Source organism: Paenibacillus sepulcri (assembly GCF_042647105.1).
Lineage (GTDB): Bacteria > Bacillota > Bacilli > Paenibacillales > Paenibacillaceae > Paenibacillus_Z > Paenibacillus_Z sepulcri.
This window is the reverse complement of sequence record NZ_JBHRUP010000002.1, coordinates 230,687-288,357: the sequence shown is the minus strand read 5'-3', so window position 1 is coordinate 288,357 and position 57,671 is coordinate 230,687. Positions and strand designations below refer to the sequence as shown.

Below are 57,671 nucleotides of genomic sequence, written 5' to 3'. Positions count from 1 at the left end.
CTCATTCAGAAATATAACATTGTTAGATTTTTTATGTCAATGGGTTGTATTGGTTTTCTGTTTTCCCAGGCTTGGAATTGAAATTTTAATCAGGGATATCCGTCCTGCAGCCGCGGCCATGGCGATTGACAACAGACATACCGCAAGAAAATGAAACAGGCTGTTCGCAATGAACAAATCCTCAAGGTTATCGGCTTGTATCGCTGCATGTACAAACACGATCGCGTAAGGATGCAATATATAAACCCACACCCGCCACTCCCGGAAGGCTTTGCCTGATCTCCCCTTCCATTCCCGCGCCCATTGAAATAAAAAATAAGCGGCCGGCAGAGCAAAAATATACATACCGTCCTGCCTGGGAATTCCCGCTGAACTCAGGAGGATTCCCTCGGCGAGCATGAATCCGAGCGATGCCAGAAACAAGCCGGCATTCTTCATTGCGCTCCCCGCCGGCTGTGGCCTCCTGGCTGCCCAAGCACCCAATACAAGATAAACAGGTGCGTAAAACAGCCCGTTGCGCGTGTTGTCAAACAAAGTGAAGATTCCATCGTAGACCTGCGAAATTCCATTATTGTCCGCAATAAGTCCATAATAGCCCCCACCAAGCAGCCCGAGGACATACAACAAGCCAGCCGCTGCAAGCAGCGCATTCATCGACATTCTCTTATACATGAAAAAGGTCATGTATAACCCGACAAGCAAAGCCGGCAAATACCACAAATGATAAAAGATGCCGTCAAATATAATTATCCCTGATGAAGGAATACGCAGTGAAATGAACGGTGAAATAACCAGTATATATGTTTAACGGAATATACAACAATATGGCAATCGCATATAGTATTCCAATTTTTTTCGAATAGCGAAACAGCTTTTTTTATCCGCTGCGGGGTCGCCGGTCAGCTTGCGGAAGAAAAAGAATCCTGAGGTTATGAAAAACACGGGAACGGCTATACGTGTAAGGACACCGCTTAGCAGAAAATCGGCATAGGGACTGTAGGTTTGCAGCGGGCCGGTATGATTGGCAACAACCAATATAGCGGCCAGAAATTTCAACCAGTCCAGTCCGCTGAAATCCGGCTTGGAATTCATGGGTTCGTTCTCCTTATCCTTTATTCACCTATTGTTAGGATGTGGAATTGCATAGAGCGCTATTCCGTTTCCCTTGCCATGGACTGCAGCTTTTTCTTTGCACGATGCAGCTGCGACTTCACTGCGCTAACGGAAGTGTTCTGATACGAAGCAAGCTGTTCATAGGTCATTCCATATTCATAGATAAGCAGTAGCGCATTCTGATGCTTCGGCTGCAAGGAGCAAAGCAATTGGCGGTCAATCTTCATCTCGATGGAGCGCTCCATCTCGTCTTCGGCAGCCCCGGCTAATAATTCAATATGTTCGTTGAAAATTTCCTGCCTTCTAAGTCTCTTTCGGTATAAGTCGATCGCTGTATTTCTGGAAATAACCTTGAGCCAGGCATCCTTCTTTGCTTTATCTTTGAAGGTATTGAAACGGCGGAAAACCTTCACGAAGGTTTCCTGAACCACATCCTGTGCCAAAAAGTGGTCTCTTATTACCGAAAAGGCTGAATAATATACTTGTTTATAGTACGTTTCATATAAGGTATTGAAAGTCTCGTCCACTGTCCTGTCCTTCATTACGGCATCCTCCTATCCCTTCTTCCACTTTAGGATAAGGAAAACTGTTTAAATCGAAATGGGGTTTAAAATTAAATTTTCATAAAACTTTGCAATATGAAACGGCTTCTATGAATTGTCCGTCATCATGCTGACAAGAAAAAAGCAGCGCACGGGGTGGCTGCTTCTTGCTTCAATAATTGCTATTCGTTCAGATAGGTTGTTATCCGGTTCTGGATCAGCTTCGCCACTTCCTCCGCGGACTTCTGCCCGCCGAAGAAGGTCAGGCCCTCCTCGGAGACAATGGAAACCACTTTACCGTCAAGTACCGCGAAGTTATCCGCTGTATCTATGAGCTGCTTGAACCGGGTAAATTCTTCGTCCGATACCTGGACTGCTTTCCCGTCTGCCAGCTTGTATGTTCCGCTTTTGACTTGCTGCTGAATATCGTTTAATGTCTTCTCGTTAACCGATTTAAGAAGTGAAAATCCTTCCCGGTCCTGCAGGGATTGCCCTTCTGCGGATAGCAGGAAGGCGATGAGCTTCCAGGCCTCCTCCTGGACCTGAGATTTGGCTTGTATCGCGAACTGGGACATGGGGATAATTCTCATTCCGCCTGATTGACCTTGGGCATGCGGCTTTTGCAGCAGCTTCGGACTTGAGAATAAGGCATGCGGACCATTGATCAAATCTGCGGGCGACTGCACGACAGTCGAGAAGAATATTTGCTTGCCGACTTCCGCCGATCCCGCAGTCATGACTTTATCATCGTACATTTTTTTTATTTGCTGCATCGTGTCCAGGAACACAGGAGAATCGAACATGGCCTTCTTCGCCGCGCTGTCAACGAATTCCGGGTAATGATCCACAACCATTTCCTGAAGGAGGACATCCGGCGGATAATCAGCGATGGCATAGCGGTTCGCGTTGCCGTTCTCCTGCTCCTTTTGAATAATCTGCTTCGCAATCTCTGTAAATTCATCCCAGGTCCAGTTCTTGTCGTCGATATTCGCGTTCTCCAGAACGCTCCCGTCGCCTACGAACGCCCGGAGGGAAAAACCCGAAGGGATGGCATATGTACCGCCATTCATCTTGATTGCATTCAAGATATTCATCTCCAAATCGCTCTTGTCAAGCGTCTTGTCTTGTTCCATGAGATCATCCATGTTCAGAAAGAGCTGTTTGCTCACGTATTCCTCGAAAGGCAGCCTGCTTATTTCGTAAATATCCGCGCCTTTTCCCGAAAGCAGCTCTGTATTCATCGTTTTTTGGTATTTTTCATAATTGGCCGAGTCCACTTGCTCGCCTGCCTGCAGATAAGCCTTAATTTGCAAATCGATGTCCGGGTACTTCTCCTCAAACTTTTTCTCTAACGTCTCATAAAAGGGACTCGCTTGCTGGATAGACAACGTGACGACGGTTTTATCTTCTTTAGTCGCCGTCTTCTCATTGCCCGCTGTTTCCCCGCTGTCTCCGGAACTGCACGCGGACGTTGTTATCGTCATTAGAATAAGTATGATGCACATCCACTTTCTCATCGTATGAATACCTCCTGTAATATGCTGCTTCATGCTTGACTACTGCAGACGGACATGGTTTCCGTCCTGCAGGGGCTCGCTGCTTTCCAGAATAATGCGGTCATCCTCATAGAGATTATCCGACTGAATCATCGTTTCCTTGCCATTCGTTTCACTGGACTGAATCTGGACCTTGCGGGCAACGAATACATTGCCCAGTGCGCCCCGCTGCTCTTCAATCTTATAAACAAAACTGCCGTCGCCTTCCCGGTGAACAGCTTCATTGGAAACGATAAGTCCTTGTTGGCGGGAGGGCTTCCCGATTTTGATCTGCGCCTGTTCACCCCCTTTCAGCTTGGCGTCAACGATCCTCACATGAAGAAGCTTCCGGGGGATTGTTAAGCTCTTGTCCCCTTCGGCACCGGACGAGTCCGCGGCCAGCGGCTCTGCATTCTTTATTTCCTCAATAACGCCGCCGATCATGCGGCTCTGCTGCTCCTGTACGGAATGCACCTCGACCTCTATCTTCTCTCCGGCCGCAATTCCAAGACTGGTCAATAACGATGAATCCACAGAAACATCCAATTGGTAGCCCAGGCTGTTGTTCGAGACAAGAATATCCGGTCCTGCCGTTGATGTTAATCCTTCTATGGCATTCACTTGCGTTATAATTCCATCGAATGGAGCGGTGAGTTCCTGTTGGCTTTCCAGATTCTCTCTAAGTGCGTTAATTTTGCGCTCCTGTGCGGCCAAATCCAGCTTAAGCGTTTCGATCTCGCGTCCGGCACTTCGAATCTTCAGCGGTTCCCCTTCCTTGGCTGTTAAGATAAACTGATCCTGAACATTTTGCAGCCCGATTTTCTGCTTGTTTAAATTGGTTATTTCATCTTCCAATTCCCGTTCGGCAGATTTGCTGTCATAGGTAATCAGCTGCTGGCCTTTCTTCACATGATCGCCTGGTTTGACGAGAATCTCCTGGACCTTCCAGCCTGCGGGATTCATGAGCCCGGCTTCAGCGAGCGGCCGCAGAATACCGCTGCCGTCGAGCGTAAATAAAATACTTCCGCTGACCGGCTTCTCCGTTCTCACTTTCGGCAGAGTCAGCGATTGCAGCGTATTGCTGAAAAATGTAAAAAACATCAGCAGACCCAAAAGAGCAATGGATATGACTTGAATCATCCGTTTGCGTCTGCGATCAGCCGCTTCTTTCTCCAGCTCCATTTCCCGTCTCCTTCCTGAAAGTTTTGCGTGAGGCAAAACGCGCATCGTAAACATTCACATCCGTTTCGTGTGAGGCAAAACTATCCTTTGATGCCGGACAATTGAATGCCCTCAATGAAATAGGTTTCCGCATACAGAAACAACAGCACCATCGGAGCCATATAGAGCATGGATGCGGCAAAAGCAATTCCCGGCTCGCCACTGAGTCTGGATAAATAGACGGAAAGCGGCTGCTTGAACGGATCGTCCAGAAATATAAGCGGCTGCTCCACCATATTCCAATAATCGACGAACAAGAGGACTACAAGCGCGGCAAGACCCGGTTTGACCATGGGGACGATGACCGTCCGGAATATCCGCAAATGGCCGGCACCGTCCATCTTGGCCGCTTCGATGTAGGCATACGGAATATGCAGCATGAACTGGCGAAGCATAAACACGCCGAAGGCGGCGAAAATGCCGGGCAGGATTATGGCGTTTGAGCTGCCCAGCAATCCCAGCTTGTCAGCCATAATGTAATTCGGCACAAGTGTCACCTGGAACGGCATGAGCATCGTCAACAGATAGATCAGAAACAGCGTATCGCGGCCGCGAAATTTCAGCTTGGAGAGCGCATACGCGGCAAGGGCCGCTATAAGGGTCTGCCCTGCAATGATCGGCACCACCAGCCACACCGAATTCCAGAACATAGCCAGATATCTGGGGCTGCTTATGAGCACCTTGCCGTACTGCTCCAGAGACACTTGATCCGGCAGCAATTTCAAATTTACAAAGGGAATAGCTTTTCCGGCAGCCGTCTCATTCATCTGCCCGATTGATCCGTAATCGATGTCAATTTCCTGTCCCGTCATGAGCGAATTGGTGAACGTAATTACAATGGGAAACAATAACAGGAGCGCTATGGAACTCATGACGAGCGTTAACGCACCTTTCTGCAATACTTTTGCAGCTGGCAATCGGAATTTCCTCCCTTCTATTCCATGAACTGCCGGTACCGGCGCTCGATTGCAAACAGGACCATAACGATCAGCAGGATGCAGCCGACCATCAAAGTCGCCGCCGCAGTCAGCTTCTGAATGTCCAGTGACATGAACATGTTGTTCATATAGTGCTGAAGCATGTATATACTGTCCTGCGGGTAATCCCCGGCGATCAAATACGTTTCCCGGAATACTTTGAACGAGTTCATGATTGACATGATAACGACAAAGAACATCGTGGATGTCAGATAGACAAGCGTGATACTGCCAAACTGCCTTATACGGCCTGCCCCTTCAATTTGGGCGGTTTCGTAATAATCCTTCGGAATCTGCTGCAGTCCCGCCAGGAATAAAATCACGTTATAGCCGATGTTCTTCCATAAATAAACGGCTATGACGACATTTCGGGCCGCATCGGTCTTCATCCAATCCACACGCTCCATTCCAAAATAGCTCAGCCAGGCGTTCAGGGAGCCGTTCCAATCCAGCAGCATCTGCCAGACCAGAATGATCGAGGCGACCGGAACGACAAGCGGCAGCACATAGGCTGTCCGCAGCCATTTTCGCAGATAGATATTTTGGTTGAGCAGCATCGCGAGCCCCAGCGACAGCGCAAGAATAAGCGGAACACTGACCAGGCTGAAATAAAACGTATTGGATGCCGCCTTCCGGAAGGAATCGCTTGCCAGCAGCTCACGGTAATTGTCCAAACCCGCATAATGGCCGTCTACCGTACTGTCCATGAAAGAATAGAACACGCCCATGGCGAACGGAATCAGATAGAACAGCGCAAAGCCGACACCGCTCGGTGCGAGAAACAGCCATGCCGACATCGCATCCCTGCGAAGCCATCTTGCTATTTTGTTCATATTGAAATCATGCCAAAAACCCCACTTCTTCATTTTCTTGTCTCCTGCCCTTCATACGTTTAAGAATAGGGCAGACTGTTAAAGAAAGAAGTGGGGTAAAGTTTAAATTTTCATAAAATGGTTGGCATGGTAACTAATCGGTGATTTTAGTTGTTTTGTGCTGCGGCAAACGGACTTCAAAACAGGTGCGGATTAAGCTGCTTTGAGCCGAAATGATGCCTTGATGCTGCGTGACGATATTCTTTGCAATGAACAAGCCAAGGCCTGTGCTTCCTTCATGGTGAGTCCGCGCTTCATCGCCGGTAAAAAACATATCGAAGATATGAGGCAGCTCTTCCGGAGGAATGGAATCACCATAATTAGCCACTTGTACCACTACATCCTCTGCCTCAAGATTGCAATGAATATCGATAAATTGGCCATCCTTTCCATAACGAATGGCATTGGTCAGAAGATTTTCGAATACGCGCGCGAGCAGATCCCCATCCCCCGAAACAGTCAAATGCGGAGTCACATTCAGTCGGGTGGCGAGGTTGTTTTTCTCAAAAACAGGGTATAATTCCTCATTTAATTGAATGATAAGCTCGCTCAGATCGATTGGCTTTTTATCAATGACCAGCTTGCCGTAATTCATTCGGGTGATTTCAAATAATTCGTCGATCAGTTTCTCCAAACGCTGGGACTTGTTAAAAGCAATGCTTGTGTAGTGTTTCATTTGCTCGGAAGTCAATTGATCATCCTGAAGAATGAAATCCAGATAACCTAGAACGGATGTCAGCGGCGTACGCAAATCATGAGCCAAATTCAAGACCAGCTGCTCCTTGCTGTTTTCTGCAAAATCGCCTCTCTCCAGGGCTTGCTGCAATTTTTCGCTTGCCAGATTGATGTCCCGGGCTATATCCCCGAATTCATCTTTCGACGGAATATGGATGCGATTGTTGAAGTCTCCGCTTGCAAGCAGATTAATTCCGCTTGATATTTCGTGAAAATAGGCCGCATAGCGTTTGGTGAGTAGAAAGAAAAAATATATGGAGAGCGGAATAAATACAATCAGAAAAAAGTTTATATCTCCCATCTCTCTCATAAAGTACCGGACTTTAGTCAAGGGATTCTCGAGTTTGGTCGTATAATAATAGAGCTGGAGCGCTTTATAGAGCGCATAAGTAATCGCAGCGGCAAGGATCATGCTTAACCCGAACAACTGGATCATTTTAAACCGGAAGCTTCGGATCATGTTAGCCATTGAATGTATATCCCACCCCCCAAACGGTTTTGATCAGTTTGTTTTTATGCGTGTCCTCGCCAAGCTTTTTGCGCAGGGTACGAATATGTACCATGACTGTATTGCTGCCCTCATAGTAGGTTTCGCCCCACACCTGTTCAAAGATATTTTCCGAGCTGTACACCTTCTTGGGGTAGCTGGCCAGCAGATACAAAATATCAAACTCTTTGGGGGTCAGTTCGACAGGCTTGCCATAGAGGGATACAGTGCGTTCCTCGGGATGGATGGTCAGCCCGCCCAGCTCCAAAACAACTTTATTCGATTGTGCTGCGTGATTGAACTGCGTGAACCGCCGGATCTGGGCATTCACACGGGCAACCAGTTCCATCGGATTGAACGGCTTGGTCACATAATCATCTGCTCCTCTTACCAGCCCCGCAATCTTATCAAGATCGCTCGCTTTGGCGCTTAAAAAAATAATAGGCAGATTGTGCTGCTCGCGAATTTGTCTCGTTACTTCATAACCATCCAGCTTAGGCATCATGATATCTAAAATAGCCAAATCAATGGAATGCGATTGAATCGCGGTAATCGCTTCCTGTCCGTCAAATACTTTAATGCAGCGGTAACCCTCTTTTTCCAAATGCAGCTCAATCAGATCGGCGATCTCCGGCTCATCATCAGCTATCAGTATTGTGATCGACTTCATTTTTTCCACCTCTGTAAACATTAGTATGGCTATTATTGTATCAGATTTATTCCTGACCCGGCTTGCTTCCTCTATGAATAGAGCCCTTTTGTGAAAACGCCTCAAGGGACTTCTGCTTGAAAAAAGCAAAAGTCCCCTTAAAGGATACAATGTTAGAGCCTTGAACTCCTGCGCGAGCTAAATGGGTCTATCTCCAGGCCGGATGACACTGGACGCAGCTGTTACAAGCTTCACGCATAATTTGCAGGCCATGCAGCCAAGCAAGCCTCCGCTGGAATTGAGGATGAGATCATCGACGTCAAAGCTTCCAATAGCGAATAGGACCTGAGCGCTTTCCAGGCAAAGGCTTAAGCCTAGAGCAAGCAGGAACGCGCCCATATGCGATAGCTTTTTGTTTGATAGTATGCCAAGAAAAACACCGAACGGCATGAATATGACGATATTCCCGACCAGGTTGATCAGATCGTGATCGGATAACACATAAATCGTCCGGGATATTTCATGAAATGGAATCAGATTGCCTTCATGCAATCTCCCGCTGATCAGATCAGGATTTTTCAGACTCATCTTGAGCTGCTGCCAGAGAAATGTCATGTCAATCGCGCGAAACTTGAACAAGATGATTTTGAGTAATGCATACATATACATGGCAAGCAGTCCCAGTGTGAAAACATCGTTCAACGTTCTCTTTTGTTTCATTTCCCATCCTCCCCTTCTCCCGGAATTTTGACCCCGTCAGGAATACAAGGTCACAATGACACCATCTATATTGTCGCCTGAAATCTCATAGCGCTCATTCGCCGGAATAGGAATGGTTGTGCTGCCGGAGACAGGATAATAAGAAATTTGATAGCTTTGATGATCGATCGTCGTCGTGATAGTCTTCTGTTCTTTCAAGTAGTCCAAATATTCTTCCAGGACAAAATTCTTTTCCTTCATGATGGCGCTGTGCGGCAATCCAACATAGCGAAAATGCCAGGGCTCGTACAGAATGCCCGTGATTGCCGTTTTATCCTGCGGATAACGCAGGACAAAACCGTATTTCCATGCGTTTGCTTTCAACCACAATCCTTCAGGGGCCGAATTCATCTCCGCCTGCGTAGATCCGATATCAAGCGATAAACCCAGGTTATGCTCGCTGTAGCCTGCCGGAAGGGCATAGTCGGCACCCATTTGTTGATAGAGCTCTTCTTGTCTTTTTTCGTCCCGATAACCGCTGCTGATTAAAAAATGGTTAACCCCATCATTTTCGGCGAACTCCACCATGGTTGTAAATTTTTGCGCCAGGCTTGGCGACAGCTTAATGGTGTTATCCAGCAATCCGAATCCGTTCAACAGCTCCTCATGCTGTGACAGATTGACCGCTTCGGCTGCTTCATCCCCGGACGGGACAGGATGGTCCTTATTGACAAGCAGCAAATTGCCTTTGTGAATCTGATCCTTTGTAACTTGAATGGTAAGCACGTTCTTGACAGGAGTCACCTCCGGAGCTTGATGGTCCTCTTCCGTTGACTTCTTGTCAATAACCTTCAGTTTGTGCTGGGCAAATCCAAAGTCCAGCAGCAAAAGTATAATAAGCCCAAAAATCCATTTCTTCATCATCCGTTTCCTCCTAATCCATCATCCACTTCAGGATAAAGAAAACTATTAAAAAAGAAATGGGGTTAAACTTAAAATTTTCATTAAACTTCTCGGCCGGCGGGGGTTCGGTCCCTGCATCACTTTCAATTTTTGCTATCTTATTACGGCTGTATTATCATAGGCTTGATGATTGCTTATAACTCACAGGAGGATACTATAATCATGGGCAGAACAGCAACAGAAGTATACTGGGGAACTCTTGTGCATCCTATTTTTCTAGACCGTCCGCTCTATCTGGCGGCGACGAGCCAGGGCTTATGCCTGATCACCCTGCCGAACGAGTCATTCGATACACTAAGAGCATGGGTGGATAAAAAAATACCGGATGCTGTGCTGGTCGAAGACTCCGGGCAGGTATCCGGGTACGTCCGTCAGCTGCAGGAATATCTCGAAGGGAGCCGGCAACAATTTACGCTCCCCTTTGACCTGCGCGGTACTCCATTCCAGGTCTCCGTCTGGCAGGCGTTAACCCAAATCCCTTACGGCCAAATCCGGAGCTATTCAGATATTGCCGAGACTGTCAGCAGTCCTAAAGCAGTACGTGCGGTGGGAGCCGCGAACGGTGCCAATCCCATACCCATCGTCATTCCATGCCATCGTGTCATCGGCAAAAATGCCGCGCTCACGGGATTCAGGGGAGGCTTGCAGGTGAAAGAGGAATTGCTTCGGCTGGAGGGCTTTTATGACTATACCAAAAAAGGACATTCACGCTTTCTCTTTTGACGGACAGGTTCGGAATGGGATGGCCGATCCAGGTCATGGTATGGAGAAGTCTTTTGGCTGCTGAATGGCTTGAGAGATTGCGGCCGTGTTACAATAAGTGGACGGATATTCAGATTTATTTCGAAGGTGGCTGCCGCTTTGCTCTATATGATTAAATTTCTGTACAGTTTTGTCCTTCCGCCCGGTTTATTTATTGTGGTCCTGCTGCTTCTCTGCTTCCGGATTTGGAAGCGGGACCGAAAGTCCGCAATCGCGCTGCTTTCCACTACACTTATATTGTATCTGCTCTCGACCGGCCTTGTTGGTGACGCCTTAATCCGTTCGCTGGAGAGTCGTTATTCGCCTCCCGACCGGCTGCAAGGCGACGTTATTGTCGTACTCGGCGGAGGAGCGACAAGGGACACGCCGGATATCGACGGCCAGGGGAACTTGTCCGGTTCGGCTGCCAACCGATTGCTGGCCGCGGCAAGACTGCATAACGAAACCGGGCTTCCTATCATTTTCTCCGGTGGCCAGGTATTCAAGGACAGCGGCAATGAAGCGGATATCGCCAAACGCCAGCTCATCGGGCTAAACATACCCGCCAACCAAATCTTCATCGACAATCTTTCGTTAAATACCGAACAAAATGCCGCAAATGTCAAACTGATCCTGGATGAGCAGCATTTTGAGAATCCGATTCTCGTTACCTCCGCTTTTCATATGGAACGATCTGTCTTGAATTTCAAAAAATCCTCCATTGACGTCATCGCTTATCCTGTTGATTACTGGACCGGGAAGGAGGCGGCCATCTATGCGAATAAGCTGACGCCATCATCGGGAGGTCTCTCCAATACCGGCGTCGCATTAAAGGAATATCTGGGAATCGCTGCTTTAAAGTTCTGAGCGTTGAGGCAAAATGAAAGAGAAATCCCCTTAAAGCGATGCATGCCGCTGCTGTCAGCATGTCCTGCTCAAGGGGATTTTTTAGTTTCATCGGGGCATTTAGAAAGCCATAGCCACAGCTCTGACGGGAGCTCCGCCGAAGCCCTGCAGCTTCAGAGGAAACGCGCATAAATACCAGCGTTCCTCGGTAAGAAGCTCCTCAGTCAGGTACAGCTCCTCAAGCGGCCAAATTTCATTTGACAGCAATACCTCATGCGCAGGCCGCCCCTTACCTTCTCCCCAGCCTCCGATGCTGAGACCGTCAATACCGACTCCCTTGACGCCGCGAGATACGAGCCATTCGGCTCCCTCACCGCTAAGATAAGGCCACCGATGGTAATAATCTTCGTTATATCCGCGCTTTAACCCCCAACCCGTGCAAAGAAGAACAATATCGCCTTCGCGGATGCGGTCGCTATAGAGCTCAAGATGACTGCTGCCGATTGCCGAATCGGCTTCAATGCCGAACAGGTTAATCGGTACCGCTTCACCCTGGAACTGTTCGACCGGAAACTGTTCAATCGTCTTTCCTTGCGGGTAGAAATGAAACGGTACATCAAGATGCGTGGCGGTATGCACATTCATATCCAGCCTTTCGGCTGTAAAGCCATCATTGGGACAAAGCGCTTCGTAATGGACCTCCACCATTCGGTAAGTCGGCCAGCCTGGACAGTTGTGATAGACTGGTTGGGATAAATCAACAACTTTCCTCGGGGTCGGCATTGGCATCTTTCAACCTCCTATTTGTACTTGAATATGATCAATATAAGCGCTTACAATACACAATAACAAGCTCAAAAAAATTATATCATACTATGAGAAATCCAACCGGCAAAAGAGAGCAATTGATAAGAAATGATAGAAAGGTATATTTGCTATGATGTAAGCAAGCCGATATCAACAATTTAATCCGAATTTCTGTGAAGAGGGGCCAGGAAAATGAGGAAAATCATTTTGTACATGCAAATATCACTTGATGGCGTTGTTTCGGATGTCAATGAATGGATGACATTCAGTGATGAAATTGCCGCAGATGCGCTTGAGTCCTATAATAATGTGGATACCATTGTGATGGGAGGCAATACTTACTCCTCGATGGCCGAATATTGGCAGGATGCGGAAAAATCGTCCGATTCCACGCTTGAGCGATCAGTTGCCAAAAGAATAAACGAAATGAAGAAGATTGTTATTTCCCGTTCAAAAATGGATATTCTGGCTTGGAATAATTCACAGCCATTGATCCTTGATGAAAGCTTTGTTCATGAAATTGAAAAGCTCAAAAACAGTGACGGCAAGAACATCTCCGTTGAAAGCGGAGTGAAAACCTGGCAGTTATTTTTACATCACGATCTTTTTGATGAACTGTGGTTATTCGTACATCCCGTAGTCGCTGCTCAAGGCGAAAGGCTGTTCGCGGATGCTGGAACAAAGTTCTCCCTGCACCTGAGCAGCACTAAAATATATAAGAATGGCGTTGTTGGGTTGCAGTACCAGAAGATATAAGGCCTTAAGAGCGGGGTCTGGCTGCCGCTCTTGACCGGTGAGGCACTTATTAAACCGGCTATCCAATCGCATGCAGCGGAATGTTCACCATCGACATCGCCTGTTTCTTTTGTTCATCATTCACATGCGTGTAGATCATTGTCGTTTCAATGGATGAGTGTCCCAATAACTCTTTGACAACCCTGATATCGACCCCATTCCTCAGGAGCATCGTGGCAAAACTATGCCTTAATTTGTGGCATGAGAGTTTCATATCCGTCACTTTGGGGTTCTTCTCTTTAAAGGCCGAGAAGGTTTGCCCCACAATTTTCTGGATCTGCCGTATGGAAAGCCTCTTCCCCTTTTGCGAAACAAAAAAAGCATCCTCCTTCGCGCTGTAAGGCGTGATTCTTTGCGCTTCCACCTCGATCAGATACGACAGCAAAACAGAAGGCACAGGGATTTCGTTCCATTTACGCCCTTTTCCGAATACTTCGATGGACTCCTTCCCTTTCTTGAAATCCTTGAGATTCAGCCGATGTACCTCGCCAACTCGAAGCCCGCAATAGCCCATCAGCAAAAAAATCGCGATATTCCTGCTTCGGTAACGCCCCCCAATATATTGGAGAGTCTCGACAAGCTCTTCTTCTTCGAGATACACGGGTTTCTTGTTTTTCTCCGTTTTTGATTTTTTCACCTCAAGAGCCGGATTGCGGTTAGCCATTTCGAAATCGATCAATGCCACATAAAAGGAGCGGATAGCCGATAATGTCCTGTTCCGTGTCCGGTCCCCGGTCGAACGCTGTTTGGCCACCAAAAATCCCACAACGTTCATTTTCCCCGCATCCTCTGCCGGAAGTCCTTCTAATGATTGAAGATAAGAATAGGCTTCTCTCAAATACTCTTTTTGCGTGGTATCCGTATAACCCGCCTGCTTCATCCATATAGAAAAACAATGAATCTGTTTCCCGTACAATTCTTCAAGCTCATAATCCCGCGGCAAATTTAATCCCCCTCTTAATCCCTCATGTAACCGGTCCACAACATAAAGAATGTCCGCGGCGGCTTGTATATGTCTGTTTATTGACTTCGATACATTCAAACACAGTATACTGGGTGCCCTCTTACAATTATAAAATCGTTTTAAACCGAAAGTGCGCCAAACATGTATTTGGCGCACTTATTATAGCATATATTTGTTCCCAAATGCGGTACAAAAATCATGGATTTGCCCTGAATCGTATGACCTCCGGATTATCACCGGCGTATAACTTGACTAATAAATGTTTATATGTATAATAAAATGAACGGTCTGTCTTTCATGTGGAGACCAGCTTTAAACAGGAGGTGTTTACGATTAAAAAAGGTGAAAAATCAAAAAAACATATTATAGAACAATCCGCCATGTTGATGAACCAGCATGGATTTCTGGCTACTCCGCTTTCTGAAATTGTGGAAGCAACCGGAATGCAGAAAGGCGGAATCTATAACCACTTTAAAGACAAAGAGGAATTGGCTTTGCTTGCTTTTGATCAATGCTGCAGCGTGATTCAACAATATATTGAAGATGCGCTCCATTTGAAGACATCAGGGACGGACCGTATCATCGCCTTTATTGAAGTTTATTCTACATTTGGAGAGAACCCTACAATACCAGGGGGTTGTCCCATTATGAATGCAAGCATTGAAGCCGATGACGGACAATCCGCAAAACTTCTGGAAAGAGCGCAAAGCGCCATGCAACATTTAATCCATTTCCTCAAGGACGAAATCACGGGCGGAATTGCGAATAAGGAATTACGTCCTGATATAGACCCTCAAAAAACGGCAACTCTTATTATGAGTACTATTGAAGGCGGCATTCTTCTGAACAAATTATTTAACGACCGGTTTCATATTACAACGGTCCAAAATCATTTGAAGGATTATATAAAAAACGAGCTCAGCATAAATTGAAAATGGAGTTGCTGCAGATGATCTATTACGATTCTGCCCATGGACAGATTTCCTGGAATGAAGAGCTTCAAGCAGTCGTCATGGAATGGAAAGGCTTTGCTCACGGCGACGAGTTCCAAACGATTCTTATAAAGGGAATTGAATTATTGGAGCAAAAGAAAAGCGGCAAATTATTGATGGATTCCCGTAAAGGCTCTGCCATTAAAGCGGAGGATCAGGAGTGGGTCGCGCAGCAATTCGTGGCACGCGCTTATGGGGCTGGACTTCGATATCTCGCTATGCTTTTGCCTAAAAGCATGATTGCCAAGCTGAGTCTGGATCGAACAATAGATGGTCTGGGAGAGCTTCCGTATGAGCTTGTGAATTTCAGCGAGATGGAAGAAGCGGTTCAATGGCTGACCCATCCGCATGCCAAATTTGTTTTACATATCTACTCACCATTTCCCATTGCAGCATCGATATCCACCCGCCAGTTGTTACACTGCATGATGTTCCCTGGCGGGTATTCAAATTCGCACTGATGCATCAACGAAAAGCCGAGCTTCCGGCATACTGCGTTCGATGCCGGATTATTAACAGACGGGAACGCATGAATATACCTATGCTTATGTTCCCTGGCGGCACTTATAATAGCTTCTCTGACACCTGCCGTCGCTATGCCTCTGCCTTGATAGGGCGACAGTATGCTCCAGCCGATTTCGTAGATGCGATCTTCCTTCCACTTGCTGTCCCAGTACCCGACACTGCCGACAGCTTCAAGTTCTGGAAGCAAAACAATGCTGAACATCCGGCCTGTCCCTCGTCCGCCAATTTCAAGATACCGCTTGTGGCGAGAAAGGATCTGTTCGTCGGTTTCCGGACCTCCAAGATGCTCCATCATCTCCGGAGCATTAATAAGACGCAGCAAATCCAGATTGGAATCGGCCCAAGGCTCTATCCGGACGAGTGATGGATTCAATTTCTCAGACATTTCTCTCACTCCTATTATTTTTATTTCTGATCCCGTTACCTTCATGGAACTCATTTATGTATTCGAGTTTAGAAAATATTACGTTTGCCTAATAATAACAAGAACATATGTTCCATGTCAATCAAGCCCCCTGATTCGGAGACTAATTATTTTTTTGATTTCTTATTGCTTCAATTAAAAAAGGCACCGCATCGCTGCAAGCGCCATTCCCTATTGCGACTTGTTTGAGTTTGTCATTCTTTATTAACTGCCAACGGCGTAGCGCAGCTGGACAACGCCATTGCCAAGCGGCTTGAAGTCCAGCAGCTCCACATCCTTGTACTGATAATGGTGTTGGTCTATCAAGAGATTGAGCCCCTTTCCCTCAAGCACAGGCGCAAAATTGAATATGATCTCCCCAATAAGCCCTTGACCTAAAAATGCATTGTGCAGATCCGCGCCGCCCGCAAGGAGCGCTGTTTGGTAGCCCTTCTCCTGCAGGTAATCGAGTGCTTCCTGCGGGGACCCTACAACCTTGACACCGGGCAATTCATTCATGCTTGTTGAAACCACCACGATATCGATATCGGCAAAAGGACCGCCCCCTCCACCGCCGTTTCCACGCATGGCCTCGAACGTTCGGCGTCCAACGATGAAATTGCCGGCAGCTATGGCTTGGGCCGCAAAATCGTCGAACGCTTCCTTTTTTGGCGGATGCTCGGCACTGGACTGGGCGTAGTTTCCATTGGCAGTCAATGCTGCCCAAAGAATTGTTTTCATAGTTAATTCCTCCCATTTTCATTCATAACAATGATAGTTCACAAAATTACACATTTATCCATTCCGGGGACGTTCTCTCAAGGACACTTCGAATCGAAGCCGCAACCCGATCCGGCCGGTCCTCCTGCACATAGTGCGAGGCATCAGTCAGGGATTCGGACATGTTCAATTTAAGAAATTTTTGCCATTTTGCCATTTCTTCAAGCGGAAAGCCGGCGCTGTCCTTCGTACCCCAGAGAATTTGTGCCGGTAAATCAGACAGCACTGACAGTCCCGATTCGATTTCCGCAAGCCACGACCGCGCTTTTCGTATCTGCCTTGGGAAAACCCATGTCGGCTTCCTTGATTCCGGAGTCGGAAACGGATCGGTATAGGCCTTTCTCAAGCTTTCCGTGATTTTTTCCGAATGAAAAATCCCGTGTGGAACAATCCTTTTGGCGAAGAAGTTCCGCCTTGTCTGCAGCCAGTATCCAATGGGCCATCCTCCCATTGCCAACGAGAAAATCTTCATCGCAGGCAGCGCCGCAGGCCAGGCCCAGGTATTCATGACAACGATGCCCCGCAGATTGTCCCGGTTCCGAACGGCATAATTCAATCCGATCGGTCCTCCCCAGTCCTGGACCACCAGAATCATATTTTTGAGATCCAAGAACCGGATTAATTCCATGACCGCATCGGATTGCTCCTGCGGCGTGAAGCCGTACCGCGAAGGCGCTTTGGACATACCCATTCCGGGGTAATCCGGAGCGATCAGGCGGCATTCTCTGCTGAGCTCCTTAATGACATTCCGATAGAGATAAGACCATGTGGGATTTCCGTGCAGGAGAAGAACTACCGGCCCTTGTCCTTCGTCAATATAATGAATGTGCCCGTCACGGTAAGGCAGCCAATGGTCCTTGAAGGGGTATTCCGACGAATCCACTTCAAACGGTCTTTTCATATGTATCGCCTCCAATTCGCAGCTTGCTCCATTTTATTGAGGCTTCAATATAATGTATACCCCCTGCAACAAGAGTAGTGAATTATGGAACATTTGAAAAGTAGTTACATTAAGGTGCAATAGTTTCACAAAATGAACGATAGAGAAATACTGACCAAGATGAAACGGCTGTTGTGAAACTTATATATTCTATAAGGTTAAAAAAAACGCCAATTGTTGAATTGGCGGTTCATCTAAATCTTACTATAATAAAACTTGCGCAGAACTTCCTGTTCACTTCTTTGTTTTCTCTCCCCCATGATATCTGAAAAATATGTTGGAAGGTGTTTGAACGATAATTTTTTGCTCATCGGTCAGCAAATCCAGCAGCTCCTGCGGTCTCTCGAAAGCTCTCCACGAAATCATGGCAGGGGCATATTTATATAATACGGATCGGCGTTCATGCGAGCCCTGCCAAGGGAAGGTTCCATGAGTCAGCGCCTCCGTGAATATCAGTACATCCCCCGCCTTCTGCTCAATATGTACGGTGGCTCCGATTTCCGAATAGTCCCTGTACGAATCCGGCACGCGATAATTGGCTTTATGACTTCCGGGAATACAGCAGAATCCGCCGTCATCCGGTCCGATATCTGTCAAGGCGTAAGATACAACAGTCAGGCCGTTGAACATTTCTCCGTCTTTAAAAACATAAAACTGCCCCGGATCGTACGGGGCTCCTCCTCCGTGAAGTCCCAGAGGGGGATGGCCTTTCCGCTGAATAAGGGTATACTCGTGATCCAGCCGGTATTCCTGCTTCAGCAGCTCCGTTAGATATGGCACGATTTTGGGATCATCTATCAGATCGCGAAAATCGCTCTCTTCCCAGAGCATAAAGTTTTTCAGCCGCTCCTTACCCTGTTCCATATTCGCATCGATGGCGCTGTTTAGCGAAGCAAGCTGCTCCTTGGTCAAAACATTCTTGACCACGATGTATCCCTGTACGTCAAATAAATATTTTTCTTTTTCATTCATCCCGATTCCCTCCGAATTCTTCTAATTTGCGGACATGCCCCTGGCTGCGTCCAATCAAAGAAAGGTATGAGCAGACGCAGGAAGCGTCTGACCCATACCAGATTTTATGCGTTTTCAATCAAAATAGACGGGCTTCCCGGTTTCTGCGGAAATATATACGGCTTCCAGGATGGCCGATACCACCATCGCCTCTTCCGGCTTAACAAGAGGCGATGTATCATTCACGATACTGCTGATCCACTGCCTGGCTTCATACTCGAAATCAGTCAGTTTCTCTCCTCTGAAATGCTCCCTTACGTTCGGATCAACGTCTATGACGTTCAAATATAAGCTGCCGTCCCTCTCGCCGTTAATGCGCAGGCCGTCATTAAAATCAGCGCCGCCCTTGGTGCCGCATAAATACGAGCCGTCTGACTTGGCAATGTTCAGCGCCCAGCTGGTTTCAATCGCAACCACCGCGCCATTTTTGAATTTGACATAACCGAAGGCCGAATCCTCCACTTCAAACTGCTGCGGATCCCAGGAGCCCCATTCGTTGGCTGCGTTTTCTGTATCCTTTAATTTATGGAACACGCTTCCGACCACGCTCTGCGGTTCATAGTTGTTCATCAGCCAGAGGATAAGATCGAGCGAATGGGTTCCGATGTCGATCATTGGACCCCCGCCCTGTTTCTCCTTATCCAGAAAGACACCCCAGGTGGGAACGCCTCTGCGTCTGGTGGCAACCGCTTTGGCGTAATAGATTTCGCCCAGCTCATCGTTTTCAATCATTTTCTTGAGCAGCTGCGACCGCGCCTTGCTGCGGTTCTGATAGCCGACCGTCAGCTTTTTCCCGGTACGCAAATGAGCCTCGTACATCGCTTTCGCTTCGGCGCCGGTCTTCGCCATCGGTTTCTCGCACATGACATGCTTCCCCGCCTCCAGCGCATCGATTGAAATGACGGCATGCGAAATATTAGGCGTCAGCACATGGACCACTTCAATCTCTTCCATCGCGAGCAGCTCTTTGTAATCGGTAAACACCTTCGCTCCGGGAACGCCGTACTTCTCCGCGCCTGCGCGGGCTCTTTCCTCAATCAGATCACAGAATGCGACCATCTCCACATTGTCTACCTTGGCCAGGCTTGGCATATGCTTGCCATTGGCGATCATTCCGACTCCGATTATTCCTACTTTAACAGTCCGCATCCGATCAAATCCCTCCCGGCTGCTTGAATTCCACCGTTCTTTTCTCACGGTGCGCAATATAAGCCGTTTCCAGCAGCTCCGTAAGCTTCGTTCCATCCTCCAGCCCGAACGGCATCGGTTTATCTTGGAGAATCCCGTCTACCCACTGAATCAGCGGAAGCGGCTGCTCCGCTGGAAGCTTGCGGGGGGAAACCCAACCCTGCAGCGGAGAATCCGTATGCTTGGAGGCGAATCTGACATGATCGCCGGAGATGATCAAGGTCCCTTCGGTACCGTACAGCTCGAATGCCGCCGGCGTCTGGTAGGTGACAAGACTTGTCTCCAGCAGCGCAACCGCATTGTTCATAAACTCTATGGAGCATTGGGCATTATCTTCAACGGCGCGTCCTGTGAAATAATTAAACATGGAGGTGATACGTTTCGGTCTGCCCAGAAGCCAGCTTGCCAGATACATCGGGTGGCAGCCGAGATCCATCATCGCTCCCCCGCCTGCCTGTTTCTCGTCGTACCAGTATTCGGGCAGCCAATTATTTAACGCTCCGTCGTGACCGTTGCGGATGCGCAGTAGTGTGACAGCGCCAAGCAAGCCATCGTCCACGAGCTGCTTGGCGAACAAATGATGCGGCCTTGTACGGGCGGGGAACGAGATACAGAACTTGACGCCTGCCTGCTGTACCGCGGCAGATATTTTATCGCACTCCGCAACGGTCAATGCCATCGATTTCTCCGTGAAGATATGCTTTCCCGCATGGGCGGCGGCAATCATCACTTCGGCATGCATGCTGGTAGGGGCATCGATGACGACGGCATCCACATCATCCCTCCGCAGCAGCGTATCCAGATCCGGCTCGAAATCAGCCCCCAGCTCCCCTGCCCAGGCGCGTCCCCTGTCCTTGTTCTCATCCCATACCGACGTAATGGTGACGCTTCCATGAGACTGCAGATGTTTGGCGTAACCTTCGGCATGAACATGCCACTTGCTAATCATTGCGACATTAAGCATTTGTCATCCCTCCTTATCCGGGCTATGAAACGGCAGTGCGGCGTATCCTCCGCCGAATGGCGCGTCAGGCCTAGTGTAATCCCCCATTAAGGCGCGGCGCATTGGCGTTGTTCTTGCCATGAATTCGCTGTTGTTCTCCATGCGGTCGGACGGCTTCACCCATGGCGGCGAATAGATGTAGTGCATGGTATAGCGGTCATAGTCCTCATTGTGCTCGTAGGTCCGGTGCCAGACGGCGTTATGAAATACAAGCACGGAACCGGCCGTCGCACAAATGACATGGCCGATCGGCGTATCCCCCTTCTGCTCGCGGATCGATGCGGGAAGCGGCACGGCGCTCCGGTGGCTGCCCGGAACCAGCTCCATATTTCCCATTCCCGGTTTGGTCTGATCGGTCAACAGGTAAGAGGCTCTCAGCTGCAGCAGCGGAATCGGATGGCTTAACTGATTAAAGTTGTAGGCGCCCGAGCCGTCCTGATGCCAGCCGCCCATGACGCCTCTCGCCGGCTGCCTCGTGTTCCAGCCGGATTGGACGATAAACTTGTCGCCGTATATGCCTCTGATCTTAGGCAGCACTGCCGCATGATCCATCAGTCCTTCGAGCGCCGGTTCCGTTTCATACCCGCGGCCGACCTGACCGAAGGCAGGCGTCCCGGCTGCTTTATGAACTCTCTCCGACGCCTCCAGGCATTGCTGGACTTCGTCCTTCGACAGCACATCGGGAATAATAAAATAGCCCCATGATTCAAATATAAATTTGTCATGATCCGTATAAGCCCCTGCGGACACAACCGGATTCAACATACCTCAGCCTCCTTTTCTCATTAGACGAAACGCGTAAGTTCTCAAGCAGCAAGCCGTTGTTCTACCTTTATTTTCTTCCTTTCTCCGCATCCTGGAAAGTGTAAATCCTTTAAACGGAGTACCACTCTTTTGCTAAGTCTATGCGTTGAATGGAATGACATTACAGCTTCCATACCTTGGAGCGGTACTGGCTTGGCGTCATCCCATATTGATCTTTGAACACTCTCGTAAAATAACGGTAGTTATTGTATCCGATTTGTTCCCCGATCTGGATAATCGTAAGCTTGGTCCGCTCGAGAAGTCCCTGCGCTTTCTCCATACGGAGGCGGACCATGTAGTCGATAAAATTTTCCCCCACTTCCTGTTTGAACCTCGTACTGAAATAGGAAGAGCTGATTCCGGCATAATTCGCTACCTGCTGCAGGGATATATCCCGGTTCATATTGACTTGAATGTATTCAATTCCCTTGAAAACGGGACCGCGCTCCGTCTTGTCCATCTGGATCTCGTCCATTACATAGTGAATCATGTCAGACATCTTTGTTTTCAAATCCTCCAGCGTCTCCGTTTCTTCGAACTGCTGCGGCAGACCGCTGAGCCATTCACTGCTTGCGTTCATGGATTTCAGTTCCGTCAGCTGCTTCGTCACATTCACCAGCAGCTCGCCCGTCGCCCATATAACGCCTTCCGCCGCCCCTCTTTGCTTGTGCAAAGCAAACCAATCCTCAAGCACCGCAGCAGCGGCTCCGATTTCATTCTGCTTCAAGGCAAGAGCAAGACGCTTCTCGCATTCGAAGGGATAATTGCACTCTTCATTCCAACCGGCTAGTTCTCCTAAGCCGGTAATCGATGATTTCCCTTTGAAAAACTTATGATTCAGCGCTTTTTCCGCCTCGCGGAAAGAACGGGGCAGCGCATCCGGATTATCCGCTTGCGCACTGCCGCCTACCGAAATCGACAGCTCGAATACGTTCAGGTACTGCCGCAGCGCCTCCTGGAAGCGCTGCCCGATAAACAGAGTCCATTCATCTGCGGTTATGCCCATAGAGCTTAATGGGATGATAAAGATAAATCGGTTATCGAACAAGGCAGATGAGAACAGGCAGTGATATTCCCGGGCAATCTCATTCAGAATGTTCATCACCATAAATTTGCACAGCTTCTGGTCCCGTATGGGGTGGTCGAGCAGAAACCGGGCATATTCATCGATTTCGGCAAGGATCGTAATACATGGGAAGGAAGAAGAAGCGAGATCCAATAGACGAACGCATTCCCTGTCCGAATCCGGATAAAATTGCAGCAAGGTTTGCTGCAGGCAGTGCTGAATGACCGCGCGTTCATTCTCTTTCTTCATGCTGTCTGCCTGCATCAGCTGGCTGCGGCGCATATGCTTTTCATCCAGACTCACCTTCAAGCTTTCAAATTCAAGGCACAGCTGCTCTTTGGTAATCGGTTTCAATAAATAGACCGCAACGCCCAGCTTGATGGCTTGCTGCGCGTATTCGAATTCGCCATACCCGCTGGAGATGACAACCTCGGTATCGAATCCGGCGTCGCGGATCCGGCTGACAAGCTCCATGCCGTCCATCCGCGGCATCCGAATATCTGTCATGATGGCGTCAATACGGCCGTCGGATTGCAATTTTTCCCATGCAGCCAATCCGTCCTCCACAACATCGACACAATGGAATCCGAAGCTTTCCCAATCCACTACTTTCGATAACCACTTACGAGTCGACCATTCGTCTTCAACCAGAAGCAGCCTGTACATCTGAATCCTCCTTTAACAAGGGAAGATAGAGCCTTACTTCCGTACCTTTCCCCACTGTGGATGTAAGGCTAAGTCCATAGGCCTGACCGAAATACATTTGAATCCGATTGTTGATATTTTTCAAGCCGATGCCCGAATCGGCACCATGATAGGAAATCCCTGCGCGAATACGCAATAATTGCGCCTCCGGTATCCCCGACCCATTATCCGTTATGGTAATTTCAACATTTCTGTCAATGACGTTCCCTTTTACACGTATAACACCTCCTTTGCCTCTGCTGCCAAGTCCATGCCGGATAGCGTTTTCCAGAATCGGCTGCAAAATGATTTTCAAGGTATACATCCCATACAGGCGGGGATCAATCTCCCAGACAACCTCGAAGCATTCTCCAAAACGAATGCGATGAATTTCCAAATAACATTCGGCATGATGGATTTCATCCCGCCAGGCGATCACCCGGTTTCCTTTGGAAACCGAAATGCGAAATAAATCCGATAAAATGATGACCATGCGCACGGCTGTATCGCCTTCATCCAGCTCAATCTCATTTTTAATGGAGTCTAAAGTGTTATACAGAAAATGGGGATTAATTTGTGTCTGCAAAAAATTCAATTCCAGTTCTTTAATTTTCAGCTTCTTCACGAAGTTTTCCTGGATTTGCTGGTCCAGCTGGCTGAGCATCACGTCAAAGCTCGTACTGATTACCCCGATTTCATCATTGCGCCGTTCCACGCTTTGCCTGTAGGTCACTCCTTTTCCAACGAGCAGCACCCGTTGATGCAACAGCCGCAGCCTCAGGGTGAGTCTTTGCGTAAAGAGGAAAGATAGCACAGTGAAAACGACCATGCTTATCCCGCCAACCAGGAGCAGTATATTCCGGAGCTGAATGGCACTCCCGTTCAGCGAGCTTTGCGGCACGAGCAGAAAGCTGGTCAGCTGGTTTTCACCGACGCTCTTGTACCATAAGGAATAGTTCTTCTTGTCGAGCGTCACCGCCAGCTCATTCCCCGCATCCCCTCCGCTTCGGGTCAGACGGACGATCTCCTGCGGAGCCGGTTGGCCCATATAGGCCTCCGACGAGGAATGGTACATATATGTTCCTTGATTGCCTAGAATAAATACCTGATCCGGCGCATTTCCTGACCCTGCGTCCGCAGGTGTGGGAATGATGGAGGATAATTCAATAACCATCCGCAGATAACCAAGCTTTTGAAAGGATTTCAATGAGTAAATAGGCTTGATTAAAGCATAATTGTATTTCCCGTTCTTCTCGTCGTATTGCAGCATCCACACGTCGGAATCCTGCAAATAGCCGGCATCGACGGAGTCGAACAAGGATTGAATGGGCAGCCAGTATAAGCCGTCCGAGAGCTTTCCCGATTTAAGCGAGAAGAATTGGATCGACGAAATGTCGGAGGCGCGATAGGCGAAAATATATCGGATCGTTGTCTTGATTTCCTTGTTCATCATAAAAATGCCCTTTTGGACATAGGCATCCGGGTCCTCGAAAGCATTCTGCACGACCTCGGACAAGGTTAATTGATCCGCAATGCTCTCATAAAACTTCAGATTAAAGCTTACGGTCGTATTCAGCTGCTCCAATACCTTGCGGTAGGAATCGCCCACCTGTTTGTCCACCAGCTGGTTGGCCTGGTTAAAAAAGACATAGCTGACTACCGTAATCGGGATCACGATGGTAACCAGACAAACGACCATCAGCTTATGATGAAATTTCATATACATTCACCTGCACAATTCTTAGTAGGAGCATAACCTATCAATTCGATTCTCTGCCCGGTTCCCCTTCCAATAACGGATAAAAAAAGAAGGAACAGCGGGAGCCGGATCATCCCGCCCCACCATTCCGTCAACTGTCAGCCTGCTGTATTATAGGCCCTGAATTTAATGGTCCCTGCTGCCACAGCATCATTCATCGCTTTCTCTATCTCATGAATGCCGGCCGCCTCCAATTGTTTTCTTGCCGCGTCGACAATACTGCGCGCTTCTTCTTCTGTCTTCGCATAGAAGGCTTGCTTGTTGACGTCCGCCAATTTATCGGCGATCGGCTTGATCTGTTCCCACTGCTGCTGCGATTGGGCAAATACCCCCGGGTCGTAGCCTTCCGCCAGCTCAACCCCGTTGGGCCGTAAGGTCTTGGTGATTTCCTCCACCAATTTCGTTCTTGGATCCACCTGATAGCCAAACTCTCCGCCAAGCTGGGAAAACATTCTTTTCGCTCCGGAGACATTGGCATACCCTGCATTGATGCCTTCATTGACAAGGGCATTGACCGGGTCCTCCTGCATCTTCGTGACCCATTCCGGCTTCGCGACAGGCTTGCCGTCCACCAAATCATAATGCATGCCTTCAACGCCGTAGTGTGTCAGCAGATAACCTTCGTCGGACATCAGGAAATCGAGAACCCGGGCAGCGGCATCGGGGTTTTTCGACTTCTTCGTAATCGCCACTACATCCGAGCCCTGCGATATCAATTGGGCTTTATACGGATCGCCGTTAATATCGTTCAACGGTCCAAGCGTTTCCAGCTCCGCCTCCGGATGTGCATTGACAAAGCTGCGGGTTGCATCGTAAATGGCATAATAATGGGCGGACAACACCCCATAGCGGCCCTGCGCCACCTTCTCCTGGGCAAGCGCATCGGACTGCACGAAGGCTTCCGGGTCGATCAGACCGTCTTGAAGCAGCTTCTGCATATACAGAATATAATCCATTTGGCCCTGCGTCATGAAGGTGTACTGCGCCTTGCCCTCACTGTCGAAGGAGAAGCCGCCGGAGCTGCTGTAGAACATTTTATTAATGATATCAAGCGCCCATCCGCCGTGGAATGCGCCCATCGGGATGACAGATTGACCGTTCGACGTCAAGTTGGCATCCTTGATCGCTTTTAGATAGTTGTAGAGGTCGTCAGGCGTGTGAACAGATTGGGGATCAATATCGATTTGTGCGGCAATATCCTTGCGGACGTACTGGCCATACAGCCAGTCTCTCAGGTCCTCGGGCTTCGCAGCCATTTGGGAGTACAGCATATATGATTTTCCGTCGAAATTGGCAGGATCGAAATATCGGGCCCACATATGCGGAGGAACATTCTTTTCTTCGACTGTCGCGGCCAGGTTCGGGTACTTCTGCAGATACGGCGTCAGATCGACCAGTTGATTTTCCTTCGCAGCCTTGAGGATGGCTTCCATTTCCCCTCCGCCCGCCCAGGCAGGACCCGTATAAATATCAGGCAAGTCCTGTGTTGCGAAGATCGTATTTACCTTCTCTATTTCGTTTTGCGTGACCTCGATGATTTTCAGCGTTACGCCGGTCTTTTCTTTAATCACCTTCGCAACCGGATTGTTCTCCTCATCCTCGGGGGCTGTGTTCCCGCCGTTCCAATTGGTCAGCAGCGTCAGAGTGACATCTTCGAATTGATTTCCGTCATCCGGTGCGTTTTGATTCTCGCCTGCGGTAGAATTCGGCGGTGAATTTGTTGTGTTGTTCGTTGATGAATTGTTTGTACAGGCCGTCGAAGCAGCCAATAGCAGAGCAATCGCGAGCAGAGAGAAGCTTTTTCCGCGCTTCTTTTGTCCCTTCATCTTCTTTCCTCCTTCATCAACTGGAAATCTATGATAAAGCTCCCGGGTTAGGAGCGGTTACCCCTTGATCGATCCGAGCATCGCTCCCTTGACGAAATGCTTCTGGAAAAATGGATAAATACATAAGATCGGCAGCGTTGCGGTTACGAGAATCGCCATCCGCAGCGATTCGGGAGTCGTTCTCAGCAGCTGCATGCTCATTTCCGTCGTACCGCCGCCAGAGTTGGTATTATTGCGGGTCGCATTGAGGAACGCCTCCGATTGCGTCAATAGATTCTGAAGCAGCGTCTGTACGGGAATCAGGTCTTTATTCGAGACAAAATAGGAGCCGGTGAACCAGTCATTCCAATGGAAAACACCGATAAATATCGAAACGACGGCAAGCACCGGTCCAGATAAGGGGACGATAATGCGCAGAAAAATCCGCAAATCCCCATAGCCGTCAATTTTGGCCGATTCTATCATTTCCTCGGGCAGCTGCTCCAGAAAAGTCCGCATAATGATAATGTGAAAAAAGTTGAACAGAAAAGGCAGGATGTACACCCAGAATGTATTGAACAGCCCCAATTTCTGCAGAACGATGAACAATGGGATAAAACCGGCGTTGAAGATGGACGGAATAAAGATGAAAAAGGTGAAAAAGTTTCTTCCCGGGAGCTTCCTCCTGGACAGAGCGTAAGCAGCCAGCATACATAAGCTGACATGCAGCAGGGTGCCAATGACTGTTCGAAGCAGCGTGATTTTATAGGCGTTCAGAAGCGCCGTATCCTTGAAAATTTCCCGGTAGTTCTCCAGGGTGAACTTCCTCGGCCAGAAATGAATGCCCCCCTGCATGGCGTCAATCCCTTCATTCAGCGAATAGGCCGCTATATATATGAACGGGTAGAGCGTACAGAAAGCAAACAAGCCAAGGAAGAAATAATTGAGCAGCGTAAACCATGACCATCTGATGACCATAAACAGCCCCCTCTAGAACAACGATGTTTCACTTACTTTTTTGCCGATCCGGTTTACCGTCAGAATGAGAATGAAGGCGATGATGCTTTGGAACAACCCGACTGCCGTCGCATAGCTGAGCCGGCCCTCGCGGAGCCCTGCCTGGATCACATACGTATCGAGCACGGTGCCGACCGCGGCAGTCGCGGGATTGCTCATCAGAAGCAGCTGCTCGTAGCCGGCCGTCATGAGCGTTCCGCATTCGAGGATAAACAAAATAATCGTAATGCTGCGAATCCCCGGCAGCGTCACATGCCACATCTGCCTGAACCGGCTTGCGCCGTCAATTTTGGCTGCTTCATACTGCTGCTGATCGATTCCCGCAATCGCCGCCAGATAAATAATCGAATTCCATCCGATCGATTTCCAGATATAAGAGGAAATGATCAGCGGGTAGAACCAATCCACGTTTCCCATAAAGAAGACAGGCTGGCTCCCGATCGAAGTGATCCATTCATTAACAGGACCACCGCTTGGCGTAAGCAGACGCTGCATCAGCGTAACGACAACAACCCATGAAATAAAATGAGGCAAATAGAAGATCGTCTGCACATAACGCTTGAACCACTGCTTGCGGACCTCATTGATCAGAACCGCAAGAATAATGGGAGCCGGAAATCCGATGATCACCTTCAACAAACTGATCACAACCGTGTTGCGGATAATATCCGCTGCCTGGTAATAATCGAAGAACTGTTCGAAGTATTTCAAACCGGCCCATGGGCTCCCAAGAATGCCGTCCGCGTAGTTGAACTCCTTGAACGCAAGCACCAGTCCAAATAACGGAGTATAGGAAAAAATAATGAACCAAACCAAAACGGGCAATAAAAACAAGTAAAATATGCGATGCTCCCAGATCCTCTTCCGTAAATAGGGCCAGTTTATCGAGTTAGCCGTGTGCGGCTGAGCTTCTCCCGGGACAGGCTTCATCTTATCGGCTCCCCTCCATTTGAGTATTTATTTTAAAATGTAAAGGCTTACATAAGATGATACGCCTCCTAAGCCCCTTAGGAGAAGTCTAATTATATTCAGTTAGGTACCATTATTTTCCGTATATCAGATCAAAATAGCAGGCTTCATTTGCCAAACCTCGAACCGGGGCACCGTTAGTCCGCTGCTTGCAGAGACCGTCAACCCGTCGCTATCAGCCAAGGACGGATAAATGCGCGAGGATAGACAAGCTTCATCCCCCGCAAATACTTCAATGATGGAATGGTCGACAAATAATTTCACGTCCAGACGCCCGTTTTCCAGCTCGGGAAGCTTGCCTGTGATGCAGGATTTATGCGTTCCGGGAAACAGGCTTGATCGCGACCGGTCAATCATGATAGACATTGCCGAAGGATCAATCACGATCCGGGTCTCTTCTTCTCCGCCGCTTGAACGCAAAACTGAAATCACGACTGGATCGGTCACGTCCGCCAAATCAAGCTCGGCATATGCCTCATAGGCACGGGAATGAATCCCGGTGTCATAGGGCTCTGCATGTACCGCCAACTCATGAAAGACCGAATGATCTCCACGCAGCGCGCTTAGCTCCGGAACGGGGGCCATCGCAATTTTCCCATTGTCCTTCAGACGCACCACCCGCGGCAAGGCAAGCGCGCCTGCCCAATCCAGCTGCAAGGGGAAGTCTTCTCCTCTTGAGCCTTCGGGCATCCACCCAAGCAGGATTCTTCTTCCGGAAAGATCGGTGAAGCCGGTTGAGGCATAGAACCCTTCCCATCCGCCATGGTCTGCGTAACCGGTCGCATTTGGCTGCAGCTGCAGCTGCTCATTTACCGTGCCGGTAACATAGCGCACTTCGCCGGACGGGGAGTAGAAAAGAACATACCGGTTATCGAATTTGAATACATGCGGGCATTCCCAAATGGACTCGTCCCCTTTATGAAAGAAACCCGTAAATTCCCAGTCGTGCAGGTCGCTTGAGCGGTACAAGGCAGCACAGCCCTTCCCTTCATGAACGCCGCCAAGCACCATCCGCCATCCGTCTGAGTCCCGCCACACATAAGGGTCACGCCACTCTTCGATCTTTACGTCCCCATGAATTTTTCCCGCGAGCGCGGGATTATTCCGGGATTTCTCCCAGGTTATCAAATCGCCGCTGCCGTGTGCCGTCCATTGTTCGGCTCCGGTTGTGGCATTACGCTCTCCGGTGCCGATGCTGGTGTAGAACAGCGTGACTTTCCCTTCTTCAACAACCGAGCACCCCGAATAGCAATGATATTCGCCGTGATCTATGGAGGGGGAAAGCGCCACGGGGAGGTATTCCCAGTTCACCAGATCCATGCTCTTGGCATGCCCCCAATGGATGTTTCCCCACTCGGGCTTATCCGGATTATGCTGGTAGAACAGATGGTATTCCCCGTTGTGATGAAAAGGCCCGTTAGGGTCGTTCATCCAGTTCATTTTCGATGTAAAATGAAAGACCGGCCGATAAATATCCATGATATTGCCTCCTTTAAATGTGGCGGATACCAGGATCGCGGAACAATGAAATGATCATAGTATCATTTGCCAAGTATTCCTTTTCATTATGACTATTTTCTGAGCAAAATCACAGCATCAATTCCCAGGCCGGTCTGCATCAAGAAAAAACTGTTGCTGAAAGAATCTCTTTCATAAAAACCATGCCACAAAAACAAGCACAAATCAAAAACTGCTGACAATAAACGATGTAAGCCGGGAGACAAGCGTTCCAGCCACAACAATTCGGTATTGGGCTACCACGATAATTAACGGCATTAAATAATTAATTAATGTCATTAAACAACAATTGAATAATTTGCAATAGAGCCCAGATAAGCCGTATTCTGCACTTTATCAACGCTGCATCCAGGTGGAAAACGGGCTGCTTTGATAATCAGATCCAGTAGTCCAACGTGATAAATATCCAGTGACACTTGAACGGATGACGAATTAAAAACACCACGAACATAAGAGTCCGTGGTGTGAGGATTACTTCCGGGCCGCCATTATTATTGCTGCATTTCTTCCAGCATGCGTTTTCCGGGCAATTCGGGGATCGAGCTCACGGGTCAGACGGTACGTTTCGTACAACTCATGCACCGTTATTTGATCGGGATGCTGACGTAATTCCGCTGCTCCACGTCTGTTAACGCGTGACTGCTGCAGATTCGGATGTGCTACAATAACCATTGTTTTCAAACATTTACTGCTCTTATCCCAAGGAGAAGTTAGTATCAGATCGGAAATCATATGCGTTTAGCTGGCCGGCGAGCCATTCTTAATTTCTGCCTCTATGGTCTGCTTCATTACCTCAGCTCCGCGGTCTATGCGCGTCCGGACTTCCGCAGCCCGCTCATCGGGCAAAAAGTCGGTAATCCAGACAAGCCGGGTATGGCTGCTGCTTTCTGCAAAGACCTGGAACGAAGCGTGATGATGCTTAAGCGGCATAGGTCCCTCGATTACCGCATACGCCAGCCGATATGCTTCATCATCCACGGAAACGATAAGCTCGCGCACGACAGCCCCGTTCGCAAAAGTAAGAATTCTGTTGTCGCCATCCAGTTGTGTATCGACGGTGTAGCCAGGCACGAAACGCCGATGCACCGAGCCGACATCGCTTACCGCATCCCACACTTGCTCGAGGTTGGCCTCAATCATGATTTCCTTCCGAATTGTCCCCATTTGCTTCACTCTCCTTATAATCATCTTATTTTTGATTGATATTCAAGTCAATATAAAACCAAAAAAAATTATTGGGGCTTAAATAACGAAACGGACGAGGCCACCACTTGATCCAAAACCTTCTTCAACTGCTCTCTTTGGGCCGCTGCCGGAATCCCTTGCGCGGTAAGCTCTTGCTGCACCTGATCCAGATAACTCATCCCTTGAGATACAGACCCCCAAAACTGCACAGCCATCAGACTGGCGTCACCCTGCTGAATCGTGCCCTGCTCGATACCCTTTTCAATGGCAAGAGTCATCGGATGCATGAAGTTTTTTATCCACTCGAATGGAGAAACTTCTCCTGGCGTGTACAAATGATGCACATCCAGACTGATACGCATGTAAAACCGTTGAGATACTGGATTCTCCAAAACCCGTTCGCAAACAATCTGCGCATAGTTCCTGAACAGCTCAAATGTAGAGCCCTCTTGCTCAAAGTAGGTCTTCGTAAACTGCCTGGACTCCTCCATCATGTATTCATACAGCTCGCGGAACAAAGCCTTTTTATTCATGAAATAATAGTAAACCAGACCATGCGCAAGTCCCGCTTGATCCGCTATATCCCCCATCTCTGACGCCAAGTAGCCTTTATCGACATAAACGCGGATAGCCGCCTGCAAAATTTCTTGTTTACGCTGCTTGCGGATGGCTTCATTCTGCTCTCTGGTACGTGGAGACATGTTATTATCCACCTTTTTCTTTGACTCTGATAGTAGTCAAAATTATAGAGAGAAGAATCTGTATTGTCGACCGATACCTGGACACTGCTCTATATTGCGACAACGTATCGGGACTTTCCCTCAACCGTAATACTTTTGGGGCACACTTCTTCGCGACTTTAAACGAGTCTATAATATGTGACTAATCATTATGTCTAGCTGTTGAATGTATGCCCTGCATTCTGCAGCACCAGTTTCGCCTTTGCCAGGAAATGATCTTTCATCAATATGTAATCCGTGTTATAGGTTGAAATCGCAAAAATGCTTATCTCATTTTCCGCCAAGGGACGGGCCAGCGAAGATAAGATACCCGTTAATCCGAAATCCAGCACTCCTTCTACCATGATGCATTTCCAATTATGCTCGATATCTGTTGGAGCGTCATGGGGGATATTGGAGGCAGGACATACAATAGAAAGCTCGTCATTTGTGCGTGTTATAGATAACAGTTCGCCGCTGCTTGCCCATGACGGAACCTCTTCTGTCGGAGGCAGTTTCACAATAGAAAAAAGAGTGTCCAGTATGGTCAGATTCATATTCCTTCTCCTCCTCCTGGCGTAAATTCAAGCTTATTCTATTTCGGATTATACTAGGCCCGACTCCCGGTCCGCAACTCACAATTAAAAAAGAGACTGACCTTACGGCACATGGCCCGGGTCAGTCTCCAGTCACACTGGTCTTATTGGGTTAAGGTGGCGCGAAGCTCCGTCGTCTTCTTGTTCCATGCTTCCGTTTCCGGAATAATATCGTTGATGTCGCGTTCGCCAAAAATAATTTCGTTCAAAATATTGTTCCAGTTGTATTCGCTCCATCCCGGAACGGTAGCGCCTGGCTGGATGACGGCGTTTTTCTGGGCGATTTTCACGGCTTCGATATTCTTATCCTGCCAGATAGGCGCTTGATCGTAATAAGCGGTCAGCTCGGGGTCGGCCACGGATGCGTTTGCTCCCTGATCGATCTTCCACTTCTGCGCTTCCATCGTGAATTGAAAGCTCAGCCATAGGAACGCTTCTTCCTTATGCTTCGAACCGGCCAGCAGCGAGAGCGGCCCGTAAATCGAATAACCCGGTTGACTGACTTCGCCGCGCGGGAACGGCAGTACATCCCAGTTGAACTTGGCGTTCTTTTTCAAATCCGGAAGCACCCAGTCTCCGCCGATCGCGAAGCCGGTTTTGCCGTTAATAAATTCCCTCGTTACGTTGCCCGATGCGGTTGCGGCGGCGTCGCTTTGCATCGATCCGTCTTTCGTAACGAACTCCTGAAGCCACTTCACATCATTCATCACGTCAGGCGTAGCCATCACGCTTTGCGTGAAATCCTCGTTCATATATTGCAGATTGGCCGCGTGGCCGTCCGCGATCGCTTTCGTGCTGAGCAGGCGCATCTGAATCTCGGGCTGCGTGGTGACGCCGTATTCGCCTGCGTCGGGATCCGTCAGCTTCTTGGCAATCTCGCGGAAGTCGTCATATGTCCAGTCGTTCGGCGGCATATCCACACCATGCTTGGCGAGCAGATCCTTATTTACCAGTACCCACATCGGCACATCGACCATCGGCACGGCCAGCTTCTTGTTGTTGAACGTCATGGTATCGAAAAAGCCCTGGGGCAGCGAAGCTTCCTGAAAAATCGGACTGCTGTCAATATACGGGGTCAAATCCTCAACCAGGCCATTCTGCTCGAATGTAATCAAATCCGCATCGATCTCCGTCACATCCGCAGGCGTGCCCGCAGCTTCTAGCGCAGCAATGATTTCCATTATCGACTGTCCGTTGACCGGAACCTGCTCGATCGTGATCCATGGATATTTTTTATGGAACAGCTCGTACAATTCATTGTAGGTGCCGTCCTTCCAGGAAATGAACTTAATGGTGACGGGATCATGTTCCTCCGCGACGGCCGGCTCGTTATCCGCCCCGGTGGCGCTGTTTGTGTCGCTGGTGCCGCTTGCGTTGTCAGGAGCCGCAGCATTGCCGTTCCCGCCGCTATTTCCCCCGGAGCAAGCCGTTATAATGATGGATAATATCAAGACGATACTAAGTATCCCTGCCGATTTGCGTTTGTTCTTCATTTCTTACTTCCTCCCCAAAATGGTTTCGCTTGCATTCATCTTCAAACGAAAAGCCCTAGCCGGTTGACGGCCCTCATCATCTCATGTTGTTCGGGCATCACTCCCTTCGGATCGATTCTCCTTATACACCTTCTATTCCACGATCCCGGTTCGTTCAATACCGGTAACGAACCAGCGCTGCAGGAACATGAAGATAATTATAGGCGGCAAAATGATCAGGAACGCCGCGGCCATTTTGGTTCCTTCCGTGACCGGATTATTGGTGCCGTTGGTGTTGCCCAGCAGCGAAGGATTCAGTACGTCCTCCAGATTGTCCAGGCGGATCGACAAAGGCGTGAATCCCTTGGCAAGAAACATCGACGGCTCGTAGTACATGTTCCAGTACCAGATGAATGAGAACAGAAACACGACGAGACAAGCGGACCCGGCCAGCGGCAGCATGATACGGAAGAACAGGCGGAACGTCGACGCCCCGTCCAGCTTCGCGGCTTCCTCAAGACTCAGCGGCTGTGCCCGGAAGAACTGCCGGAAGATCAGGATGAATAGCGCGCCCTTGAGGCCCTGCCCGAAGATCGCCGGAACAAGAAATACGAAGATTGAATTAAGCAGGCCGAGCTTGCTGAAAATGACGTACAGCGGAATGATGATAACCTGCGGCGGAATAAGGAAGGTCAGGATGACAAGCGCCGTAAAAAGTCCCTTGAACGGCACAGCCAGGCGGGCGAGCGCATAGCCGGTCATAGCGCAGATCAATACCTGCGCCAGCGAGCAGGACAGAGCGATCAAGGCTGTGTTTCTCAGCGCTTCCGGATACTGCAGGCCCTCAAGAGCCTTGGTGAGATTCTCCCAGGTCACCTGGCGCGGAATCCATTTGACGGTTGGATCGAGCAAGTCGCTGGTGTTTTTGAACATGGTGCTCACCATATAGAGAAGCGGCTGCAGGTACAGATAAGCAACGATGGAGAGCAGGAAGAAGATGATCAGCTTGGCAAGCAGGCCATCCGACAGATTTCGTCCCATGACCAGCATTTTGACCTTCTGGGTTTTGCGGTTCCAGACCAGCATGCGCGTTTGTTTTCTCGCTTTCTCGATCCACAGTCCGGTATTATTCATAAGTTAGCCCTCCTCGTTTTCATGCTCCGGGCGAACAGCCACAGGACGATTGCGATCAGGACGAAGATGAACCCGAAATAGATCCAGGCCAGTGCGCTGGCATAACCGTAGCCGGTATCGATCTTGAACATGTTGTCCTTGATATGCTTGAGGACCGGATTCAGCGGAAATGTGAACAGGTCGATAATCGTGTACAGGACGTTCAGGCTGATGAACGGTACGCAGGCCGGCAGTGTAATCTTCCAGAAGCTGTCCCAGGGGGATGCTCCGTCAATCCGGACCGCCTCATAAATAGATGGCGAAATGGTCTGAAAGCCTGCGATAAAGATGAGAATTTGCACGCCTGAATACCAGAGGATCAGAAAAACCCGGCTCAGAACGTCCATGACGGTCTTGGCAAATTCGGCGCCTATGTACTGCTGAACGAGCGGCTCCAGGTTGTATTGGTCAAGGAACGGGATTTCTCCCGCCCCTTGCGCGAAGAGCTCGGACAGCACCTGGCCGGTTGCGAAAATAACAGGCAGGAAGAACAGCGCGCGGTACAGGAACCGCCCAGGAAATTTCTGGTTCAGCAGCACGGAGATCAGCAGCGCGAATATGACGATGATCGGAACCATCAGCAGCGTCTGCTGGAAGTAGGTAATCAGTTCAATCGGAAAGACATTATCCTTCAGGAAGGCGTCCCGGTAATTTTGCATGCCAAGCCAGTCGTATTTGAATCCGCCGGGAACGACGGCGACTTTGTGAAAAGACATGAACAGCGACCAGCCGATCGGAATGGCGACAAACAGGCAGAAGCCAATGATCCACGGAAGCATGAACAGCAATCCCGTACCGTAAAGCTTCGAGTGATAGAGACGCGCATCCCTCTTGCTTGCTTTTACCTCGCTCATGCGCCTCCTCCCTTCTCGACCTCGAACGTTTTGGTTCCGTAATCGACGATAACTTTGGTCCCGTTTTCGTACGTTGTTGCGAACCGGCTCGCGGACAGCTTCTCATGGCGAACGATCTTCTGCGCGAACACGTTGGCGAGCGAATCGAATTTGCCGTACTCTTCGACGATCCGGCTCTCCCATTTGGCGAAGCTGCTGCTGTAGAGAAAATCCGCATCCGTGTTCTTCAGCTTGCGGGAATCGTCATGCGTGATGATGAATGAGGGAACGGCCCCGTATTCGATCGCCTTCAGAAACTCCGTCTCCGCATCGTCCCTAAGATTGCCCTCCTCGAACGAGTACGGCACATAGCCGTGCAGCACGATCGGGTAGAACGGGACGGTCTCGTCGATCATGAAATCATAGCTGGAATCATAGGGAAAATAATCGATATAATCCGTTTGTCCGATCGTATACGCATTGCCCCGTGTGACGCCGGCCGAGCCGAGCGTCTTCCTGGTATAAGCCAGAAGACCGTCGTATACGTTCTTCGTGAACTCTCGCGTCAAGATCCCCGAAGGCTCATAATCGTTGAATACCATCTCGCCAAGCCCGTTGTAATGAATGCCGGATACACCGATTTTCTTCAGCTTGTCGATCGTGCTCACGGCATTTGCGACGGTCAGAACCGGCTTGCCCAAGTACCAGCCTTCATCGATGAATGCGGTACCGTCGATGGCCCGAACGGCGTAGTTCTTGCCAGATGTCGATGAGTGCTCGTCGTACCAGACGAAGTCGTCCTGGAAGAAGACGTCGGTTCCCTCCCCCTTCATCTTCGACACGAATGCCTGAGCGGCGGACTCTCCGCCAAGCGCCGGTTCGACCGGAAAGCGCTTCTCCATGTTATAGTCGCCCTGGTTCTGCCAGCCGTAGAAAATGACTTTGGAATTCGCTACTCCCTTGCTGCGCAGGCTGTCGACGATATCCGCCGCCTGGGGGAAAGTAGTCGCAGCCACATACTGCACCTGGCTGTAGGCGATCTGATAATTGCCTCCCATGATTTTCAAATACAGCGGAATGTGATCGACCGGCTTCAGCGTTTCCTTCAATCGGCCGGTTTCTGTCAGATAGTCGCGGTATGCGTTGGCCATGCCGGTGTAATCGGCGGCTTTCCCGTCCAGAAACCGGTATTCCAATTCGCGGTCCCGGTTGAGCAGCTGCTTCTGGACCGCTTTGGCCGGAGCGGCGAGCCGGCTCATCTGATACAGATATTCCTCGCGGTAGATCTGGCTGGAATAGATGTTGAAGAAGGACGATTTCAATCCGGGCGCCATGGCGGCTATATTGGCCGAATCGTCTCCTTCGGTCAGGACGGCGAGGAACGCGTGATCGCCCTTTTTCAGACCGAATACCGGATAAGCAATATCTTCCCGCCGTTCCCCGGCCCGGGTCCAATTGGCCGTATTCGTAATTTCCGATCCGTAAACCTCATGAATATAGCCTCTGGAGATATCCGCATGGTCGGTATCGAAACGGATGAGCCCTCCGGGGCCGTCGGGTACGAACAGATAGCCATTCTCATTCACCTCCGCCGCGCCAAAATATGGGAGCAGGTCGAGGGAGAAGACGGCGTACTCCCCGTCCTCCCGAATGCCGTCCGCCGGTACGCGCACTTTTAACCCTTTGTCCGACAATTCGTATTGAATGGCGAAGCCGAGCTTCTTCTCCGGAAATGAGTAGGCGATTTGAAGTCCGGCACCGCTTCTGGTCATCACGGCTTGCGTGCCGGGGCTTTCTCCATTGAGCACTTCCCTGATCGTCTGATCCACCCCGCTTGTCTTGACATAGGTCAGGATGAATGTCGATTTGAGATTGGAGAGCAGCTGGCCCTTGACGGTTTCCTTGGTCAACTGCTGTCCGGTGGGATTGCTGGTCCACCGATAGCCGGTCCGGTTGTCGACCACGGCGATTTGCGTATTGTCCGGACGGACGTACAGCTCGTACTTGTCATTCTCCATTGCCAGTGCGAAACCGTCTGCCCCGACTGCCGGCTTCCACGCTTCTCCGTCGTACAGCGGCGCGTGAACCGGCTCCGGCACATCGATACCCGCTTCTGCAAATGTCTCCGCCGGGGTCGGCCCTCCGCCGCGGGCCGGAATGACAATCAACAATAGCACGGCGATAGCAAGCACGATCACGGATATCAGCTTTACCCGAAGGGACTGCCGCTTGATAACGTTATTGATAGAAACTCACCTCTTTGTAGAGCTGATAGAAGAAATCGTACAGGTTGAAGGACAGACCGAACACGATGAAGCCGAACAGCCAGATCGTGCCGATCGTGAATACGGTGACAGCCGTATTTTTGAGCGTCTCCAGAAAATCAAAATTATGAATGACCTGGGTCATGACGATGAACATCACCCCAAGCCACAGCACCATCGCCGAGTTCAGGGAGCCGATAATTACTTTCTCATCCAGCGTAACGATATTGGACAGAATCACGATTGGAATAGAGAAGAACAAGTATGGCGCAAGCGCATAAGTGCTGCCTTGCATGACCTCCCTGAACCTACCTTCTCCATCCTTGACGCTGCAAACGAGATAATTGGCGATGATCCAGGTCAGCCATGGAAGCACGAACAGGCCCAGCTCATTGCGCAGGTTGATCTCCATCAAATCGACGGGATGGAACAGGAAGCCGGTCCCATATATCGTCGCCAGCTTGACCCCGAATACCGCAACCAGAAGGAGGATAATTATCCACGGCGCGACGCGCGCCTCCTTCAGCCGGTAAAAGCCCTGATAGGGATGAATCATGACGTAACCGAAGTTCCGCAGATCGGCAAGCGGCCTGCTCCATGCAGGCGGAAGCGGATGTCTGCGCAGGAGCCTGCGGATACCCTTCATGCCAAAATGGATCAACAGTCCCAGCCCGACCAGGCATAGGAACATGACCACGAAGTGTGCCTGAAGCCATTCCAGCCGGATTTGCCAGAACGCTTTGGAATAACCGTCCGTATCGAATGCCGTCTTCATGAACTTCAGCGCTTCGCCGTCATTATTCTCATGCAGGTAAACCTTGCCGAGCCCCTGGAACGTGCCGTTGTACATGTCATTGCGGGCGTAAACCCGGTCCCAGTAAGGCTTGCTCTCTTCATATTTGCCATCCGTGTAGAGCACGAGCGCCTGGAGGACGTCGCTGCCGAATTCGGTGCGGACGTACTTGTGCACGGTCTTGGTCAGGCTGTCGGATATCCAAATTCCATTATGCGAATCGACGCCGATGCCTGTCGGATAACCGAGGACGCCGTACTGCTGCGTCTCCTTGTCGACGAGTCCGAACGCAAACAGCGCATTGCCGCTGCGGTCGTACAGATTAATACGCTCTGAATCCAGATCGACATTGTACAGAAACCCGTCCTTGTCGACCGCCATATCCACAATGCCGTGGCCGTTCTCCAGTGTTTTGTTCTTGAAGGCGTCCACGCCCCCGGCATTCAGCTTGCGGATCGCTCCCTGGCCGAAGCCGGCCGCTGTTGACGTATAGATGAAGCCGTCGTCATCAAGCGAAATATTCGTAATCGGTCGGGGCAGGCTGGCCGTCTCCTTCGCCAGCTGCTCCTTGTTGAGAATCAGCTTCTTCAGCCAGTTAAGCAGCGTCTGCTGCGCCTTGTTGGCGCCGAAATAGCCCATGAACTCTCCATCGCCGTTCAGACGGACAAGACCTTGATAGGAGGAATTCAGCGCAATGTACATCACGCCGCGGCGGTCGACGACGAGCTTGTTCGGCACGAAGTGCTCGGAGCCCAGCAGAGCCGAATCCGGCTTCTTGTATTCGCGTTCGAACGCGCCGTCCGAATCGAACACCGCAATTCGCTGATTGCCGGCATCCGCCACATAAACAAGACCTTCCGGGGTGACGAATACACCCTCGGGCGAGCTGAGCTGCCCGATCCCTTCCTCATCTCCAATCGTCCTCTCCAGCGAACCGTCATTGTTCAGCACGATGACCTGGCCCAGCTCCTTGTCGGCCACATACACCTTATCGTCCGCTGCCACATGCAGATCGACTGGCTCACCGAAGCGGGCGGAATAGGCATCGGCCGGCGTATAAATCGGCTGGATCCGGAACCACGAGGACTGATTGCTGTCGAAGTAGCTGGTTATATAGGGAAGCCGGGCATACATGGTATCAGGCACGGCGAGCAAGGCCGTCGCTGCCACAAGCAGGCAAGCAATCCATTTCTTCATCACTTCAGACTTCCTTTGCTGATGAAATTACTTGATTCCGGAATGAACCATCGTCTCCAGCACTCTCCGCTGGAAGAGCAGGAATATGAGCAGGTTCGGAATAAACATAAGCAGACCGGCAGCGGCGGCCATATTTTGACCGGCCACATTGTTCTGGAGTCCGCTGAGCAGGCTGTTGACATAGAAAGCCAGCGTCCTCATCGCCTCTTTTTGCATGAACAAGGTCGATGTCTCCACATCTCCCCACACGCCCTGGAACGTGAAGATCGAGATGGTGGCGATGGCGGGCACGCAGAGCGGCAGCACGATCCGGATGAAAATGCCGAAGTGGCTGGCCCCGTCGATCTTGGCTGCCTCCACCAGATCGTTCGGAATCTGCGAGACGAAGCCGACCAGCATGAACACCGCAACCGGCGAAGCCAGAGCAGGCAGAACATGCCCGAAATACGTGTTGTTCAGCCCGATTCCATTGATGATGAGATATCGCGGAATCGCTACTGTTTCCGGCGCGAACATCAGCGACAGCGTAATGAGAGCCATGATCAGATGTTTGAAATGAAACTGGTATTTGGCGAGCACATACGCCGCCATTGTGCTGACGACGATGACGCTGATCAGCGTCAATGCCGCCACGACCATACTGTTGAACAGATAACGGGTAAACGGAACCGTCGCATTCGATGCGTGAAGAAACAGCGATTCGAAATTGCGAAACGTCGGATTCTGCACGAAAAACCGCGGCGGAAACAGAAAAAGCTCATTCTGCGGCTTGAAGGCATGGTTCAGGATAAAAATGATCGGCAGCGACATAAAAGCCGCAAGCGCAGTAAAGACGGTGACAAGAGTGATCTGAAACGGCGACGTTCTGCGGAGTCTTCGAATCATCGTTTTATAGTTCCTCCTTCGATCCGAACAGCCGGTAAGCGAATCTCATGGCAAAATAGCTGACGATCAGCAGCATGACCGAAATAGACGAAGCATAGCCGAGCTGGAATCGAATGAATGCGTAATCGTCGATATGGTTGATGATGAGGTGGCCCGCATACTGGGGGGTGATCGCCATTCCAGTCAGCTGCGTGGAGATGCTGCCCGCTTTGAGCGTCGAGACGATCGTCATGACGGCGCTGAACAGCAGCTGCGGCTTCATGGAAGGAATGGTGATATAGAACACTTCCTGAAGCCGGTTCGAGATGCCATCGATGCGGCCCGCTTCGTACAGCTCCCGGTTTACCGTCTGCAGCCCGGCCAGCATCGCGAGAAAGCCGACGCTGAAGCTGACCCATAAGGAAACGACGATCATGATAATCATCAGGTACTTGGGATCCTGAAGCCAGACGATCGGCGCTTCGATCCACCCCATTTCAAGCAGAAACTGGTTGACGTAGCCGACGCGGTCGCCGCTGAAGGCGGCGATCCACACGACAGACAATGCCACGGCTCCGGCCATCGAAGGCGCGTAGAAGGCCAGCGTGTAGTAGTCCCTGATTTTGATCGGCAGCTGATGGATCAGCCAGGCGAACAGAAAGGCCAGCACATAACCGCCAGGACCGACGATCAGGGCGAACAAGAAAGTGTTCGGCAGCGCTTTGGTCAGGAAGATAATATCCTGCGTTACAAGCCCGATGTAATTGTCGAAGCCGATGAAATGCAGCGATCCGAAGCCGTCATAGGAAGTGAAGCCGAGCGTCGCAGCCATCGCTACCGGAATAACGATGAACACGATGAAGCAGATCAGGAACGGCGCAAGGAACAGGTAGCAAAAGGCGTCGCGCCGGATGTCCATCCAGAAGCGGTTCAAATTCAGCTTAATCGCCGAGGACCGCTGTGCCTTCATGCCGGGAGAAAGCTCTGTCTTCATGAGTCCGGTTCCTCCCATTCGTAAGGTTCGTGGATTTGCGGGACCTGCAGGTCCATTCCGTTTATGCCGAAATCCTTCTGCCTGCTGTCCATTTCGCGCTGCAGCGACAGCTGCGCCTGCTCCAGGGACTCCACGGCGGGCATGCCGTCAAATACCGTGCGGTTCCAGGCGAATTCCATCTCTCTGCCAAGGAAGTAGTACCCCGGTACGTTGGGCATATTCTTCGCCCAGCGGGCTTGCTCCCGCAGCGCTTTCAAATCCTCGCCGGGCCAGTTCAGCGATTGCATCGCTTCGACATTCGCAGTGTTCCAGCGGAATTCGAGGCCGTAGAACGATTCAATGTCATTCGCGTACCGGGCTTGCACCTCGCCCGATGTCCACCATTTCAGAAATTCCCAGGCTGCGTCCTTCTGCGTGCTCTTCTTCATGATCATGGCGGCAGACACCCCTTGCGGCGACCATCTGGCAACCTCGCCATCCGCTTGTCTGATGCCCGGAAGGGGAGCGATTTTCCAATGGCCTGTAATCTCCGGAGCGGCTACGAGCAGCTGCACATACGTATTAAAATCCGAGACTCCGATCGGAATGTCTCCATCGCGGAAATGCTGGAAGAAGGCCGGAATGTCGATCGGTAAATTGTATTTCGTGAACAGTTCCGTCCACATTTTGAATGCCTTCTGGCCGGCATCGCTCATCAAATCGGTCCTAAGCCCATTCGCAGCATAGGGCTCGGCGCCGTTCTCGAAGAAGAGCGTCGAGAAATCGCCTTTCGGAAAATTCATCGTCATCCCGTTCTCCTGCAGCGTCGGCAGGATATCGAAGACATCATCCCATGTATCCGGAACCTTCAGGTGCAGATTCTCCAGGATGTCCGAGCGGTAGAACAGGATCTGGAAGTTCTGGACCTCGGGAACCCCGTACGTTCCGCCGTTGTACGTGAGCGCGCGGCTGACTCCGGGGATGAACCGCTTGTTCACCTCTTCAAACCCCGGATACTTCGACAAGTCCTCCACCGCATCCCTCATCGCATAATCGGCCGGTGTCGCTTCGCCGATTCCCAAGGCGACGTCCGGCACGTCACCGGCGGCATTTCCCAGAATGAGCATGTTCGGATTTGGCATCAGATTGATATTGACCTGAATGCCCGTCTTCGGAGTGAAATCCTGGTTGACCATCTCCTGCAGCAAATCGACGTAATCGCGTCCCCGCTGCACCCATACTGTCAATGCCCCGTCTTCATTGCTGCTGCTCAGATCGTAATCCATGTAGAAGGAACGGGCGAAATCCGTGAGCGTGTAAGGAATTCTCGACAGTGTTGTAGGCACCTTCAGTCCGGTTCTGGTATCCGGCGTGCGCAGGACAAGATAATCAAGCAGCATTGGCTGCTGGGTCAGCGTGGACATCCAATTGCCGATATTGCTCTGGATGGTCGCGAAATCGTTGATCTTGTTCGGGATTTCGTTCACGTCCGCCAGCATCTTGTCCAGAAGGTCAACCGAGCCTTTGATCGCTTCCGACAAGTCTGAATTTTTGCCGTTCAAGCCGTTGATATATTCGCGGATATCGGATAACCGCTGGATGAACGCTTGTATTTTTGCGGCTGCATCAGGATCGAATTTGACCATATCCCAGGTGCGTGTGGAATCCATATTGGCATCGAATGCCGATTTGCTGTAGTTGCCGGTAATAAGCCGGATATGCTGGTCGAAAGCCGCAATCTGCGACAGTGTGTCCTTCAGAGCCAATGTAATCGGCTGCAGCTCCGACGAATCCGCGATCATCCGGATCGTATGGGTTCCTTGTTCAAGATAAAACCGGAAAGGCTTGCCTTGCGAGTCTGCCAGCGTTGTAATTGCGAATTCCTTGGTGAAATCGAGGCCGAAGTGAAGCATCTCCTTGAATGGCGTCCTGCCGTCGATCTCGATCGTGCGATAAGCCTTGAAGCCGGGACGATAATTCTGAACATTTTTCAAATCAATCTCATAATAGCCGTCAGCCGGCACCGTCATCTCCCATTCGACCCACTCGCCAGGCACACGCCATCTCTGCCCGCCGAGCACATTGTAGGTGATCCGGCCTTTCGGATCCGGCGAAATATAAGGCTCTGACCAATGATCCGTCTGGATCGCCAAGCCGGATTTCCGTTCGAACTGCTCCGCTTCGCTCAAGCCGTACCAGTTCTCCTGTGCGGCGGGGACCGGATGCGCCATTTCGTATTCCGCATAGGACGGGAGCGGCGTCTGGGCCTGGAACGTGATTGCGCGCAGCGCAATCGGTTCCCTCTCGCCAACCAGTCTCAGGGTGTGTTCCCCCTGCTCGAGCCGGTACAGGAGCGGTCTTGAGGATGCGGTATAATCCGACACGGCTTTGTTTATCCATCCGATCAATTCAGTCTGCTGCGGGCGAATCTGCATGCCGGCCTCATTGCGGTCGTAAGGATACTTGGCGTCCTTCCAGTTTCGCTCCAGCTCGATGTGCTCCGATTCGAGAAAAGGAAAACGTCCGTCGATCTGTACCCCGCGGACTGCGGATGTATTGCCTCCGGCAAGCGGTTTGTAATCCAGATGAAGCTCGTACCATCCTGCCGTTGGGGCGTTGAACCTCCACTCCACCCAGCCTTCCGCACCGTTCCAATTCAGTATGGCTCCATCCGGCCCGTTCTCCGCTGCGAGCTTCGTTTCTGCAGCTGCAAGGGTATAAGCTGCCGGGTCAATCGCAATCGGCTGCAAGTCCAATGCTTCGGCGGGATGATTCATCATCTCCTTGACATAGGGCAGCTCCGCGCCGGCATCCTTGAACGCCATCAATTGGGAAGCGCTTACATTCGAAGCGTAGCTAACCGATTTCTTGCCCGAGAACCAGTGATACCCGCCGAATGCGATTGCCGCAACCAACAGCAGCCGGATGGCGATCCGGGTAAATCCCGGGATGCGGAAGATGCGTAAACCTCCGGATTGCCTCATCCCTCATCTCCTCCGGCCGCGAGGGAAATACCCGTATTTTCGTCGAAGAAGTGAACCTTGTTCATGTTAAAGCCGACAAGGAGCTTATCGCCCGGCCTGTATATGATCTCGGGGTCCGTGCGTGCAATGATCCTGGTTTCCCCGATCAAAGCATACACATAGGAATCCGCGCCTGTTGCTTCCATCATCTGTACGGTGGCAGGCACGAAGTCCCTGTCCTCTTCCCCATTCCCGTCACCGGAAAGCTCCGCCTTCAGGAAGGCGTTCTCCGGACGCACCCCGAGCACGACATTCTGCCCGGACCTCAGTCTGTCCCCGAAATGGGCATTGAACGTATCGGGGAGCAGCAGCTTCATCCGTTTGTTGGAGAAATAGAGCCGTCCCTCTTCGCGCAGCATCGTGCCGTCAATGAAGTTCATTTGCGGCGATCCGATGAAGCCGGCGACGAACAGGTTAGCCGGTTCGCTGTATAGCTGGCGTGGCGGCGCAACCTGCTGGATAATTCCATCCTTCATGACGACGATCCGCGTTCCCATCGTCATCGCCTCCACCTGGTCGTGGGTGACATAGACCATCGTCCGCTTGAGGTCGCTCTGCAGCTTGATGATTTCAGCGCGCGTCTGGGCTCTGAGCTTGGCGTCCAGATTGGAGAGCGGCTCGTCCATCAGAAATACCTGCGGCTCCCGGGCGATCGCGCGGCCCAGCGCAACCCGCTGCTTTTGGCCGCCGGACAGCTGGCTTGGCTTGCGCTCCAGCAGATGCGATATCTCCAATATTTTGGCCACCCGGTTTACCCGCAGCTCAATTTCGTATTTCGCCGTTTTTCGCAGCTTCAGTCCAAGCGCGATATTCTCGAATACCGTCAGATTGGGGTACAAAGCGTAATTCTGAAACACCATCGCGATATCCCTGTCCTTGGGGGAAACATAATTAACGTATTTCCCGTCGATGTACAGCTCCCCGCTGCTGATTTCCTCGAGGCCTGCCAGCATGCGCAGCGTCGTCGATTTGCCGCAGCCTGAAGGCCCGACCAGCACGAGGAACTCCCCTTCCTCGATGGACAGGTGAAAATCGTTGACGGCCGGGCGGGATTCGCCTTTGTATCGCTTGAATACATGATGAAATGCAATACTGCCCACTTAAATTCACCTCTCTCCTATACTATTCTGCGGCTTGCCTGCATTCATGTTACCGTAACGGCGCACAGACAAGAATGAGTGAAACTTGGCTTTTGCAGTCTGAAATTGTCCTCTTCTTTAGAAGATCTGTTTGCAGGAAGAAACTTGCTGCACCTTCTTCTGGCGCTCAGGCATGTTTCTTCCTGAGAGTATAAAAAAGGTTTGGACTGAATTTAACTTAATACGGCAAAAAACCGTCCGGATCGGACGGTATGGATGCAAGGACAAGGCCGAGCATGAAAAAAGAAGGTTCTCGCATTTAAGCAACAGGTTCCGTTTGGAGGTATAATTGCTTAAATGAAAAAGGACAAACCCATACTGAATGGGTTTGTCCTTATTATTTCCGTTTTTCCATACAGAACCCTTTACGATAAGCTGCAGTCTTTGTAATTCCCCCCTCGCTCATGTCAGGTTAATAGAATGATCTATTAAAGCAGAAACTCTAATTGATAATCTCTTGGATCGTTTTCATAAAATTTCTTATTTATTTCTGCCGACTCTTTACAGCCGAGCGCAAAATAAAACGCCACTGTTTCCTCGGCAGAACCAGCACAAATAAATAGTTTATCTGCTTGCCACTCTCTCGCTATTTCTGCAACGATCAAGAATAGCTTCTTACCAATTCCCTTATTTCTATGCTCTAATGAAACAAATAATTGGTCCAATAAAACGTATTTAACATGTTCACCAAAGAACTCACGATTTATTGCTGCGAAACCTATTAATTTGCCGCTTTCATCAAAAGCACCTATGGCAACGCCTTCACTTAAAATAGTTGCTCTCAAGCGATTATAATGGTCATCGTAACCATTAGCCCAATCAGAATCTTGATAATTAATTTCGACTAACTGGCGTTTTCCATTCACTTCTCTTCATGCTTTTTTTATATATTGTGATGGATTCATATCATTGATTCGTTCACACTCTTCAATTACTAATTTTCTATACTTTATATTCAACCTATTGTTCCTCCAAAATGTTATTTCCCTATTACTTGATTAGTAACGTTCTCAACCTCTCTCCTGACACTCCCAAACGTGTTCATTCCTTGTTATCCAGATAAAATCCCTTCACGAGCTCGTCCATCACCCGATTCGTACGGGCCGCCGATTCCCCCGTGCTGGTGCAAGTGCCCAATCCGAGCAAATCGTTGACCACCGTTTGAATAAGCGGCTGCTGGATGTGCTGCGGGGAATCGAACGGAAACTCCTCCGTTCCGCTTGCCGTGTCGAGCCGAATCGGCTCATGGCCGAATGTGGAGAAGCTCAGTCTGCCCTTCGAGCCGACAATCTCATTGCGATCCTCCCGAGAAAAAGCGGAAAAACACCAGGTGCCCGTCCCGTGCACGCCGTTCTCAAACCGGTATGTACCGGTGACGATATCCTCGATACCGGCAAACTTCCCCTGCTGGTTGGATGCAATCCCCTTCGCTTCAGCGATGGGACCCAGCAGAAAATCAAGGATATCAAGCGTATGACTGGCCAAATCGAAAAAAAGCCCGCCGCCCGAAAGCTCCGGCTGAAGCCGCCATGGAAGCTCGCCGCCTTCCGTATGCGGAGCAGGCTGGTATTGCACCGTTGCCGCATAACGAACATCGCCGATCGCGCCTGCTTCCAGCAGCTCCTTGACTTTAAGAAAGCGCGGCAGCGCCCGCCGGTAAAAAGCCACATAAAGCGGCACCTGCGCCTCTTGGCAAGCCGCAATCATCGCACTGCACTCGCTGGCGTTCAGCGCCATCGGCTTCTCCACATAAACCGCCTTGCCCGCCTTCGCCGCCGCGAGCGTATACTCCAGATGCGAGCCGGGAGGCGTCGCGATATACACCGCATCGACCTCCGGATCGTCGATTAACTCCTGCGCATCCGTATACCAGCGAGGCACGCCATGCCTTCGGGCGTAGTCTTCCGCGAGCCCGGCATTTCGCCGCATGACAGCGACGAGCTCCGAACTTCCGGCTTTCTGGAAGCCAGGACCGCTCTTGATTTCTGTGACATTGCCGCATCCAATAATGCCAAAGCGTATCGTTTTCATGATAGCTGACACTCCCCGTTTCAAATTAAAATCGCTGCTCTATATTGTACCACGGATAAAAGATTAAGCGCATACATATCCGGTTTCCTCCCATACTGTTAATAGGGCCAGAAACAGACCTCTTTTTCCATAATGTTATAAAGGTAATAGCAATCTATTTTTGCTATGCTTGTAACTTGGAGGAGATGAATGTGAAGAGATTGGCCGTTACTATTCTGGCACTTATTATTGCCTTTTCTTGGAATGTGCGGGCTGAAGCCGCCCAAGCAGTCTTTACTGATATAAATAAGAGTTTCGCGAAAAACGATATCCTGTCCCTTTACAATAAACAAGTTATTAACGGAACAGGCGCCGGATTATTTGAGCCCTCCAAGACGGTCACCCGGGCGGAGTTCGTAAAGATGCTCGCAGGCGTGTTAGGCTTGGAGCAAGTACATAATTCGATCCCCGGCTTCGATGATGTCAAGAAATCGGCCTGGTTCTACGGATGGGTGTATGCTGCGAATAATCTAGGCCTCATTATTGGAAAGAGTGAAAAAAAGTTTGCTCCAAATGAAACGATAACAAGAGAAGAAGCGGCAGTTATTCTTGCAAGGGCAACCAGGCAGACTCCCGTTTCACAAACAAATCCGTTCCTGGATGAAGCGTGCGTATCGCCTTGGGCAGCCGAATCAGTGAACGAAATCATCCATGCAGGCATTATGGGGGGCGACGGCCAATACTTCCACCCGGGGCAAAGCTTGACCCGCGAAGAAGCCGCGGCCATTTTGAACCGGATTTTGGGCAAGCTCCGGACGGTCCCGCAAACATCTGCGCCTATTGAGATAGGATGGCAGTATATGGACAGTACGGCGGAATTTAAACAGCATGTTATGGAAAGTACAATCAACGTTATTTCTCCAAGATGGTTTTTTATGGGAAAAGATGGCGCTTTGACCGTTTCCGTTGAACCGGAGCTTGTGGAATGGGCGCATGCGAAGCAGAAAAAGGTGTGGGCTCTTGTAGGGAACCGTTCGAATGCCGAGGTCCTCCATTTATTTTTAACCGTCTATAAAAATTCAGTTATTACGCAGCTTGTCAATTACGCATCACAGTATAAATTGGACGGATTCAACCTTGATTTCGAAAACGTGGACCCGGACGACCGGGATTTGTTGACCGCATTCGTCAAAGACCTGGGAACCCGCCTCCATTCGGCCGGGAAAGTGATATCCATCGACGTGCCGCCGGATTCAAATACGGACTGGAGCCAGCCCTTTGATTATGCGGCATTAAGCGCAAGCGCTGATTACCTGGTTCTTATGGACTATGAAGAGCATTGGGCAGGTTCGAGCGTGATGGGCTCGGTTGCCTCTCTCCCCTGGTTTATTCAAGGTGTGAAGCAGATCAACAAAGAAATTTCAACTCCTTCCAAATTGATTGTCGGCATGCCATTATTCACGAGAGATTGGCGTATCGAGGCAGGAAAGGTTCTATCGGAGGATATCGAGCTTCCTGATCAGGAGCAGCTGCTCCCCATCTTCTCATCGCTGAAATGGGATCCATCAGTAGGACAATATACAGCGGTATACACGAATAATCATGTCATCCATCACATATGGCTCGAAGACAGCCGTTCTTTAACCTTGAAATATGTCCAGTCCTTGAATGAAAAAGCCGCCGGTTTCGCCTATTGGTATACCGGAGGTGCGACTGCGGACATTTGGGCAGCACTTCGAAACGCAAATCGCTTGTGTGGGCTGCGCTTCGTATCGTAGATTATATTTTAAGCCATCCGCTCCCTTGCGGAGAAATAGAGGATATCAGGGCATAACCTTCTCATGACGGCTGAATCTTTTCTCAAGCAGGACAAACAACCGTTCGACCAGGAAACACAGCACCCAATATACGATGGCGGCATCGATGTACATTTCCAGAAACCGGTAATCGCCTCCGGCAATAATTCGGGTGGTCGCCATAATCTCGATAACTTTGACGGCAAAGGCAAGCGATGTTCCCTTGATCAATCCGATGAACAGGTTTCCGTAAACCGGAAGAGCAATCAGGAATGCCTGTGGAGCGATAATCCGGAACAATGCTTGACGCACCGTCATCCCGATCGACAAGGCTGCCTCCATCTGCCCGGCTTCCGTGGATTGGAGAGCAGAACGAATGGTCTCCGATTGATAGGCGGACGTATTGACCGTGAAGGCAAGAAGCGCGTATACGAGCGGAGAGATGCCATACGGATTCAGTCCCCAGCCGAACTGCTTGTTCAAATAATCAATCAGCATCGGTGTTCCGAAGAAAATGACATAGATCTGCACAAGCATCGGCGTACCTCTTATAAATGAAACATAAAGCGCCCCCAACTGGCTCAGTACGGGCACTTTATAGGTCCGGCATAATGAAATGAGAAGTCCGAACACAAATCCGAGCAAAAGCGATACTGTGGCCACAAGCAGCGTCATGGGCACAGCCTTCAATACATCCGGAAATTGCTTGAGGGCGTAGTCCAAATCGAAGTTTTCCAATCTCAAGTCACCTCCCTCTTCTTCATTCCGGCTTCACGATGCCTGCATGGCCCCTTTTGAGTCTTCTCTCCAACCGGCCGCAGCCCTTCTCAATCGCAATGGAAAGAATCCAGTACACAATCGAAATGACAATATAAACCTGTACGACATTCAAGCCGTTGGAATTGCCGATAATAATTTGCGCTTGGCCCATAATATCGACGATGCCGATAGAGAAGGCCAGCGAGGTTTCCTTTAATATCCCGATCAAATCATTGCAGAAATTCGGCAGCCCGATTCCAAAAGCCTGCGGCAAAATAATTCGCCGCAGCGTCTGAAAATAGGTCATCCCCACGCTGTATGCCGCTTCCTGCTGGGCAACCCCAACTGCCAGATAAGCCGAACGAATGACTTCCGAGAAAAAAGCGGCGCTGTGGAGCGAGAAGGTGACGATGACAAAAATGAACCGGTCCCAGCCGTTCACATCGATGCCGATCAGCTGAAGAACCGCCGGCAAGCCGTAATAAACGAGAAACAGTTGAACAAGCGTCGGCGTGCAGCGCATGAACGACAAATAAAAAGTGGCGACGGTATACAGAACCGGCTTTTTCTGAATACGGACAACGGCAATCCCAAGTCCAAGCAGCAGGCCGAATAACGTCGAGAGCAGCAACATTGCTAGCGTAATTGGCAGCTTCCCGGCGATTTGGGTAACAATATAAATCCAGTCGTGGTTATCCCTGTTCGGCATGATCTTCCTCCTTTGCGCCGATTAACGCCATCACGGAACAACCGGAGCCATTCTATAGAATAGAATGTGCCCCGGCAGCATCCGGACGTTTAGTTCGTACTGGATGCATTGATTTCGTCAATGCTCTTGAAGACGTCCACACCAAACCATTTCTCAGAAAGCTTCGACAGCGTGCCGTCCTTTGTCAGCTCATCCGTTACCGCGTCGACCTTGTCAGCCAATGCTCCCTGTTTCTTATTGAAGAGCAGATAAGCCGGTTCCTTCGATACCATAGCGCTGATCTTCAGATCCTTCCTCTCCTCCTCCGTAGCTCCCTGGAAATTGAGGGAAAGCGAGATGGAAGTGTCATACTGCTTCGTTCTCAAAAAATTGAAGACGTCTGCTGTTGTCCGCTTGTCGATATTTTCAATCTTGATGGTATTGTCAGGGTGGGCTTTGTTATAATCGTCGACGACAACGCGCATTCCGTCCGTCGGAACCATCGGTACGAGCTTCTTGCCTACGACGTCGTCCAGCGTCTTGATGTCGTCCCGGTCGGTTCTGGTGAGCAGCGAGATCAAGGAGTAGACGAATTCTTTTTTCGGATAAATATATTTCTCTTCGCGTTCCGGCGTTTTGAATACATTGGAAGCCATAAATGCGTATTTGCCGGTATCGGTTCCAATCAGCATCGAATCCCAATCGACGGATTCATATTCAAATTTGTATTCCGGCAGCTTCTCTTCCAGCGCCTTCAAATAATCCTCCAAATAGCCGACACGCTGGTTATTCTCATCGAAAAAACTGAAGAAGGGCGATGGAACATTGTAGGTGGCCACCTTGATGACGGTTTGTTCGGACGCCGAATCCGCTGATCCGGCTGTTGAAGGCTCACCGGCTGTATTCCCGCTGTTATTGGTGTTGTTGGCGCCGCAAGCCGTGAGCAGCAGCATAAGGCCCAGTGCCGCGAACCATAACGTACGTTTCGATTTCATGTGATTAACTCCCTTATTATATATTCTTGTTGTTATAACAGATAAAGATTTGTGAGAAGAATCAAATCGCGTGGCCGGGATCCATCAGGTTCAGAAACTGCCGGGTGCGCTCTTCCTTCGGGCGATTGAATACCTCATCAGGAGAGCCCTCCTCAACAATAACCCCCTGATCCATAAATACGATATGGTTGGCCACCTCCCGGGCAAAACCCATCTCGTGTGTCACCACGATCATCGTAATGCCTTCTCTGGCAATTTGCCGGATGACCGCCAGCACTTCTCCGACAAGCTCAGGATCAAGCGCCGAAGTGGGCTCGTCGAACAAAATCACTGCCGGATTCAAGGCGAGTGCCCGGGCAATGCCGACCCGCTGCTGCTGGCCTCCGGACAGCTGGCTTGGATAATGGTTCCACTTTCCCGCCAGACCGACCTTTTCCAGCAGAGCGGCGCTTGTTTCCTCTGCCAGCTTCCTCGGGAATTTCTTGACGATGATAAGTCCTTCCATGACATTTTCCAATGCAGTCTTATGCTTGAACAAATTATAGCTCTGGAATACCATCGCCGTTTGACCGCGCAGCGCATGAATCTCCTTTTTGCTTGCCCGCTTGCAGTCGATCATCCGGTCGCCGATGGATATTTCACCCGAATTGGCTTTCTCCAGAGAATTAATGCAGCGCAGCAGAGTCGTTTTACCCGAGCCGCTGGGGCCGAGGATGGCAACGACCTCGCCTTTGTTCACGGTTAGATTGATGCCTCTGAGCACTTGCTGACTGCCGTATGCTTTTGTAATGCCGGACAATTTGATCATGACATGGCTCCAAGCCAGAATAATATTTATTATTCTGATATATTTAATCGAATGTCGTCCGCCATCATCCATCCTTGGACAAAAGCCGGCAGCGACAACCGTGACGCTATTGCTTCAGACTTGCATAATGCAATTTGATCCGCTCTATTTGCTGGAGATGGTTGTTCAGATGCTTGATCAATCCTTCGAGCACCGCATGCAGACTGACCACTGCGCCCTTCTGGGTGACCCCGGTCTTGTCCCAATCCTCCGGCTTCAATCGGCTGAACAACCCGTTATTGTAGACTAGGAGCGCCTCAAAGGCGGACAGAAACTCCTCGGCCTGCGCCTCATTGGCCGCCGTTCCCTCCACCCAGCGATTCTGGTTAAACGCTGGCAGCGGCGCCTCCGCACCCGAGAGAATATGGCGAATCCGGAACGAGACGATCAAATGATGATCCGCCAAATGAGCGAGCACTTCGGTCACGCTCCAGATGTCCGCTGCCTCTTTCCACTTGAGTGCGTCCTCTCCAAGCCCTGCGGCTGCTTCCACTAGATGCCGGTAAGTATCTGAATATTTTCCGATAAAATCCAGGCTTTCATTCATATTTGCTTCCTCCAAACGTTATATTCTGTTAAAGAGTCTGCTTAAGATTGTCTGGCTGCCGTATACCGGTTCTCGGGGATCTTCATCCCCAGATGTCCCCGCAGCGTACGGTGTTCATACTCTTGGCGGAACAGCCCGCGTGCCTGCAGCACAGGGATGACGAGCTCGACGAAATCCTCCAAACCCGACGGAGAATGAATGTCGAGCATGAAACCGTCGGCACCTTCTTCATCCAGCCAACGCTGCATCAGATCGGCCACCTGATCAGGCGTGCCGATGAACTCCGGTCTTGGCTTCGCCACCTTATAGGCGACTTCACGCAGGGTCAGCCCATGCTTCCTGGCATCAGCGATTACCGCAGCCGTCTTGCTCTGGAAGCCTTCGGATCCGACACCATCCAAATCCGGAAAGGCTTCGTCCGGCAGGTACTGCGTAAAATCGTGATGGTCAAAGAAACGGCCCAGAAAATGCAGCGCCTTCTCCAGCGAGAGCAATTCAAGCTCCTGCTGGTATTTGCGCTCAGCTTCCTCTTCCGTACGGCCGATAATCGGCGTTATGCCGGGCATAAACAGCAGTTCGTCCGGCGAACGGCCGAACCGGGCTGCCCTGCCCTTCAGATCCCGGTAGACGGACTGTGAAACATCCAGCGTCTTCGGATCGGCAAAGATGCCGCTGGCATACCGGGCTCCGAGGTTTTTCCCATCCTCGGAGGTTCCAGCCTGGAAGATTACGGGTTGCCCCTGCGCCGATCTTGCGATGTTGAGGGGTCCCTCAACTGAGAAAAACTCGCCGCTGTGATTCAAAGCATGCAGCTTGTCGGGGTCAAAGAAGACATCTCCTTCCTTGTCCCCGATGAATGCTCCGTCCTCCCATGAATCCCATAAGCCCTGCGTGACCTGCAAATATTCGTCGGCGATCCTGTAGCGCAAAGCGTGGTCTGGAAATTTGCGGATGGTGAAGTTCCCGGCTGCCGCCTCAACCGGCGATGTGACGACATTCCAGCCCGCGCGTCCCCGGCTGATCAGATCGATGGAAGCCAGCTGCCGCGCCACCGTAAACGGTTCGCTGTAGGAGGTGGACATCGTACCTACAAGCCCGATCCTCGAGGTGGCAGCAGCCAGAGCCGACAGCAGCGAAATCGGCTCCAGTCGGTTGAGAAAATGCGGCGCCACCTTTTTGTTGATAAACAGCCCGTCTGTAATAAAGAGCAGATCCAGCTTGCCCGCTTCCGCCACACGGGCCTTGCCGATATACCAGTCGATATCGACGCTTGCGTCCGTCTGCATGTCCGGATGCCTCCAGTTGCCCATATCGATGCCTACACCTTGAAGAATGACACCAAGCTTCATTTGTTTCGGGCCCGGCATTTCAACCCCTCCTTTGTCCAAGTTGTACAAGCTACGCTTATGTGTTCTCCTCCAGATAATGCCAGGCAATTGCCGCATGCGCGGCAATGCCGATCGTCAGCGCGCCTTCATCCAGATCGAACATCGGATGATGAAGCGGGTACGAAGTCTCCGCCGTTCCTTCGTTGACGCCCAGCCGGTAAAACACAGCCGGAACCTCGAAGCTGTAGAACGAGAAGTCTTCCCCTCCCATCGAAGGAGGAACGAAATCCAGTACCTGCCCGCCCAGTACCTGCCGGCTTGCGCGGGCGAGCAAATCGACCATGCCGTCGTCGTTGACGATCGAAGGATTGCCGTTGATATATTCCAGCTCGTAAGAAGCTCCGAATGATTCTGTAATGCCGCGTATGACCCGCTCGATCAAATCGGGCATCTGCCCGCGCAGTGCCGGCGACAACGTTCTGACCGTGCCAAGCATACTTACCTCCGGAGCGATCGCGGTACCTCCGACACCGCCCTCGATCCGGCCGATAGTGACGACAACGGGCTGAAGCGGATCGATTTGCCTGCTGGCGATCAGCTGGAGCGCGGAGACGACCTGCGCCGCCACCGCAATGGAATCGATACCCAGATGAGGATGGGCGGCATGCCCGCCTTTGCCGATGATTTTAATTTTGAGTGTGTCGCAGGCGGCACAGGCGATCCCTCTCGCCACGCTTAATTTGCCGGTCGGCAGATTCGGATTCACATGAAGTCCGGCGATGGCGCTGACCTGCGGATTCTTGAGCACGCCGTCCTCAATCATCTTTCTCGCCCCGAACAACCCTTCCTCCGCTGGCTGAAAGATAAATTTGATATTGCCGCGAAGTGATTCGCGGAGTTCAGTCAGCAGGTGTGCGGCTCCCATCAGCATGCTTGTGTGCCCGTCATGGCCGCATAAATGTGCGACACCCTCGTTGAGCGATTTGTAAGGCACATTCTTGCGGTCGGCGATCGGCAGAGCGTCCATATCGGCGCGAAGCGCAAACGTTGGTCCCGGACCGCCGCCCCGCAAAATCCCTACCACTCCCGTACCTCCAAGCCCTCTTACAACCTCCAGGCCTAGCCGGTCCAAATAGGCCGCTACAATATCAGAGGTACGGAACTCCTCATAGCCGAGCTCGGGATGCCGGTGGAAGTCTCTTCTCCAGGCGGTCACCTGCTCCTGCAGCGTCCTCGCGCGTTCCAGAAAATCGCCGGGGATGCCTGGCAGGCTGTTGTCCGTTGTCCCTTGTTCCATAGATGCTCCCCTCCTTCGCAAATTTATACCAGACGGTTCACGGGCCGCTTCAGGCCCAGATTCTCGCGCAGCGTCCGTCCCCCATACTCGGTATGGTACAGTCCTCTTCGCTGCAGCTCGGGGATGACAAGCCGGACAAATTCTTCAAGTCCTTGCGGCAGCAGCTGAGGCCTGATTGCAAAGCCGTCTGCAGCGCCGCTTCTGAACCATTCTTCCATCTGATCGGCCAGCTGCCCGGGAGTCCCGACGAAGGTCCGGTGGCCGTTGCCGCTTGAGATCCGCTGCGCCAGTTGACGGATCGTCAGCCCCTCGTCTTCCGCCAGATTTTTGTAAAGCTTGAACCAGGTAGTGGAGCCGCGCAGCGTATCGGGATTAGGCAGCTCGGGAAGCGGGCCGTCCAGCGGATGCCGTGACAAATCGGTATACAGGAAGCCGGACAGCTTCCTCAGACTGATATCCAGATCGAGCAGCTGCGACAATTCAGCTTCTTTTGCTTTCGCTTCCGCTTCGGTCTCGGCCACGATGGGCGAAATGCCCGGAATGATTTTCAGCTCATCCGGTCCGCGTCCGAACTTGGCCATTCTGGATTTGATATCCCGGGCGAACTGCTCCGCCTCGGCCAGCGACTGCTGCGCCGTATAGATCACTTCCGCCGTCCGGGCGGCGAAATCTCTGCCTGTCTCGGAAGAGCCCGCCTGCACCAATACCGGATAGGCCTGCGGAGAACGGGCGGCATTCAGCGGTCCCTGAACGGAGAAATAGG

General features: G+C 50.6%; 54 protein-coding genes (1 of these 54 cut by a window edge). 6 read left to right on the top strand and 48 right to left on the bottom strand.

Annotated features, from left to right (window positions below; all coding sequences use genetic code 11):
• Nucleotides 1–36: 36 nt before the first annotated feature.
• The 11 genes from ACFOLF_RS36355 to ACFOLF_RS36305 all read right to left on the bottom strand — a co-directional run bounded on the left by ACFOLF_RS36355 (nucleotide 37) and on the right by ACFOLF_RS36305 (nucleotide 9,751).
• Complete coding sequence (locus ACFOLF_RS36355; protein WP_379219779.1) at nucleotides 37–744, bottom strand: acyltransferase family protein; 708 nt, start codon at nucleotides 742–744, stop codon at nucleotides 37–39.
• Nucleotides 745–804: 60 nt separating this feature from the next.
• Nucleotides 805–1,092 carry an acyltransferase family protein gene (locus ACFOLF_RS36350; protein ID WP_210040124.1) on the bottom strand — a complete coding sequence of 96 codons (288 nt, stop codon included), beginning with the start codon at nucleotides 1,090–1,092 and terminating at the stop codon, nucleotides 805–807.
• A gap of 59 nt (nucleotides 1,093–1,151) precedes the next feature.
• Nucleotides 1,152–1,655 (bottom strand): RNA polymerase sigma factor, encoded by a 504-nt coding sequence (locus ACFOLF_RS36345; protein WP_210040125.1) that lies wholly within the window; start codon nucleotides 1,653–1,655, stop codon nucleotides 1,152–1,154.
• A gap of 182 nt (nucleotides 1,656–1,837) precedes the next feature.
• Complete coding sequence (locus tag ACFOLF_RS36340) at nucleotides 1,838–3,172, bottom strand: ABC transporter substrate-binding protein (RefSeq protein ID WP_210040126.1); 1,335 nt, start codon at nucleotides 3,170–3,172, stop codon at nucleotides 1,838–1,840.
• Between the two features lie 39 nt (nucleotides 3,173–3,211).
• On the bottom strand, nucleotides 3,212–4,372 hold the full coding sequence (locus ACFOLF_RS36335) for an efflux RND transporter periplasmic adaptor subunit (protein ID WP_210040127.1): 1,161 nt from the start codon (nucleotides 4,370–4,372) through the stop codon (nucleotides 3,212–3,214).
• Nucleotides 4,373–4,452: 80 nt separating this feature from the next.
• Nucleotides 4,453–5,283 (bottom strand): carbohydrate ABC transporter permease, encoded by an 831-nt coding sequence (locus tag ACFOLF_RS36330; RefSeq protein WP_210040317.1) that lies wholly within the window; start codon nucleotides 5,281–5,283, stop codon nucleotides 4,453–4,455.
• Between the two features lie 62 nt (nucleotides 5,284–5,345).
• The gene (locus tag ACFOLF_RS36325) at nucleotides 5,346–6,221 is read right to left on the bottom strand and encodes a carbohydrate ABC transporter permease (protein ID WP_379113265.1); all 876 of its coding nucleotides are present in this window, start codon (nucleotides 6,219–6,221) and stop codon (nucleotides 5,346–5,348) included.
• A 133-nt stretch (nucleotides 6,222–6,354) separates the two neighbouring features.
• Nucleotides 6,355–7,464 (bottom strand): sensor histidine kinase, encoded by a 1,110-nt coding sequence (locus ACFOLF_RS36320; protein ID WP_210040129.1) that lies wholly within the window; start codon nucleotides 7,462–7,464, stop codon nucleotides 6,355–6,357.
• Nucleotides 7,457–8,152 carry a response regulator transcription factor gene (locus ACFOLF_RS36315; protein WP_210040130.1) on the bottom strand — a complete coding sequence of 232 codons (696 nt, stop codon included), beginning with the start codon at nucleotides 8,150–8,152 and terminating at the stop codon, nucleotides 7,457–7,459. Before ACFOLF_RS36315 ends, ACFOLF_RS36320 begins: the two co-directional genes overlap by 8 nt.
• Nucleotides 8,153–8,329: 177 nt before the next feature.
• Nucleotides 8,330–8,851: a VanZ family protein gene (locus tag ACFOLF_RS36310; RefSeq protein WP_210040131.1), complete on the bottom strand. Its 522-nt coding sequence runs from the start codon at nucleotides 8,849–8,851 to the stop codon at nucleotides 8,330–8,332.
• A 36-nt stretch (nucleotides 8,852–8,887) separates the two neighbouring features.
• Nucleotides 8,888–9,751: a M15 family metallopeptidase gene (locus ACFOLF_RS36305; protein ID WP_210040318.1), complete on the bottom strand. Its 864-nt coding sequence runs from the start codon at nucleotides 9,749–9,751 to the stop codon at nucleotides 8,888–8,890.
• Between the two features lie 204 nt (nucleotides 9,752–9,955).
• Between ACFOLF_RS36305 and ACFOLF_RS36300 the strand changes: the two genes are divergently transcribed.
• Together ACFOLF_RS36300 and ACFOLF_RS36295 are read left to right on the top strand one after the other, a co-directional pair.
• Nucleotides 9,956–10,516 (top strand): methylated-DNA--[protein]-cysteine S-methyltransferase, encoded by a 561-nt coding sequence (locus ACFOLF_RS36300; RefSeq protein WP_210040132.1) that lies wholly within the window; start codon nucleotides 9,956–9,958, stop codon nucleotides 10,514–10,516.
• A gap of 138 nt (nucleotides 10,517–10,654) precedes the next feature.
• On the top strand, nucleotides 10,655–11,401 hold the full coding sequence (locus ACFOLF_RS36295; RefSeq protein ID WP_210040133.1) for a YdcF family protein: 747 nt from the start codon (nucleotides 10,655–10,657) through the stop codon (nucleotides 11,399–11,401).
• A gap of 99 nt (nucleotides 11,402–11,500) precedes the next feature.
• Here ACFOLF_RS36295 and ACFOLF_RS36290 read toward each other — a convergent pair whose 3' ends face one another.
• Complete coding sequence (locus tag ACFOLF_RS36290; protein WP_210040134.1) at nucleotides 11,501–12,169, bottom strand: cyclase family protein; 669 nt, start codon at nucleotides 12,167–12,169, stop codon at nucleotides 11,501–11,503.
• Between the two features lie 210 nt (nucleotides 12,170–12,379).
• On the opposite strand from ACFOLF_RS36290, the gene ACFOLF_RS36285 reads away from it, so the two are divergent.
• Nucleotides 12,380–12,943 carry a dihydrofolate reductase family protein gene (locus ACFOLF_RS36285; protein WP_210040135.1) on the top strand — a complete coding sequence of 188 codons (564 nt, stop codon included), beginning with the start codon at nucleotides 12,380–12,382 and terminating at the stop codon, nucleotides 12,941–12,943.
• A 58-nt stretch (nucleotides 12,944–13,001) separates the two neighbouring features.
• On the opposite strand, the gene ACFOLF_RS36280 is transcribed toward ACFOLF_RS36285, so the two are convergent.
• Nucleotides 13,002–13,925 carry a tyrosine-type recombinase/integrase gene (locus tag ACFOLF_RS36280; RefSeq protein WP_379113183.1) on the bottom strand — a complete coding sequence of 308 codons (924 nt, stop codon included), beginning with the start codon at nucleotides 13,923–13,925 and terminating at the stop codon, nucleotides 13,002–13,004.
• Nucleotides 13,926–14,245: 320 nt separating this feature from the next.
• Here ACFOLF_RS36280 and ACFOLF_RS36275 point away from each other — a divergent pair, with 320 nt between their 5' ends.
• Nucleotides 14,246–14,878, top strand: a complete 633-nt coding sequence (locus tag ACFOLF_RS36275; protein WP_210040136.1) for a TetR/AcrR family transcriptional regulator — start codon at nucleotides 14,246–14,248, stop codon at nucleotides 14,876–14,878.
• The gene (locus ACFOLF_RS36270) at nucleotides 14,875–15,399 is read left to right on the top strand and encodes a hypothetical protein (protein WP_210040137.1); all 525 of its coding nucleotides are present in this window, start codon (nucleotides 14,875–14,877) and stop codon (nucleotides 15,397–15,399) included. Before ACFOLF_RS36275 ends, ACFOLF_RS36270 begins: the two co-directional genes overlap by 4 nt.
• Here ACFOLF_RS36270 and ACFOLF_RS36265 read toward each other — a convergent pair.
• The 27 genes from ACFOLF_RS36265 to ACFOLF_RS36135 all read right to left on the bottom strand — a co-directional run bounded on the left by ACFOLF_RS36265 (nucleotide 15,309) and on the right by ACFOLF_RS36135 (nucleotide 48,672).
• On the bottom strand, nucleotides 15,309–15,848 hold the full coding sequence (locus ACFOLF_RS36265) for a GNAT family N-acetyltransferase (protein WP_210040138.1): 540 nt from the start codon (nucleotides 15,846–15,848) through the stop codon (nucleotides 15,309–15,311). The genes ACFOLF_RS36270 and ACFOLF_RS36265 overlap by 91 nt on opposite strands.
• Nucleotides 15,849–16,091: 243 nt before the next feature.
• Entirely contained in the window at nucleotides 16,092–16,607 is a 516-nt protein-coding gene (locus tag ACFOLF_RS36260; RefSeq protein ID WP_210040139.1) for a dihydrofolate reductase family protein, read from the bottom strand.
• A gap of 46 nt (nucleotides 16,608–16,653) precedes the next feature.
• Nucleotides 16,654–17,547 (bottom strand): alpha/beta fold hydrolase, encoded by an 894-nt coding sequence (locus tag ACFOLF_RS36255; protein WP_210040140.1) that lies wholly within the window; start codon nucleotides 17,545–17,547, stop codon nucleotides 16,654–16,656.
• A 273-nt stretch (nucleotides 17,548–17,820) separates the two neighbouring features.
• The gene (locus ACFOLF_RS36250; RefSeq protein ID WP_210040141.1) at nucleotides 17,821–18,558 is read right to left on the bottom strand and encodes a phytanoyl-CoA dioxygenase family protein; all 738 of its coding nucleotides are present in this window, start codon (nucleotides 18,556–18,558) and stop codon (nucleotides 17,821–17,823) included.
• A gap of 114 nt (nucleotides 18,559–18,672) precedes the next feature.
• Nucleotides 18,673–19,746 carry a Gfo/Idh/MocA family protein gene (locus ACFOLF_RS36245; protein WP_210040142.1) on the bottom strand — a complete coding sequence of 358 codons (1,074 nt, stop codon included), beginning with the start codon at nucleotides 19,744–19,746 and terminating at the stop codon, nucleotides 18,673–18,675.
• A 4-nt stretch (nucleotides 19,747–19,750) separates the two neighbouring features.
• Complete coding sequence (locus tag ACFOLF_RS36240; protein ID WP_210040143.1) at nucleotides 19,751–20,749, bottom strand: Gfo/Idh/MocA family protein; 999 nt, start codon at nucleotides 20,747–20,749, stop codon at nucleotides 19,751–19,753.
• A gap of 3 nt (nucleotides 20,750–20,752) precedes the next feature.
• Entirely contained in the window at nucleotides 20,753–21,553 is an 801-nt protein-coding gene (locus ACFOLF_RS36235; protein ID WP_210040144.1) for a phytanoyl-CoA dioxygenase family protein, read from the bottom strand.
• 160 nt (nucleotides 21,554–21,713) lie between these two features.
• Nucleotides 21,714–23,324 carry a helix-turn-helix domain-containing protein gene (locus ACFOLF_RS36230; RefSeq protein WP_210040145.1) on the bottom strand — a complete coding sequence of 537 codons (1,611 nt, stop codon included), beginning with the start codon at nucleotides 23,322–23,324 and terminating at the stop codon, nucleotides 21,714–21,716.
• Nucleotides 23,302–25,062: a sensor histidine kinase gene (locus ACFOLF_RS36225; RefSeq protein ID WP_210040146.1), complete on the bottom strand. Its 1,761-nt coding sequence runs from the start codon at nucleotides 25,060–25,062 to the stop codon at nucleotides 23,302–23,304. Before ACFOLF_RS36225 ends, ACFOLF_RS36230 begins: the two co-directional genes overlap by 23 nt.
• Before the next feature lie 137 nt (nucleotides 25,063–25,199).
• The gene (locus tag ACFOLF_RS36220) at nucleotides 25,200–26,927 is read right to left on the bottom strand and encodes an extracellular solute-binding protein (RefSeq protein WP_210040147.1); all 1,728 of its coding nucleotides are present in this window, start codon (nucleotides 26,925–26,927) and stop codon (nucleotides 25,200–25,202) included.
• A gap of 57 nt (nucleotides 26,928–26,984) precedes the next feature.
• Nucleotides 26,985–27,884, bottom strand: a complete 900-nt coding sequence (locus ACFOLF_RS36215; protein ID WP_210040148.1) for a carbohydrate ABC transporter permease — start codon at nucleotides 27,882–27,884, stop codon at nucleotides 26,985–26,987.
• A gap of 12 nt (nucleotides 27,885–27,896) precedes the next feature.
• Nucleotides 27,897–28,853 carry an ABC transporter permease gene (locus tag ACFOLF_RS36210; RefSeq protein ID WP_210040149.1) on the bottom strand — a complete coding sequence of 319 codons (957 nt, stop codon included), beginning with the start codon at nucleotides 28,851–28,853 and terminating at the stop codon, nucleotides 27,897–27,899.
• Between the two features lie 126 nt (nucleotides 28,854–28,979).
• A complete protein-coding gene (locus ACFOLF_RS36205; RefSeq protein WP_210040150.1) occupies nucleotides 28,980–30,371 on the bottom strand; it encodes a glycoside hydrolase family 32 protein in 1,392 nt (463 codons plus the stop codon).
• Nucleotides 30,372–31,148: 777 nt separating this feature from the next.
• On the bottom strand, nucleotides 31,149–31,574 hold the full coding sequence (locus ACFOLF_RS36200) for an SRPBCC family protein (protein ID WP_210040152.1): 426 nt from the start codon (nucleotides 31,572–31,574) through the stop codon (nucleotides 31,149–31,151).
• 68 nt (nucleotides 31,575–31,642) lie between these two features.
• Complete coding sequence (locus tag ACFOLF_RS36195; protein ID WP_210040153.1) at nucleotides 31,643–32,296, bottom strand: TetR/AcrR family transcriptional regulator; 654 nt, start codon at nucleotides 32,294–32,296, stop codon at nucleotides 31,643–31,645.
• Between the two features lie 194 nt (nucleotides 32,297–32,490).
• A complete protein-coding gene (locus ACFOLF_RS36190; RefSeq protein ID WP_210040154.1) occupies nucleotides 32,491–32,871 on the bottom strand; it encodes an ACT domain-containing protein in 381 nt (126 codons plus the stop codon).
• A 143-nt stretch (nucleotides 32,872–33,014) separates the two neighbouring features.
• Nucleotides 33,015–34,403: an ABC transporter substrate-binding protein gene (locus ACFOLF_RS36185; RefSeq protein WP_210040155.1), complete on the bottom strand. Its 1,389-nt coding sequence runs from the start codon at nucleotides 34,401–34,403 to the stop codon at nucleotides 33,015–33,017.
• A gap of 132 nt (nucleotides 34,404–34,535) precedes the next feature.
• Nucleotides 34,536–35,516 (bottom strand): carbohydrate ABC transporter permease, encoded by a 981-nt coding sequence (locus ACFOLF_RS36180; RefSeq protein WP_210040156.1) that lies wholly within the window; start codon nucleotides 35,514–35,516, stop codon nucleotides 34,536–34,538.
• The gene (locus ACFOLF_RS36175; protein WP_210040157.1) at nucleotides 35,513–36,409 is read right to left on the bottom strand and encodes a carbohydrate ABC transporter permease; all 897 of its coding nucleotides are present in this window, start codon (nucleotides 36,407–36,409) and stop codon (nucleotides 35,513–35,515) included. The genes ACFOLF_RS36180 and ACFOLF_RS36175 overlap by 4 nt, the downstream gene beginning before the upstream one ends.
• Nucleotides 36,406–38,586 (bottom strand): DUF5696 domain-containing protein, encoded by a 2,181-nt coding sequence (locus ACFOLF_RS36170; RefSeq protein ID WP_210040158.1) that lies wholly within the window; start codon nucleotides 38,584–38,586, stop codon nucleotides 36,406–36,408. Before ACFOLF_RS36170 ends, ACFOLF_RS36175 begins: the two co-directional genes overlap by 4 nt.
• A gap of 40 nt (nucleotides 38,587–38,626) precedes the next feature.
• The gene (locus ACFOLF_RS36165) at nucleotides 38,627–40,642 is read right to left on the bottom strand and encodes a YIP1 family protein (RefSeq protein WP_210040159.1); all 2,016 of its coding nucleotides are present in this window, start codon (nucleotides 40,640–40,642) and stop codon (nucleotides 38,627–38,629) included.
• Nucleotides 40,643–40,669: 27 nt separating this feature from the next.
• Nucleotides 40,670–41,527: a carbohydrate ABC transporter permease gene (locus ACFOLF_RS36160; protein ID WP_210040160.1), complete on the bottom strand. Its 858-nt coding sequence runs from the start codon at nucleotides 41,525–41,527 to the stop codon at nucleotides 40,670–40,672.
• 4 nt (nucleotides 41,528–41,531) lie between these two features.
• A complete protein-coding gene (locus ACFOLF_RS36155) occupies nucleotides 41,532–42,500 on the bottom strand; it encodes a carbohydrate ABC transporter permease (protein WP_379113185.1) in 969 nt (322 codons plus the stop codon).
• Entirely contained in the window at nucleotides 42,497–45,463 is a 2,967-nt protein-coding gene (locus tag ACFOLF_RS36150) for an extracellular solute-binding protein (RefSeq protein ID WP_210040161.1), read from the bottom strand. Before ACFOLF_RS36150 ends, ACFOLF_RS36155 begins: the two co-directional genes overlap by 4 nt.
• Nucleotides 45,460–46,602, bottom strand: a complete 1,143-nt coding sequence (locus ACFOLF_RS36145) for an ABC transporter ATP-binding protein (protein WP_210040162.1) — start codon at nucleotides 46,600–46,602, stop codon at nucleotides 45,460–45,462. Before ACFOLF_RS36145 ends, ACFOLF_RS36150 begins: the two co-directional genes overlap by 4 nt.
• 467 nt (nucleotides 46,603–47,069) lie before the next feature.
• Entirely contained in the window at nucleotides 47,070–47,507 is a 438-nt protein-coding gene (locus ACFOLF_RS36140) for a GNAT family N-acetyltransferase (protein ID WP_210040163.1), read from the bottom strand.
• Between the two features lie 175 nt (nucleotides 47,508–47,682).
• Nucleotides 47,683–48,672 (bottom strand): Gfo/Idh/MocA family protein, encoded by a 990-nt coding sequence (locus ACFOLF_RS36135; RefSeq protein ID WP_210040164.1) that lies wholly within the window; start codon nucleotides 48,670–48,672, stop codon nucleotides 47,683–47,685.
• A 191-nt stretch (nucleotides 48,673–48,863) separates the two neighbouring features.
• Here ACFOLF_RS36135 and ACFOLF_RS36130 point away from each other — a divergent pair, with 191 nt between their 5' ends.
• Entirely contained in the window at nucleotides 48,864–50,429 is a 1,566-nt protein-coding gene (locus ACFOLF_RS36130) for an S-layer homology domain-containing protein (RefSeq protein ID WP_210040165.1), read from the top strand.
• Nucleotides 50,430–50,474: 45 nt separating this feature from the next.
• Here the strand turns inward: ACFOLF_RS36130 and ACFOLF_RS36125 are convergent, their stop codons facing one another.
• From ACFOLF_RS36125 to ACFOLF_RS36090, 8 genes are all read right to left on the bottom strand, one after another.
• On the bottom strand, nucleotides 50,475–51,191 hold the full coding sequence (locus tag ACFOLF_RS36125; RefSeq protein ID WP_379113188.1) for an amino acid ABC transporter permease: 717 nt from the start codon (nucleotides 51,189–51,191) through the stop codon (nucleotides 50,475–50,477).
• 16 nt (nucleotides 51,192–51,207) lie between these two features.
• Entirely contained in the window at nucleotides 51,208–51,915 is a 708-nt protein-coding gene (locus ACFOLF_RS36120) for an amino acid ABC transporter permease (protein ID WP_210040166.1), read from the bottom strand.
• Nucleotides 51,916–52,004: 89 nt separating this feature from the next.
• A complete protein-coding gene (locus ACFOLF_RS36115) occupies nucleotides 52,005–52,889 on the bottom strand; it encodes a transporter substrate-binding domain-containing protein (RefSeq protein WP_210040167.1) in 885 nt (294 codons plus the stop codon).
• Between the two features lie 61 nt (nucleotides 52,890–52,950).
• The gene (locus ACFOLF_RS36110) at nucleotides 52,951–53,697 is read right to left on the bottom strand and encodes an amino acid ABC transporter ATP-binding protein (RefSeq protein WP_210040168.1); all 747 of its coding nucleotides are present in this window, start codon (nucleotides 53,695–53,697) and stop codon (nucleotides 52,951–52,953) included.
• A 106-nt stretch (nucleotides 53,698–53,803) separates the two neighbouring features.
• Nucleotides 53,804–54,283, bottom strand: coding sequence for a DinB family protein (locus ACFOLF_RS36105; RefSeq protein WP_210040169.1), 480 nt, complete (start codon nucleotides 54,281–54,283; stop codon nucleotides 53,804–53,806).
• A gap of 41 nt (nucleotides 54,284–54,324) precedes the next feature.
• A complete protein-coding gene (locus tag ACFOLF_RS36100; protein ID WP_210040170.1) occupies nucleotides 54,325–55,650 on the bottom strand; it encodes an LLM class flavin-dependent oxidoreductase in 1,326 nt (441 codons plus the stop codon).
• A gap of 37 nt (nucleotides 55,651–55,687) precedes the next feature.
• Complete coding sequence (locus ACFOLF_RS36095) at nucleotides 55,688–56,908, bottom strand: M20 metallopeptidase family protein (protein WP_210040171.1); 1,221 nt, start codon at nucleotides 56,906–56,908, stop codon at nucleotides 55,688–55,690.
• 23 nt (nucleotides 56,909–56,931) lie between these two features.
• Nucleotides 56,932–57,671: the 3' portion of an LLM class flavin-dependent oxidoreductase gene (locus ACFOLF_RS36090; RefSeq protein WP_210040172.1), read on the bottom strand. The gene runs 586 nt beyond the window's last position; the window shows 740 of its 1,326 coding nt (coding positions 587–1,326); its start codon lies beyond the right edge, outside the window; it ends in the stop codon at nucleotides 56,932–56,934.

Excerpts from the sequence above, each read along its gene's own strand:
- ACFOLF_RS36350 (WP_210040124.1), bottom strand. The coding sequence starts at position 1,092 with ATGAATTCCAAGCCGGATTTCAGCGGACTGGACTGGTTGAAATTTCTG.
- ACFOLF_RS36345 (WP_210040125.1), bottom strand. The coding sequence starts at position 1,655 with ATGAAGGACAGGACAGTGGACGAGACTTTCAATACCTTATATGAAACG.
- ACFOLF_RS36340 (WP_210040126.1), bottom strand. The coding sequence starts at position 3,172 with ATGAGAAAGTGGATGTGCATCATACTTATTCTAATGACGATAACAACG.
- ACFOLF_RS36335 (WP_210040127.1), bottom strand. The coding sequence starts at position 4,372 with ATGGAGCTGGAGAAAGAAGCGGCTGATCGCAGACGCAAACGGATGATT.
- ACFOLF_RS36330 (WP_210040317.1), bottom strand. The coding sequence starts at position 5,283 with ATGAGTTCCATAGCGCTCCTGTTATTGTTTCCCATTGTAATTACGTTC.
- ACFOLF_RS36325 (WP_379113265.1), bottom strand. The coding sequence starts at position 6,221 with ATGAACAAAATAGCAAGATGGCTTCGCAGGGATGCGATGTCGGCATGG.
- ACFOLF_RS36320 (WP_210040129.1), bottom strand. The coding sequence starts at position 7,464 with ATGGCTAACATGATCCGAAGCTTCCGGTTTAAAATGATCCAGTTGTTC.
- ACFOLF_RS36315 (WP_210040130.1), bottom strand. The coding sequence starts at position 8,152 with ATGAAGTCGATCACAATACTGATAGCTGATGATGAGCCGGAGATCGCC.
- ACFOLF_RS36310 (WP_210040131.1), bottom strand. The coding sequence starts at position 8,851 with ATGAAACAAAAGAGAACGTTGAACGATGTTTTCACACTGGGACTGCTT.
- ACFOLF_RS36305 (WP_210040318.1), bottom strand. The coding sequence starts at position 9,751 with ATGAAGAAATGGATTTTTGGGCTTATTATACTTTTGCTGCTGGACTTT.
- ACFOLF_RS36300 (WP_210040132.1), top strand. The coding sequence starts at position 9,956 with ATGGGCAGAACAGCAACAGAAGTATACTGGGGAACTCTTGTGCATCCT.
- ACFOLF_RS36290 (WP_210040134.1), bottom strand. The coding sequence starts at position 12,169 with ATGCCAATGCCGACCCCGAGGAAAGTTGTTGATTTATCCCAACCAGTC.
- ACFOLF_RS36285 (WP_210040135.1), top strand. The coding sequence starts at position 12,380 with ATGAGGAAAATCATTTTGTACATGCAAATATCACTTGATGGCGTTGTT.
- ACFOLF_RS36265 (WP_210040138.1), bottom strand. The coding sequence starts at position 15,848 with ATGTCTGAGAAATTGAATCCATCACTCGTCCGGATAGAGCCTTGGGCC.
- ACFOLF_RS36260 (WP_210040139.1), bottom strand. The coding sequence starts at position 16,607 with ATGAAAACAATTCTTTGGGCAGCATTGACTGCCAATGGAAACTACGCC.
- ACFOLF_RS36255 (WP_210040140.1), bottom strand. The coding sequence starts at position 17,547 with ATGAAAAGACCGTTTGAAGTGGATTCGTCGGAATACCCCTTCAAGGAC.
- ACFOLF_RS36250 (WP_210040141.1), bottom strand. The coding sequence starts at position 18,558 with ATGAATGAAAAAGAAAAATATTTATTTGACGTACAGGGATACATCGTG.
- ACFOLF_RS36245 (WP_210040142.1), bottom strand. The coding sequence starts at position 19,746 with ATGCGGACTGTTAAAGTAGGAATAATCGGAGTCGGAATGATCGCCAAT.
- ACFOLF_RS36240 (WP_210040143.1), bottom strand. The coding sequence starts at position 20,749 with ATGCTTAATGTCGCAATGATTAGCAAGTGGCATGTTCATGCCGAAGGT.
- ACFOLF_RS36235 (WP_210040144.1), bottom strand. The coding sequence starts at position 21,553 with ATGTTGAATCCGGTTGTGTCCGCAGGGGCTTATACGGATCATGACAAA.
- ACFOLF_RS36230 (WP_210040145.1), bottom strand. The coding sequence starts at position 23,324 with ATGTACAGGCTGCTTCTGGTTGAAGACGAATGGTCGACTCGTAAGTGG.
- ACFOLF_RS36225 (WP_210040146.1), bottom strand. The coding sequence starts at position 25,062 with ATGAAATTTCATCATAAGCTGATGGTCGTTTGTCTGGTTACCATCGTG.
- ACFOLF_RS36220 (WP_210040147.1), bottom strand. The coding sequence starts at position 26,927 with ATGAAGGGACAAAAGAAGCGCGGAAAAAGCTTCTCTCTGCTCGCGATT.
- ACFOLF_RS36215 (WP_210040148.1), bottom strand. The coding sequence starts at position 27,884 with ATGGTCATCAGATGGTCATGGTTTACGCTGCTCAATTATTTCTTCCTT.
- ACFOLF_RS36210 (WP_210040149.1), bottom strand. The coding sequence starts at position 28,853 with ATGAAGCCTGTCCCGGGAGAAGCTCAGCCGCACACGGCTAACTCGATA.
- ACFOLF_RS36205 (WP_210040150.1), bottom strand. The coding sequence starts at position 30,371 with ATGGATATTTATCGGCCGGTCTTTCATTTTACATCGAAAATGAACTGG.
- ACFOLF_RS36200 (WP_210040152.1), bottom strand. The coding sequence starts at position 31,574 with ATGGGGACAATTCGGAAGGAAATCATGATTGAGGCCAACCTCGAGCAA.
- ACFOLF_RS36195 (WP_210040153.1), bottom strand. The coding sequence starts at position 32,296 with ATGTCTCCACGTACCAGAGAGCAGAATGAAGCCATCCGCAAGCAGCGT.
- ACFOLF_RS36190 (WP_210040154.1), bottom strand. The coding sequence starts at position 32,871 with ATGAATCTGACCATACTGGACACTCTTTTTTCTATTGTGAAACTGCCT.
- ACFOLF_RS36185 (WP_210040155.1), bottom strand. The coding sequence starts at position 34,403 with ATGAAGAACAAACGCAAATCGGCAGGGATACTTAGTATCGTCTTGATA.
- ACFOLF_RS36180 (WP_210040156.1), bottom strand. The coding sequence starts at position 35,516 with ATGAATAATACCGGACTGTGGATCGAGAAAGCGAGAAAACAAACGCGC.
- ACFOLF_RS36175 (WP_210040157.1), bottom strand. The coding sequence starts at position 36,409 with ATGAGCGAGGTAAAAGCAAGCAAGAGGGATGCGCGTCTCTATCACTCG.
- ACFOLF_RS36165 (WP_210040159.1), bottom strand. The coding sequence starts at position 40,642 with ATGAAGAAATGGATTGCTTGCCTGCTTGTGGCAGCGACGGCCTTGCTC.
- ACFOLF_RS36160 (WP_210040160.1), bottom strand. The coding sequence starts at position 41,527 with ATGATTCGAAGACTCCGCAGAACGTCGCCGTTTCAGATCACTCTTGTC.
- ACFOLF_RS36155 (WP_379113185.1), bottom strand. The coding sequence starts at position 42,500 with ATGAAGACAGAGCTTTCTCCCGGCATGAAGGCACAGCGGTCCTCGGCG.
- ACFOLF_RS36150 (WP_210040161.1), bottom strand. The coding sequence starts at position 45,463 with ATGAGGCAATCCGGAGGTTTACGCATCTTCCGCATCCCGGGATTTACC.
- ACFOLF_RS36135 (WP_210040164.1), bottom strand. The coding sequence starts at position 48,672 with ATGAAAACGATACGCTTTGGCATTATTGGATGCGGCAATGTCACAGAA.
- ACFOLF_RS36120 (WP_210040166.1), bottom strand. The coding sequence starts at position 51,915 with ATGCCGAACAGGGATAACCACGACTGGATTTATATTGTTACCCAAATC.
- ACFOLF_RS36115 (WP_210040167.1), bottom strand. The coding sequence starts at position 52,889 with ATGAAATCGAAACGTACGTTATGGTTCGCGGCACTGGGCCTTATGCTG.
- ACFOLF_RS36110 (WP_210040168.1), bottom strand. The coding sequence starts at position 53,697 with ATGATCAAATTGTCCGGCATTACAAAAGCATACGGCAGTCAGCAAGTG.
- ACFOLF_RS36105 (WP_210040169.1), bottom strand. The coding sequence starts at position 54,283 with ATGAATGAAAGCCTGGATTTTATCGGAAAATATTCAGATACTTACCGG.
- ACFOLF_RS36100 (WP_210040170.1), bottom strand. The coding sequence starts at position 55,650 with ATGCCGGGCCCGAAACAAATGAAGCTTGGTGTCATTCTTCAAGGTGTA.
- ACFOLF_RS36095 (WP_210040171.1), bottom strand. The coding sequence starts at position 56,908 with ATGGAACAAGGGACAACGGACAACAGCCTGCCAGGCATCCCCGGCGAT.